The sequence below is a fragment of the Alteribacter keqinensis genome, assembly GCF_003710255.1.
Classification (GTDB): Bacteria; Bacillota; Bacilli; order Bacillales; family Salisediminibacteriaceae; genus Alteribacter; species Alteribacter keqinensis.
Genome location: NZ_RHIB01000001.1, coordinates 346,028 through 403,698 on the forward strand (window position 1 = coordinate 346,028; position 57,671 = coordinate 403,698).

Sequence of the window (57,671 nt, forward strand, 5' to 3'; positions counted from 1 at the left end):
AAGGAGAGGGATTACTTCCTGGAAGCTGTCTTTAATTTTCAGCTTTTTTTTGTTCTCAATATAATCGTACTTTGACCCTGACATGATTTCGTATGAGAGGTCAGGAAATAAACGGACGGGCAGGTAAGTATCTTCGAGGACAAAAGGGATGTTGTCTACCATACGCTGCCTTCTTACGTAAAATGTTTTTTCCCCATCGGACAAGTTTAGGATCTGGCGGATACTTTCTTCGGGTTCCAACAGCTGGAAGTCAACCACGTGATTGGAAATCGTTTTTCCGTAGGCTTCCATTTCCTCTGTAAAGCTGCGCAGGGAATAGATGTTATGTTCAATTTTTGCTTCCTTTACATATGTACCGCTGCCCTGGATTTTATAAAGCAGCCCTTCCTGAACGAGTAGCTGTATAGCCTGCCTGACTGTCACACGGCTGGCGTTAAATGATTCAGACAGTTTCGCTTCAGTAGGGATTGCTTCCCCTTGTTTCCATGCTTTTTTATGTATTTCTTCTTTCATTTGACTGGCGATATTTCTGTATAGCGGAGAAGAAGTTTTCATATATAATTCCCTCACATTCATCAATGGGTTGTTTTATTTGTATCACTCCTCTATAGCATACGCCAGATTTTTTTAATGAGCAAACAGATTTTTGTTGACGCTTACATTTGAATGTATTATATTTGTATTATAAATATATTAATACAAATAATATACAAATTATTCTTTTGGGAGGCGACATCATGAAAAAGCAAAATCTTGTAGTAGTAGGTGGAGGAAGTACATATACGCTGGGAATGGTTATGAGTCTTATTGAAGAAAAGGAAAATTTCCCTCTTAAATCCATTACTTTTTATGATACAAACGCTGAAAGGCAGGAAAAAATTGCAAAAGCAACAGAAGTCATTTTAAAAGAGAAATACCCTGAACTGGAATCATTCAACTATACGACAAACAGAAAGAAAGCTTTTTCTGATGTGGATTTTGCATTTGTTCAGATCCGTACAGGGGGACTGCAGATGCGTGAAAAAGATGAGCAGATTCCCCTCCGGCATGGTGCAGTTGGTCAGGAAACTTGCGGGCCGGGTGGCATGGCGTACGGTCTTCGTTCCATTAAAGATATGATCGAGGTTGTAAACGATGTAAGAGAGTACGCACCGGATGCATGGATTCTTAACTACACAAACCCTGCAGCAATTGTTGCAGAGGCTTTGAGAAGAGAATTTCCAAAAGATGATAAGATCTTAAACATTTGTGATATGCCGGCAGCGATTATGGTAAGCTACGCTAAAATTCTAGGAAAAGAGATCTGGGATTTGGTACCCGAATACTTCGGACTCAACCATTTTGGGTGGTTTACTGACATCTATGATAAAGAAGGAAACAAACTTACAGATGACATTAAAAATGCAATTAAAGATAATGGTTTCCTTCCGGAAGACTCTGAAATTATAAATGACCCTTCATGGATAAAGACATTCAAACAAGTAGAAACGATGCTAAATGATTTTCCTGACTACCTGCCAAATACTTATCTGCAATATTACCTTTACCCATCACAGATGGTGGAAAAAGAAGACGTGGAAAATACGAGGGCCCGCCAGGTCATTAATGGCCGTGAAAAGCGTGTTCATGATCAGTGTGAAACATTAATCCGTGACAACTCAACGGAGCATGCAGATCTTGAAGTGGACATTCATGGATGTTATATGATCCGCGTAGCGGCCTCCCTTGCCTACAACAACGGTGATACATTTATCGTAATTGTGGAAAATAACGGGATTATTTCCAACCTTCAGGACGATGCCATGGTCGAAGTTCCTGCATCACTAACTGCCCGGGGTCCAAAACCGTTTGCTGTCGGAAGTATTCCAACGTTCCAAAAAGGACTCATTGAAGGTCAGCTGGCATTCGAAAAGCTTGTAGTAGATGCCTGGTACGAAAAAGATTACAACAAGCTTCTCCAAGCTCTTACGTTGAATCGTACAGTAGTTGATGCTCCACGTGCGCGTGCGATCCTTGATGATCTGATTAAAGAAAATAAAGAATTCTGGCCGGAGCTGGCAAAAAAATAAAGATGGAAGCCGGGCTGGTAACTTTCCAGCCCCGTTTCGTTAATCACGATTAGTAAAACAGGGAGGGTAACATCATGAATTTTGCAAGCTTGCAGAAGTTTGGAAAGTCCTTAATGGTTCCCGTAGCCTTACTGCCGGCTGCAGGAATTTTACTTGGAATCGGAGCAGCGATGAACGGTCCTCTTGCTGATTATTTAACATTTTTGCAAGCGGATTCAATGCAGTCTGTAAGTAATGGAATGACGACAATTGGACTGAGTATCTTTCAAAATCTGCCGATTATATTTGCAGTGGGAGTGGCTATCGGTCTGACCGGGGGATCTGGTATAGCGGCGCTTGCAGCATTGCTCGGTTATATTATTATGAATACAACGATTTCACTGGCAATGAACATCACACCGCAAATGGCAGAAGAGAGCGGTGAATACGGGATGACTCTCGGCATTGCTTCCCTTGAGACAGGTGTGCTGGGTGGTATCATTGTCGGGTTACTGGCCGTATGGGTTTATAACCGCTTTAAACGTTTTCAGCCTCCTGAAGTGCTCGGTTTCTTTGCAGGTGACCGGTCTGTTGGGATTGTAATGGTGTTTATGTCCATTATTTTGGCGTTCCTGGTTATGCTTGTCTGGCCTCCGATTCAAACGGGGATTAATGCAGTGGCGAATATAATCGCAACAGATGCCACAAACCCTGCTTATATAGGACTTTACGGCTTCCTCGAGAGAGTCCTTATTCCAACAGGATTACATCACATTTGGTACGCACCTTTTTTGTGGACGCAGCTTGGGGGAACAGCTCAAGTTGCCGGACAGATGGTTTCTGGTGACCAGTATATTTTCCTTGCTCAAATTGCAGCAGGAGAAGAAGTAACGGCTGGACGCTTCATGGCTGGTAAGTACCCGATTGTTATGTTTGGCCTGCTTGGGGCAGCATATGCAATGTATCGTCAGGCGGATAAGAAAAACCGTCCGGTTGTAAAAGGTATGCTGATTGCAGCTGCAGGTACTGCTTTTCTTACAGGAATAACCGAACCGATCGAATTTACGTTTTTATTTGTAGCACCTCTGTTGTTTGTTATACATGCTGTCATAACCGGGTTCAGCTTTGCTGTTGCCTATATATTGAATGTTCAGCTTGGCTGGGCTGGAGGCTCGGGGTTAATCGATTATATTTTAGTTAACGCACTTCCTGGTACACCGAACTGGTGGATGAACCTTGTGATGGGGGCAGCTTTCTTTGTTCTTTACTATTTTATTTTCTCCTTTGCCATTAAAAAGTGGAATCTCGCAACACCGGGAAGGGCCGGTCAGGAAGCGAAGTTGTATACGAGGAAAGATTACAATGAAAAAAAAGAAGCAGGAAGTAAGCCTGCAGCAAAGAAAGACCAGTACCGTGAAACAGCTAAGGAAATTCTCACTGCTCTTGGAGGAAAAGAGAATCTCGAGCATGTGGATGCCTGTTTTACACGCTTACGGGTCACTGTAATCGATCCGGAGCAGATTGATGAGGCACAGCTTAAAGCATTGGGGGCTGCGGGTGTTATGAAATATAACAAAAACATACAGGCAGTCTTTGGTGGAAAATCAGACTTATATAAAAATGAAATCAATGACATCTTGGAAAGAAGCGCATAGATAAGCGGCCTTCATGATTACTAAGATTAAAGATAGCAGGGACCCATTTCCTCTGCTATCTTTTTTACTGCACTGGTATTAAAAGGGATGGTGTTCTATGCAAAAGGAATCTATCATGATAATACAATGAGAGGATTCACGTTGTGCGGATTTGAACGGAATATGTGAGACTCCCTGCGGAAGTGCGAGACAGACGAGACCCCGCAGGGACAAAGCCCTGAGGAGGCTCGGCGCGAGTCCGCGGAAAGGGAGCGTATTCCGTTTAACGAAGCTGAATATCAATTCTTTTTCCGGGTAACTAAACTAAAAAGCGGGAAGCACATAAGTGTGCTTCCCGGATATATTTACTGGTCAAACAACCCTTCGAATCGGCTGTCAATAACATTAATTTCAACTTCGTCAATCACTTCCTGCTGCAGTTGACCCATTCTCTGCATCATACGCTGGTTAAGGGTATTTCTGAGCTGATCTTCAACTTCTTCAAAGTCATCTTCAAATTCATTGCGATCGGTTACTTGAATAATATGAAAGCCAAAATCAGAGCTGACAGGCTCACTGATTTCGTCTGTATCCAGACTGAAAGCTGCTTCCTCGAAAGGAGGAGTCATTGTTCCACGGCGGAAGAAACCAAGGTTACCACCATCTTCACGGGAACCTGGATCCTCTGAATACGTCTTTGCAAGTTCTGCAAAGTCTTCATCATCCATAAGGCGATCGTAAAGCGCGTCAGCAGTTTCCTGGTCTTCTACAAGGATATGACGGGCTTTTACTTCCTCACCACGCTCATACTCATGGCGAAGTGCGTCCTCATCCGGTTCTCCTTCATCACCTGCAAGCTTTTGCAGGACAATGTGGTGCTGGACCCGTTCACGGAGTTCCTCTTCACCAGAAACACCTTGCATCTCCATTGCATTGTAGAATTCTTCGTCTGATTCGACGCCCATCAGTTCCTTAATGGAGTCAATCTCTTCATTTACTTCTTCATCTGTAACGCCTAATTCCTCGGCTTTGTTGTTCATAATTGTTGTGAGTACAATTTCCTGAAGAACCTGATCTCCATACATGTCTTTTAATTTATCTACGAGTTCCTGCTCAGTCACATTACCGGCACTTGTTTCAACCACGATTTGTTCATCGCTCTCCTTAGCTTCAACATTGGACTCATTGCCATTATGGCTGTTTTCTTCCCCGTCGCCTGCATCGTCATTAGTACATGCACCTAAAACAAGTACCATTGACGAGGCAAACAAAACCCACTTCTTCTTCAACCTCTCCATCTCCCCTGTGCTTATAAACCAAGCTGTTTTTATCACATATACTATAGCACAGCAGGGGGTAAATTGAAACGATTGTATAAGGAAGAAGGATTTAACAATCTTATTTTCGTTGTTTGAAATTGTAATCCCTAACATGTGATAAATTTTTTTTTGGAATTTTCCGAGTCCCGCTGCAGCGCCAGCGAGCTCGAGGTCAATTATCATCTGCTTCTTCCGTATATGAAGCAACTCGCCGTTTATCAGGAAGGTGAAGCTCGTAGCTGAAGCCTGCATAACGGCTTCAATCTGGTGGCCTCCCTCAAATGCTTGTGACTAAAGGATAAGGGCAATTAAGGCTTTCGTCATCATGGCGAGAAGCCAATTCTTCTTTTTCGCTCGTGACCAAGGCGCTTTCGCTTTTGTACTTGAGGGGGAAAATTATCAAAGAACTCGTGACAAACGTCCAAACAAACAAACCATTTTTAAATAGTATGTAATGAACGATGAAAAGGAGGGATACCATGTCACATTCTTACGATAATGGATTTGCATTGCTAGTCGTATTGTTTATTTTGCTGGTTATCATTGGGGCGGTCTGGGCTTACTAGTGCCATATTTTTAACATAGGCGAAAGGGGGTAACGCTTATGAGTCATAAAGGACATGGTCAGGGATTTGCGTTAATCGTCGTACTTTTCATCCTGCTCGTTATCGTCGGAGCATCCTGGTATTAAAAAGCACGTTATCTGAGTTTGATAAAAAAACTTGGCTTTTCGCCCATAGCGGCGAAAGGCTTAGTTGGCTTTTGCGGTTCGTTTCCCGCGAGCGCACGGGGTTCCGGGAGAATGGAGTGAAAACGGAGATGAATATAACCTGAACAACAAAAAAACTGACTCGCATGGCTGTGAACCGAAGGAGTCAGATTTTTCCGTTTTTTCAGTCGCAGTATTTACGTAAAGAAGATCCGAACAAAGGAAGAAGTAAGCAGAATCATAATCAGAACATTAATTGTCCGAAATACTTTCGGCTGCTTTTCTTCTGAAATTTCTTTTTGAATACATAATGTATTAGTCATCGAATTGATTGTGAATAAATATAGCGCTGCAAATAACACAAATGGAATAATCATCAAGTAACCCCCATAGCTTAGGTTCATTGTTTAACTTTATCAAAAGAAAGTCAAAAATCATAGTAAATCAATCACATTGTTCCCATTTTGAAGCCCGTTGCTTTAAAATAAACGGGGAAGGGCTTTTTTCCATTATAGATAAAAATACGTACATCCAGCTGCTTTATTACAAGAGAGGAGAATGATTCGTTGTGAAATGGAATCAGAACAAATGGAAAACAGCCTTTTTCTCTTTGCTTACTATTGTAACATTAATCACGGTTTTCATCATGTTTATGTTGTTACGACTGTTTGGGCCCATTGACGACCCTGAGTGGACTCAAGTGGAGAGAGGGGACTGGGAGTCGCAATATCCATCCTTTGTACTTGAGGCCGATAAAGGTAACCTGAACCGGCTGATTCAACAGGAATTGGATAAAGAAGACCCTGGCCGTGAATACGACATTTACCTGGAAGATGAGGTTCACTTCCGTGCCTCATTCAGTGTTTTCGGCAGCCAGGTCCCTGTTGAGATGAATTTAGCACCGGAAGTAACCGATGATGGAAACATCATACTCCAGGAGACGTCATTTCGAATCGGCTCTATATCACTTCCTTCTGCTCAGGTCTTCAGGATGATGGACTCTATGGCTGACCTTCCCGATTTTGTCTATATAAACCCTAATGAATCGATGATTTATATTCAGCTTCAGGAAGGGGTATCGGAGGATGTTCTTGTGGAAGTAGAGGAATTCAATCTTGAAGACGACAGGATCCGTTTTACGATCTTTTTAACCGGAGAAGGAGAACCGGAAGAGGGGATGGAATAATTAAGCTGTTTTCGCATAGATTGTTGCTATTTTCATTTCCTTCAGAGTACAGATAATGAGCCTGCGTGCCCTTATCTTTCCGTGGCGGTGCCGACAAGCCTGGAGAAATCACCATGCTTCTCCCTCTTCCGGGTACGCTTCGCAGCTATCTGCTTCGAAGCAACATCGAAGCTCATTCGAGATGTAAATGCTCGTCACTGCCACAGGAGTCTCAGGCACGTCGGCTTTATTACCTTTGTCAGTAAAAGCAACAACCTTTACGAAAACAGACGCCCATTCTAATTTATTTACACCATAGTGCATGAAAAAAGGAATGGTTTCTTTTTTGACTGAGTAATGTGCGAGTCCGCGGAAACGGAGTGTATACTGTTCAACCAAGCTGAATGTTAATGAATGGTTATTATATTCTTCCTAATTCTATTTTTAGAATAGGCTGATGAAAAGAGCGAATAATTAAGGCAAAGTCAAAGCCTCGTAACTCAGGTTACGAGGCTTTTTTGTCTGTCAGTGCAGGGTTCTCACAAAGGATGTGAAAGCCATCATTGTATTCTTCTACAAATGAATGACGCGGTGCTTTCCGGATGTGTTTGAAATACAGAAAGTCGTGCATACATATCCCGATATTAAACGCAGACATAAGTGCTGCGTAATGAAGCAGGTGCGGAAAAAGAATGGATACCATAATCGCACCGGCTGTAATAAAAACCGCCGGGGAGCAGATTGCTAAAATCGATACCCGCTTAGGCAGTGGCTGTTTAACAGCGAAGTATAAAAAAGGCCATTCGTTCATTCTGATTCCCATAATGGCTTTTTTCCCAAGCATCCAAACAGGAATGCAGTGAAGAACCATGTGAAGGGGAATCACGGCTCCCAGACAAAGAATAAGAACCGGGGCACCGTAGTCCACTAAAGGCACTTCAGTAATAAACGTTTTAAAAACAAGAAAATACAGCAGGAAATAAAAAAGCATCATCATACCTGATAAGATCCATAGTCTGAAACGGCCAATGTCCTGCGTGATCGATACTGTTTTCCAGCAATTCATCTGCTCACCTCCTCTTGATGTTACTCTAGTAATTTAAGCCCTGGAGCAAAGAAAATCAAGGGGTTTTTAAAAAAAATATCACTTGATTTTTGTAAAGCGCCGGTTACTTCTTAAAACAGTAAAAACCGCTCCTGTAAAAGGAGCGGTTCGGATATCCGGATAAGTATAATTAGTCGTTGGTTATGTGGATGTACTCTGATGTTTAACAGCAGCTTCACCGTTTTTTTCTACAGGAGCGAGTTTACCATCAACTTCAGTAAAGTCACTTTCGATTTTTGAAAGTGATTTCTCAAAGATCGCCATAAAATCGGGACCGTAAATATGCTTAACGATGCTTGTAATCTCAGAAAATTCCGGGAATTTTCCGTATAACTCTTTAATTGGCAGAGATCCGCTGTATACCCCGTAGCTTTCGGGATTGTAGTTTTCCAGTGTTTTGAGGAGAAGCTCTTCTCCATCATCTGTCAGGAAGACATACGTGTTTCTTTTGTCATTCTGGCGCTTTGAAAATGTAAGTAGTCCTCTTTCTTCCAACTTCTTGGAAAAGTTAAAGGCTGTAGATACATGCATCACACCGAATTTTGCAATGTCCGATATGGAGGCGCCTTCCAGTTGGTATGAAATTAACAGGATGTGGTGCTCATTAATATTCAATTCATAAGGTTTAATCCATGCCTGCCAGTCCTTTTCAATCGACTTCCAAAGTGCTTTGCTTAATTGAGCCACTTTATGACTGAACATGATGGACTGTTTAATGGATTGTGATACTTCAGTATCCATAATTCCCCTCCATCTTCAAGAAAATCCATAAGAAAATAGTTATTTTCTAAAAATTCATTATTTTTTTAGGAAAATGATATCTAAATCATAACATAGAGGAAAACTGTTTAACAATACCGTATCTGTATTTTCTGAAAATTATCACCGACGGACTGGGGCGGGGATAATAAAACAGCGTTTGTATGGCCTCAGGGACTGCTGTGGTGGACAGTATGGCAAATTTCTAACAAAAGACCCAACCGGATTGTACTGTACCATCCGGCTGGGTGTATTACCGTCATTTAAAAAAGGATGATTTTCAAACTTGATATATGATAAGGGAGTAAATACATTCCTATTATAATTTTATTTAACAGGAATGGTTTTGACGAAAGCTGATCATGAAGTCATGCAATGCGTTGGCGGATTGAAGTGTAACAGCGTTGTAAAGAGAAATTCTGCATCCGCCAATCGAACGGTGTCCTTTAAGCCCAATAAATCCTTCTTTTTGTGCGTGGGATAAAAACTCCTGCTCCAATTCAACAGATGGCAGCCTGAACGTGATATTCATTGTGGATCGGCTCAGTGTATCAGCGTGAGGCTGATAGAAATGATCCGATTCATCCATCATTTTGTATAGGGAACTTGCTTTTTGCGCGTTCGTTTCATAGATCTTTTCCACGCCTCCCTGCTTTTCGAGCCAGTCCATCATTAACCCCATAGTAAAAATGGAGAAGGTGGGGGGAGTATGATAAAGAGAGTCTTTTTTCTGATGGGTCGAGTATTGAAGAATTTTTGGAATACCGGTTTCGGCTTCCTCAAGCCAGGCTTTTTTGACGATAACAACGGTTACGCCTGAAGGACCTGCGTTTTTCTGTGCTCCCGCATACATGAGGTCAACTTTTGACCAGTTAACGGGCCGGCTGAATATATCGCTGGACGCATCAACGCATACAGGAAAATCATGGTGGTGCTCAGGTAGGCTGTACCACTGTGTGCCGTAGATGGTGTTGTTTGATGTAAGGTGAAGGTATGCGGTGTTGTCTTCAGGCTCCCACGTATGTATTTGGGGAATGGACCGGTACTGATTATCAGCGCTGCTCGCATAAACGTATGTATCTCCGCATCTGCTGGCTTCCTCCAATGCTTTCTCGGACCAGGCTCCTGTGAGAACATATCCTGCTTTTTTACCAGGTGTTAAAAAGTTCATAGGAAGCATGGCGAACTGAAGACTTGCACCACCCTGAAGGAATAAAATATCATAACTGTCCGGCACGGAGAGCAGTTTCTTTATCTTTTCTTTTGTTCCGAAATGAATATCCTCATATTCTTTGGACCGGTGGCTCATTTCCATGACAGCCAAATCAGGTGAGAAGCCTTCTTCCTTTGCTCTTCTTTTGACTTCTGCAGGCAGGGCAGCAGGCCCCGGGTTAAAATTATACATACTAACACTCTCCCTCGCTCATTGATCTCTCTCGATATGTGATTCTTCATAATTATGATAAATCCTTTAATCAACAGTCAGTTTCCATGTGGTTTTTTATGTTTCTTTTCATAAGCTTTTTACTCTTTTTCACGCACCATGGTGAAAAAATGAAGATAGGTATTCTGTGGCAGTACTGGCAAGCCTCCTCGGGCTTCGTCCTGCGGGGTTTTGTCCAGCCCCCACAACAACAGGAGTCTCGGGCACTTCGGCTTCATGATTTCTTTTGTAAAAGCAACTATATTTCCGGAAACAGAGTTCTCAAAACAGGGTTAATGTTGATGAAACTTGGGTAAAATCCGCTTTCCGCAGGGGGGCGTGTGTTCAATTTTTAGATAGAGGATTACAAAAAGGTCCCGTGCAATCACGCACAGAACCTTCTTTGACTATCAGGAAAGATCTACGCGCTGTTTCACTTTCCCTGCCATATCGGCAAGCTTCTCCTGGGAGTATTCACTTCCGTGTTCTTTCCACACAGCACCAAACCCGTCTCCTTTTCCGTAGCGGGGAATTAAGTGAAGGTGGTAATGGAAGACAGACTGTCCCGCCTGTTTTCCATTGTTATTAAGAATGTTCAGTCCGGCAGGCTCAAATTCCGCTTTAAGTGCATTAGCAATTTTAGGGACTGTTGCAAACAGGGTGCTTGACGTTTCTGCTTCCATTTCAAAAATGTTTTCTACATGATTTTTGGGAATGACAAGTGTGTGCCCTTTTGTAACCTGACTGATATCAAAAAAAGCAACTGCATTCTCATCCTCGTACACTTTTGCTGCAGGAATCTCTCCCCGGATAATCTTACAGAAGATACAATCGTCAACTGTGTGAGGCATATCTCTCATCCTTTCAAAGATAATGATCTGATCCGTTTCTGGGACTGATCTCAGGTGTGTATGTACAGATTGAGATTATTTTAACACAGAAAAGGGACAAACCAAAAAGGGCATGTCTAAGTGAGTGATCTGATTCATAGATTTGGAATTGGGGGGAGATTTGTGTGGGGAATATGACTTTATCGAAAACGAAACAGAAGCTGGCACTCTTTTTGCTCCTTTTTTTAATTTTTACAAGTATGCATATGCAGTTTCCGGTTTTAACCCCGTTCGCCGTCAGCCTGGGGGCTACGAGTTTCATGATCGGTCTTATGCTTGGTGCTACTTCTTTTGTTAATTTGGGAGGCAATCTGATTGCCGGTATTTTTATAGACAGAGCGGGACCAAGGAGGTTCATCATTATACCTTTACTGCTCCTGGCAGTATCTTTAGCTCTTCATTTTTTTGTGGCTGATGTAACGCATTTGTTTATTCTCCGGATGATAAACGGTTTTCTTCTCGCTTTTCTTACCCCTGCATGTATGACACTTTTATCGTCATTTGCTGACAATAGAAGAGAGCAGAGTAAAAACATGGCCGTCAACACGCTTATGGTGACTGTTGCCATGGCGGTTGCACCTTTCATAGGGGGAAAAATCGGTGAATGGTTCGGGGCATCGTGGACATTCGTGGCGATTTCATTTGTGATGATTGCGGCTTACTTCCTTGCTGGGAGGACAATACAGTCCAATCTGATTATCAGGTCGTATAGGAAGGAGCCCAGCTACCAGTCACTGATTCAATTAAGGCTGTTTCCGGTTTATATAACAGCCTTTGGCATCATGTATGCACAAGGAACACTTATGTTTGAGCTGCCTTTTTTGTCAGTGGAAACGGATTTTTCAAAAGGGGATGTAGGAATTCTTGTAAGTATGGTCGGGGCCGGGACCCTTATTTCTCTCGCTTTGTTTTTTATTCACTGGATTAGTCCCTATGTACGCATATTTCTTGGTCTGGCCATGATGTGCATAAGTTTCGGCTGGATTTTATTTTATACGAGTCACATCCCGGTTGCGGGGCCCCTCCTTCTGTTCGGTGCGGGTACAGGCATTGTCTTTCCGGCTATGATGACAATGTTAACCGAAAGGATCCCGGAAGAAGCAAGGGGGAGAGGGTTTGCATTACTTTCAGCTATTTTTTCCCTGGGTACAATTACAAGCCCTTTCGTTGCGGGAATGGTCAGGGATTTTATCTCTCCTTATTTTATTGCATGGATTGTGCTCATGATTGTAGTTATGGTTATGGGACTATTAGAACAGAATGGAGAAGAAGGGACTGCTCCTGCACCTGTGGCGGAATCTCTTTTCAGGTAAATGCTTTTCTCGAAGGTTCAGTTTCGATATAGTAAAGGATAGAACAGATCGAATAATTAAAGGAGACTGGTCATGGAAAAAGTGATGGAAGTTTCAGGGCTTACAGGGGGATATCAAAAAAGTAAGCCGGTTTTACATGATATAAATTTCAACATACGTCCCCATGAAATTGTGGGGCTTATCGGGTTGAACGGAGCAGGCAAGAGTACGACAATCAAACACATTCTGGGGTTGATGGAACCCCATAAAGGAGAAGTTCGGATTCAGGGTAAGACAATGGCAGAGAACATGGAAGAATACCGAAGCCGGATGGCATACATACCCGAGACTCCTCTTCTTTATGAAGAACTGACATTATGGGAGCATCTTGAGCTGACAGCCATGGCTTACGGGATTGAAGAGAAGGCGTTCAAGGAAAGAGCGGACAGGCTGTTAAAAGAATTCCGGATGGAGAAAATGATCCGCTGGTTCCCCAGTCATTTTTCCAAAGGAATGCGCCAAAAGGTCATGATCATGTGTGCTTTTCTGGTAAACCCGAAACTGTACGTAGCTGACGAACCGTTTGTAGGGCTTGATCCTTTAGGGATCAAATCCTTTTTGGACCATATGACGGACATGAAGGAGAAAGGGTGCGGCATTTTAATGAGCACTCATATTCTTGCTACTGCCGAAAAATACTGTGACCGCTTTATCTTGCTTCACGAGGGGCGGATCGTAGTGAAAGGGACGATGGAAGAGCTGAGAGAGCAGCTGAACCTTCCCGGAGCCGATCTTGATGATATCTATGTTGCTGTGACCGAGGAAGGCCGCCATGAATAATGTACAGGAGCTGTGGAGCAGCCGGCGTGCAGAATATTGGGGAATGGCAATAAAATACTTAAGGCTCATAGGTAACAGTGGATTTTTGTTTACGATTTACCTCCTGTTTATTTTCGGAAGCTATTATTACGGAGAATTCCTTATGTGGCTGCCTGAGGACTTTCCTGTTGTATGGGTATTTATTCTGTTATTCACATGGCTTGTAACGAGAGGACGGGTCCGAACATTTGTAAGAGATGCTGACCTTGTCTACCTGCCGCCGCTGGAAAGCAGAATGAAGCCTTATTTCAGGTCTTCCATTCTTTACAGCTGGATGATGGAAACCTTCTGGCTTGCTTTGCCTATGCTGATTCTTGCGCCTCTCTTCTTTCACCGGCTTTCAGATTCGGGGACCCTCCTGCTTACGCTTCTCCTTTTGCTGAGCGGACTCAAACTCTGGAACCTGGCCGCAGGATTTGAAGAACAAAGATTTCAGGAATCCGGAAAGGTGATCATTCATACACTGTTGCGGACGGTGATTAATTTCAGCGCTGTTGTGGCTTTATTTTCTTTCCAGCCTGTATGGATTGTGGCTGGACTTGCCGGAATCCTGATCGTCCTGTATGTTCTTTACTTTAATAAAGTGAATAAGACTCACGCTGTCAAATGGGACCGTCTTGCAGAAATTGAGGACCGGACTGTGATGACATTCTACAGAGTTGCAAACTCCTTTACAGATGTCCCGCAGCTTAAGAAGACGATTCGTCCCCGTGCTTATCTTAATGCTCTTTTTGGGGGTATTAAATATAATCAAAAGAATACGTATCTTTATATGTACAGCAGATCGTTTGTGCGCTCGAATGACTACTTCGGCATTTTTGTCAGGCTAACGCTCCTCGGCAGCCTGTTCCTGTCCATTGTGACACTGTCGTGGGGAATCTGGCTGATAGGCGTCCTATTTATTTATATGACGGGGATTCAGCTCAAAACCTTAAAAGCGCACTTTAAAACAAACCAGATGATCGATCTCTATCCTGCAGCCATTAAGAATAAGAGCCGGGCACATGTTACGCTGATGAATATTCTACTCGCTTTTCAGGTTATTGTATTCTTCGGTGTAACAATGGCTGCCCACGGCCCTAAAGAAGCGGTTCCTGTACTTATTGCAACGGGAGTACTGGCATTTCTGTATCCAAACGTTCTGTTGAAAAAGCAGCAGGATGCGGTGCAGTAGTGTTCGTTTAGTCAGTTAAGAGGATTGAATCTCTTGGAAAGGAGCCGGACCCCATATGTCCTACATTGATCAGGTTACCCGCGAGATGGACCGGTTTGAGAGAAAAATCTACCGCAAGCCTTCCATGCCGCAAGCGCTGGCCAGAAAATGGCAGGGGAAAGTGAATAATAAAATCCCGGAAAAAATTCACCAGACTGTTTCAGAGAGTATCAGACATATGATCCGGGCCACCCTGACTGGTTCTTCTTATCTTTCTGATCAGAAGCTCGTAACATCGGCCAGTTTGAAAGAGCGTGAGGCTATTCTTGAAGAACGGAAAACAATGTATAAAAGAACAGCTGCAGTTGAGGGAGCCGGAACAGGGGCAGGGGGGATTCTGCTTGGCTTAGCCGATTTTCCACTTTTGTTAAGTATTAAGATGAAATTTTTATTTGATGCAGCAAAAATTTACGGTTACGACGTAAACGACTATGGAGAACGGCTTTATCTGCTTCATGTTTTTTTGCTGGCGTTTTCAAAAGAGAAATCGCGAATACAATGCTATGAACGGCTTTTGAACTGGGAAGAAGAAGCGGAGAAACTCCAGGTGGGAGGGAAATCATATCAGGCTCTTGACTGGAAGACGTTTCAGCTTGAATACAGAGATTTTATTGACCTGCCAAAAACGCTTCAGCTCATCCCGGGATTCGGAGCCATTGCAGGTGCCTGGGCAAACTATCATTTTCTGGACCTGCTCGCTGATAACGCACAGCATGCATACAGGAAAAGATGGCTGTTAAATGGAAAGCTCCAATAAAGCATCAAAGGCAGCATCCAGAGGTGATACGTCACCTGAGGATACTGCCTTTTTAATTGGCTCTTTTATACCCTGAAGTTGATTTTTACTCCTTAATTAGTGTTCCCTTTCAAAAGAAGCGAGCTCCGTGGAAAGCGAAAGCATAATAGTAGTATCAAATCTATAGGTCAAATCAGAACGAGTACTGTTGAAAATGCAGAGGGGCTTATACATTCACGGCTTTTTTGTCAGCCCCTACATAATGAAAAGCAAGTGTAGCAAGTGACTTCGCTGCAATTACCATTGCCCTCTCATCGAAATCGAACTTAGGGTGGTGATGAGGGTACGGGTTTTCCGTATCAGGATGCTTGGCGCCGGTAAAGAAAAAAGCTCCCTTTGCGTGGTGAAGGTAGTAGCTGAAATCCTCGCCGCCCATTTGCGGTTTGGCATGCTCCACTTCAGTGACTCCATCAACAGATTGTAATACCTGTGCCGCCAGACGGGCCTCATCTTTATGATTAATCAGTGCAGGGTATCCTTTAGCATAGTGAAAAGAGATATCAGCACCGGTGCTCAGAGCAGTCCCTTCAGCAATTTTCTTTATTTCTTCCTGTATCTGCTCCTGGACGTTTGCATCAAAAGTACGGACAGTTCCGATAAGTTTCGCGGAATCTGCAATAACGTTGAATGCATTTTTAGCTTCAAAAGACCCGACACTCACGACAGCAGGATATAATGGATCAATCCGTCTGCTTACAATCTGCTGCAGGGATTGTACGAGCTGGGAACCAATGACAATAGAATCTTTCGTATCATGGGGCTGTGCGCCATGACCGCCTTTTCCTTGAATGGTAAGCTCGAACCGGTCAGCTGCTGCCATTAACGCCCCTTCGTTATACTGAATCTTTCCGATTTCTTCAGTGGCCCACAGGTGGGTTCCGAAAACAACATCAACACCTTCCATGCAGCCGTCTTCTATCATGGCAATGGCGCCGCCTGGAGCCTGCTCTTCAGCGTGCTGATGAATAAATTTGATCGTACCATGGAGTTCATTTTGTTGTGAGGACAGCACTTTAGCAAGTACGAGCAGGGTTGCCGTATGACCGTCATGACCACAGGCATGCATAACGCCAGGGACAGTTGACCGGTATTCCACATCTTTTGCATCTTCAATCGGGAGGGCATCAAAGTCAGCGCGAAGAGCGACAACAGGGCCGGGGTGAGCTCCTTTTAATGTTGCAACCACCCCGCGTCCGCCGACTTTTGTCTGTACTTCCAAACCGAGTTTTTCATGATAATTTGCAATGTAGTGCGGGGTTTTTACTTCCTCAAAGGAAAGCTCCGGGTATTTGTGTAAATGGCGGCGGATCTCCACCATTTCATCAAATTGGTTTTCAAGTGCCTGAAATATTTCTTTCATTGATTAAAAATCCCCTTTCTCAATTTAGAATGTTCAGAAAAAATAAGGTATGAAAACACCTCTGTCTTTTGGACAGAGGCAGTTTACTTAAATACCAAAAGGAATATAGTTTGCAAGGTACGCAGAAATGCGGTTGAACAGGCCTGTGAAGAGCATAATTCCGAGGATAATCATAACAACTCCGCTCGATTTTTGTATAACAGGCAAATAGCGGTTCACATTTCGCATTTTGTTTAATGACTTAGAGTATAACAGACCTGCCAGTAAAAATGGAATGCCTAATCCTATTGAATAAATAAGAAGCAGTGTCATTCCACCCCACATTGTGCTGCTTGAAGAAGCGAGGGCAAGGATAGATCCGAGCACAAGTCCGATACAAGGTGACCAGGCTGCTGCAAAAACAAGCCCGAAAGAAATGGATCTCAGAAAACTTGCGGCCTTCTTCGGCTGGTGAAACCGCTTTTCTTTCATAAGGAAAGAAAAGCTGAATACGCCTGTAAGCTGAAGACCGAAGAGGACAATTACGATGCCCCCCAGCTGTTCTAAAAGAGTCATATTCTGGATGAAGATCCGGCCCACGAATGTAGAAGAAGCACCGAGCACAAGGAAGATGGACGTAAACCCGATGATGAAACCAATACTTCTGGAGAGGATTAACTTCCGGTCTGCTGCAATTTCGTTATTATTTATATTCGCTCCGGTGAGCTGGGCGAGAAAAGCGGGAACGAGTGGAAATACACAAGGAGAAAGAAACGAAATAACTCCTGCAAAAAGCGCAATCCACATCGATAGAAAACTAACTTCATTTATAGTCATGCCAAACCTCCGTCAAGGTGAATTTCCTGTTTATCCTATCTCATTATATTCGTTTTACAATCATTAATAAACCTTGTCACAGGATTGTTGGAATTACCAAGGAATGTTTTGGTGCGTAACTGAGAGGGTAAACCGTGACTATGATTTAAGAAGAAAGGGTGAAGTGAGAATGAGTAAAATTGCCTGTGTACTTACAAGTATGTTTGAAGATTCCGAGTATACCTCACCGGTAGAGGAGTATGAAAAAGGCGGTCATGAGATCATTGTGATTGGTCCTGAAGCGGGGAAAAGCTTTGAAGGGAAGAATGGGGAAGTAAAGGTGTCTGCGGACATAGCCATTGAAGATGCAAACCCAAACGATTATGACGCTCTGTTTATACCAGGAGGTTTTTCCCCGGATATCTTAAGAGCTGATGATCGCTTTGTTACTTTTGCAAAGCATTTTGTTCTCAATGACAAACCGATTTTTGCTATATGTCACGGCCCGCAGCTTCTGATTACAGCCGATGTACTCAAAGGAAGAAAAGTAACCGGTTTTAAATCGATACAAGTGGATCTGAAGCTTGCAGGAGCCAATGTGTTTGATGAAGAAGTAGTCGTTTGCGGCAATCTGGTTACGAGCCGGACACCTGATGATCTCCCGGCATTCAACCGCGAGAGTGCTAAATTACTATAATGAAGTGAGAAGGCCGCCGGGGGAACCGGCGGTCTTTGTTTCAGATGGTAATCAGGAGCAGAGGTGTCGATTTTTGACGAATTCTTTATATACACTCTAAAGTTCTGCATAAACGGTTCAAAAGTCTGCATATCCCGCCTTAAACTCTGCATAAATCCTCCGAAACTCTGCATAAACTTCATATTACTTAAAAAAACCCCTACTACACTCCCTGAAATCCTCCTGATGAAACCTTTTAAGCCAAAACGCGTATATAATGGTGTAATAAACCGTGACAAACTACTTAATTCAGCTCTCATAACACATAAAAAAACAGTAAATACTATAAAACACCAAATCTCACATAAAGGGGGAGAGGCATTGAGAAGAAAACGGAGAATCAAAAAGACCATAACGCTTGCGGCGATGGGGCTCTGCATCATGATTGCACTGGGACTGACAATGTACTTATCCATACTTATATACGGATATTATGCCATCGATAATAAAAAGCTTGTTATGAATGAAGCAAGTGTACTCATAGATGAAAACGGCAATGAAATTACGAAACTGTTTGAAGAGAACAGGCAGCTTGTAACAAAAGAAGAAATTCCCGATCATGTAAAGGAAGCTTTTATAGCTGTGGAAGACCAGCGTTTTTACAGCCATCAGGGTATTGACTTCAGAGCAATCGGACGAGCTTTATACCGTGATATTGCAGCCGGAAGCAAAGTGGAAGGCGGAAGCACAATTACACAGCAGCTTGCCAAAAACACATTCCTTGATCATGAAAAGACATTTATGAGAAAAACGAAGGAAGTTCTCATTGCTGTCAACCTTGAGTCCCGCTATTCAAAGGAAGATATTCTGGAAATGTACTTGAACAGAATCTATTTCGGACATGGGGCCCATGGGATTCAGGCAGCAAGTGAGATGTATTTTAACAAGCATGTGAGTGAGCTTACCGTAGATGAGGGGGCGCTGCTGGCAGCACTTCCGAAAGGGCCGAATGCCTACTCACCAATTAACAATCCTGAAAGAAGCAAACAGCGAAGGGACCTTGTTCTCGCCTTAATGGAAAGACAAGGGTACTTAACGGCAAATGAAACGGTCCGCCTTCAAGGAAAAACCATTCCCGAGACAACACACACAATAACAAGGGATCCCGCCTACGCTTCCTATGTGGACCTTGTACTGGAAGAAGCACAGGAACGGTTCAGCCTCTCACAGGAGGAAGTATTAAGAGGAGGCTATACCATTGTCGTCCCGATGGATAAAGATATGCAGAAAGTGTCCTATGAACAATTCCGGGACGATCAGTTCTTTCCGGAAGGCGGGGCTGAACAGGAAGTCGAGGGAGCCTTTGTCCTTCTTGATAATGAATCAGGCGGCGTTATTGCTGCTCAGGGAGGTCGGGATTACACGAGCCAGGGGCTGAACCGGGTAAATTCAAAAAGACAGCCGGGTTCGACTTTTAAAATTCCAGGTGTCTATGCCCCTGCCCTTGAGACCGGGGAGTTTACACCGTACAGTCTTCTCGAAAATGAAGAAAATGTGGACTTTAGCGGGTATACGGTGCAAAACGCAGGAGGCAAGTATTCAGAAAACCTGAGTATGTATGACGCAATCAGACATTCAGCAAACGTACCAGCGGTATCTGTTCTTGACCAGATTGGCCTATCCGCTTCGAAGGCATATTTGGAAAGACAGCAGGTTGAACTGGATGATGATGGACTGGCTGTGGCGTTGGGGGGACTCCATCAGGGGGTAAGTACGATTGAACTGGCATCCCTATACGTTCCTTTCTCCAATGGGGGAACCTATTATGAACCATACTATATCGAAACCATTCTCGATCGTAACGATGAAGAAGTTACGGGATCGGACCTCTTTAGTGAAGAAGTGTTAACAGCACAAAACGCATGGCACCTTACCCGTATGCTGGAAGCAGTCGTAACTGAAGGGACGGCGACGGCAGGTGAATATGACGGAGCTCTTGCGGGGAAAACAGGGACAACTTCTTTTACAGGTGCAGAGGGGGCTGCGAGAGACTTGTGGTTCACAGCCTATACACCGGCGTTCACCGGTGCTCTGTGGATGGGGTATGACAATACGAATGAAAATCATTACCTTACCGACTCCAGTGCTGTGCCGGTTACCCTTTTTAAATCAGTGCTTTCAAAAGCAGCTCAGACAGGAATCATGGAAAACCATGCATTTGAACTGCCTGAAGGACTGGAAGACCTTGAAGAGCCGATTCGTTTTGTTGATATTCACGACCTTAATGCCGAAATAGCCGTGAGCTGGAGCGGTGCTCATGTTGAGCTCAACTGGACAAAAAGTGACGATGAGAGGCTGCACTACCGCATTTATGAAATCGAAGGGACCAGTATGAAAGAAGTAGGAACAGTCGTTGGGGAAAGCCGATTTACTGTAAAACGTGTGAATCCTTTCTCTACTAATGAGTATGTGGTCGTTCCATACAGTCCTCAGACACAGCTTGAAGGACCGCCTTCAAATCATACAGAAGTAAGCTGGAGTCTCTTTTCCAGGGACGCATCATAAATAGATTGATAGAATATCGAATGTATTTTTCAGAGGCCGGATCATAAGGTGGAACTTTTACCTTATGATCCGGCCTCTTTTTTCGTTGCGCTTAACTCATAAAAAAGGCGATTCTGTGAAAAATAAGGAAAAATCATCGTTAAATTGAAAGGAAAAAACAATGTGGCAGGAACTGATGGATCGTTTTTTAGGTTTTCTTCCGGCAAGAGGAGCTCTTATTTCAGCAGCTGTGTACGGTATTGTCTGTTACTCTTCGTTAAAAATCTCCGAAAAAATGACATCATCCTATTCTCTTCCTTGGCAGAAGGAAGAGAATCGTAAATTTCGGGAGAAGATGAAAAAGATGGAGGAGAAAAAATGAAAACACAATCATCCGATCATTACACGATGTCTCCTTTAGAATTATCTGTGACTCATGTTTCTTTTACCATCGGAGCAGGTATTCTGACTCTGCCTCGAGCACTGGTTTCAGTGTTGGAGAGCTCTTTCGGGTGGATATCCATACTGTTTTGCGGGTTATTGATGGCTTTGTTTGTGACGGGGATTGTCCTCCTTCACAAGCGCCTTGCAAAAGAATCTCTGTTTGACTATTTTGAGCGGTCCCGTCACTTGAAGTGGCTCGGAAAAGTATTCTCTCTGGCCTTTTTCGTCTATTTTCTTTCCTTTTTTTCTATTGAAGGGCGTATTCTTGCAAACGTTGTTCACATCTATCTTCTCAATCAGACGCCTTCAGAAGTCATCTTTCTCATGATGCTTCTTGCAACGACTTACGCCTGCAGTAAGGGAATTGAAGGAATTGTTCACATCAGCCTGATGTATTTTCCTTTTGTGATTCTGGTACTCGGTATTGTTGTATTCATGAACTTGGGAAACTTTGAAGTAAATGAGCTCAGGCCCTTCATAGGGAGTGAAGTTGTCCGAGCGTTTGATATCAGGCATTTATTTTACTTTTTTCTCGGGTTTGAAATCTTTTTCTTTCTCCTCAAGTATGTAAACCCCCTTGATGCCACCGGGAAAAAGCAAAAGAAGAATAAACCTCTTAAGATTTATTTGGCAGGAGTACTGGTGGTTGTACTTCTATATTCTGCAGTTTCCGTTTTCTCGTTTGGGGTTCTTACAGTCGAAGCTACAAAGATACTTCCGTTCCCAACCATTGAATTATCAAAAGAAGTGGAGGTCCTGGAGGGATTGATTGAGCGCCTTGAGCCCCTTGTGATTGTGATGTGGATCATGACTATTTTTAACACAATGGCCATCCTTCAGTTTATTGCTGCTGACCTTTTCCATTCACAATGGACGCCGAAAAGTAACGCCAACACCATTGCCTTTATTTTTGGGCTTTTGTCGTTCATACTCAGCTTTTCTCCTGACTCACTGATGCAGGTGCTGTCTGTTTCCAACTGGGTCGGGTACGGGGGGATTGGAATCATTACGCTGCTTTTGATTACAGGGTTTGCTGTGGTTAAAAAGAATAATCGAACCACTAAAGGCCCTCCATCTGAAACCACCCCCGGGAGTGAGATGAATGGGTAAAAAGCTGATCGTCATTAATGTGTTGCTCCTGTTGCTTTCAGGGTGCTGGGACAGAACGGAAATTGAAGAATTGGGCTTTGTTATATCCGCAGCTGTAAACAGTGTGGACGAGGAATCTGAGGAATTTGAGCGCGGTACAGATAAGCTTGCTACAACCTATCAAATTGCCATACCAGGGCGGATGGCTGGAGGTGCAGAAGAAACAGAAAGTAGTGAAAAGCCGTTTTTCACAATAAAAACAACGGAGAAGACAAACTTCAGCTCAAACAGAAATATTCCTTCACGCAGGAGCCGTCGGCTGACTTTTGAACATTTGAAGGTCCTTCTTCTGGATGATGATCTGGTTCAACAAGATATGCTGAAATATACGCTTGATTTTTATATACGAGATCACGCAATGCGAAGAAATACAGAGATTTTCGTAGTCGAAGGAGAGGCTGACGAAGTGCTGTATGATGACCGGCCCCCTGACCCTCTGACTGGACTTGCTCTTCAAAGAATAGTGGAAAATGATAGTAGCAACTTGTCCATGATCGAGAAATCAACCATTTCAGACATCACGAACAGCCTTCTGTCCAAAAGCAGTTTTGTGGTGCCCAGAATCATTGAAAGACAGGATACCTCCTATTGGATAAGGGGGGGAGCGATTTTCAATGGAGATGGTGAATATGGAGGGTGGCTTACGGATGAGATGGCCGTTGGCTATAACATACTAGTAGGGGATATGAAAAATGGAATTGTACAAACGTCTCTCGACAACCCAGAAGAAATGTTTGTATTTGAAACAGGGAGAATGAGGGCTTCAGTGGATGTGCAGGCAGGTAAAGAGAATACTCCCGTTGTATACAATGTGAGTCTTAAAGCTGAGGGAGCACTGGTAGAGAGCTGGATCGAAAGGGAAGATTCTGTAACTCAGGAAAGCTTCAGAGAGATGGAAGGAGCCATAGAAAAATACATGGTTTCACAAGCAGAAGCATTTATTGAAAAAGTACAGGGAGAACTATTTCTTGACTTCATAGGGTTCAGTGAAAAACTCAGGATTCAGGAGTTTGATCTGTGGCGGCAGTTGAAAGATGAGTGGGAAGGTCCTGAAGGGCATTTTAAGGATGTAGAAATTAATATCTCAGCAGATGCACGAATCCGCCACTTTATGACAAAAGAACGGGCTTTTTAAGAAAGGAGGTGCCTAATTGTTTAAGAAACTGTTTAAAAAGCTGAATGAAGATAATGTCAGAGCAAGCGATGAATATGATATCCAGATAACTGATAACCTTGACGAAACAAAAGAGACCCTCGATAAGATCATAGCAGAAAGCGATGATGTCGTAGTTAAGGAATTCAGGATTGCCAAAAAGCGCAGAGCGATAGTATACACGATTGACGGAATGACGAACATGTACGCACTTGAGCAAGGTGTAATCCGGCCTCTGATAAACTTCAATGAAGAACTTCCCAAAGAAAAGAACGACAAGAAGTTTATCGAGAAAATAATGCAGGATACCATTTTGTTTGCCGAGGCTGAAACCACAGAAAGCATTGACGAAGCAATTCTTGGATTTATGAGCGGTCAGTCACTCCTTGCAATCGACGGCGTTCGCACATTTTTCATTATCGATGCCCGCCAGTTTGAACAGAGGGGGCTTTCAGAACCTCAAAGTGAAATTCTTGTACGGGGGCCGAGAGAAGGATTTAATGAAGTTCTTCATACGAATGTCATGCTTGTAAGACGGCGTGTGAGGGATCCGAATTTCGTCTGTCAGTTTGGGCAGATCGGCCGACGGTCGAAACGTGATTTTGCCCTTATGTATATAAAAGGAATTGTTGACCCTAAACTTGTAGATGAAATGAGGTACCGACTTTCATGTATTGACACGGACGATACAGAGGAGTCAGGAAATATCGAACAGCTGGTCGAAGACAATGTACTTTCGCCCTTTCCGCAGGTTCTCAGAACAGAGCGGCCGGATAAAACAGTGAGTTCGCTCATGAACGGGGGCGTTGTCGTGTCTCTGGATGGGACACCGTTTGCCCTTCTTGCTCCGGTGACATTACAGTTCCTGTTTAAATCACCGGAAGATAATTATGACCGATGGCAGATTGGGACGCTTGTTCGCCTGCTCCGTTATGTCGCAGCGTTTATTGCGCTGTTTCTGCCAGCCATATACATCGCGATGGTTTCTTATCATCCGGGTATGATACCGACATTACTTGCTGTTTCCATAGCCGGAACCCGGGAGGGTGTTCCTTTTCCATCTTTTATTGAAGCCTTTGCCATGGAGTTTACCCTTGAACTTTTAAGGGAAGCGGGGATAAGATTGCCAAGGCCGATCGGTCAGACAATCGGGATCGTAGGCGGGCTTGTTATCGGTGATGCCGCCGTCAGGGCAGGGATCGTAAGCCCGATTATGATTATTGTTGTGGCACTTACAGCCATTTCATCTTTTTCACTCCCATCCTATAACGTCAGTATTACGTTTCGGATGCTTCGTTTTGCGTTAATGATTATAGCTGCAGGATTTGGGTTGTATGGTATTGTTATCGGTTTTATCTTTATTACTATTCACCTTTCAAGTTTGAAAAGTTTTGGGAACTACTATATGAGTCCGTTTGCTCCTATCCGGATCAGAGACTGGGCAGATTTATTTTACAAAAGCCCCCTTTCAGGCCAGAAGAAACGGCCGCAGGTACCAAATACGTATGACGATACAAAAAGTAACTGGACAAAGTAGGTTTTCTTTAGCGAATTTATGACAATTGAGCCCTTGAACTGTACTTTTTGTCAAACCATTAGTATATTTGTAACGACTGTAATTTTAAAATTGTGCTAAATAGACGAAAGAGTTTACATAAGAGAGGTGCTCCCTATGTTTAATGATCGGTTTTTAAAAGCTGCAAGAAAAGAAGAAGTGGACCACATACCAGTCTGGTATATGAGACAGGCAGGAAGGTCCCAGCCGGAATACCGCAAAATTAAAGAGAAGTATTCATTGGAAGAAATTACGAAACAGCCCGAACTCTGTGCCCGGGTCACGAAGCTCCCTGTGGACCAGTACGATAACGATGCTGCGATCCTCTATAAAGACATTATGACTCCTCTTCCTGCTCTCGGTGTGGATGTGGAAATTAAAAAAGGTATAGGCCCGGTAATTTACAATCCGATAGAATCAATGAAAGACGTTGAGCGTCTTGGTGAAATTAATGCGCCAGAGGATGTCCCATACGTTCTTGAGACCATTAAACTTCTCCGTGAACAGCTGAATGTTCCATTAATTGGTTTCAGTGGGGCTCCGTTTACACTGTCGAGCTATATGATTGAAGGCGGTCCGTCCAAAAACTATAATAAAACAAAAGCAATGATGTACAGCCAGCCGGAAGCATGGTTCAAACTTATGGACAAACTCGGTGATATGGTTATTGCCTATACGAAAGCACAGGTAGATGCCGGTGCACAGGCGATCCAGATCTTTGACTCCTGGGTAGGTGCGCTTAATATTAACGACTACCGCATGTTTGTTAAGCCGGTAATGGAACGGATCTTCACAGAGATTCAAAAAACAAATGTACCGGTTATTACATTTGGTGTCGGAGCCCGTCACCTGACGAAAGACTGGCATGATCTTCCCGTTGACGTAGTTGGCCTTGACTGGCGTTACCCGATTGCTGAAGCAAGAAAAGACGGTATTACAAAAACCGTTCAGGGTAACCTTGATCCATCGATCCTTCTTGCTCCATGGGATGTTATTGAAGAAAGAGCCCGTGAAGTACTGGATCAGGGTCTTGAGCAGCCAGGTTTTATCTTTAACCTTGGTCACGGTGTATTCCCGGAAATCAAGCCGGAAACATTAAAGCGCCTGACCCGCTTTGTCCATGAGTATTCAGCAGACAAACTATCCAAATCAAACTAATTGTTGGAGGCGTTGGCAATGAAAGAAAAATACGGTTTGCTCGTAATGGCTTACGGTACTCCTAGAAGTTTAGACGAAGTAGAGCCTTATTACACACATATCCGGCGTGGGAGAAAGCCTTCAGAAGAGGCTCTTAATGACCTTACAGAGCGCTATGAAGCTATCGGCGGAATTTCTCCACTCGCAAAAATTACGGATGAACAGACAGAAAAGCTCGAAGCAGAATTGAATAAACGTTTCAGTGACTGCGAGTTTAGAGCGTATCAGGGTCTGAAACATATCGATCCTTTTATTGAGGACGCAGTGCATCAGATGAAAGAAGACGGAATTAAAAAAGCGGTCAGTATTGTGCTGGCGCCTCATTATTCCACGTTTAGTGTAAAATCTTATAACGGCCGTGCAAAAGAAGAATCAGAGAAAATCGACGGCCCGGTGATCTCAAGCGTGGAAAGCTGGTATGATGAGCCTAAGTTTATCGATTACTGGGTTGATCAGGTGAAAAAAACAATGGACTCTATGGACGATGCTGAACGTGGAAAGAGTGTTGTCATCTTCTCGGCACACAGCCTGCCGGAAAAAATTCTTCAAAACGGTGATCCTTACCCGGATCAGCTTAAGGAAACCGCGAGATTGATTGCTGAGAAAGCAGGAATTAAGAATTATGAGATCGGATGGCAGAGTGAAGGGAATACTCCTGATCCTTGGATTGGACCTGACGTTCAGGATTTAACCCGTGACCTCTATGAAAAAGAAGGCTACGAAGCGTTTGTATACTGTCCTGTAGGATTTGTAGCCGACCACCTCGAGGTTCTGTATGATAACGATTTCGAATGTAAAGTCGTTACAGACGAACTGGGCGTGTCCTACTATCGTCCGGAAATGCCGAATGCTAAGCCGGAATTCATAGATTGCCTGGCTACAGTGATTGAAGAAAAATTAAAAGAGACAGACCGTTAAATTATTAGACCGCCCTGTTGAAAGTAAATGCGCAGGGCGGTTTTTGTATTGTGCGATGTAAAACCGAGATGTTGATTTTATTACGGCTCATTGTTCGTCGAATTAGGGGCGTTGTTGATCGAGTTTGCTCTTTTGTTCATCGACTTGCTTTTAAACGTCTTCTTAGCCGGGGAAGGAGAAGAGCCGTCCCAGGAGTCTCCTATCCCAACCCTTTCCGTCCAATATTCACAAGTACAATATCATCCGACGGCGGATTATGCAGCCCGGCCCGGACATCACGAAAATGTCGCTGCAGGGGGCTTGTTCTTGAGAGGCTTCTGGCACCGATGACACGCATAGCCAGGTCCACCACACGGTTTGCACTATTAGTGACTACATACTTTGTTGCGGCAAGTTCGGATGCTGACTCAGGCCGCTTTTCCGGTTTCTGTTCCCACTTATCCACTGTGCCATAGAGCACGTGGCGACATGTAAAAAGCTCCAGGTCGATCTCACCGATTTTCCGCTGGACTTCCGGTGTGTCTTTGATCGGCCCGGGCAGAGTGGAGGGGCTGAAGCTTTGTGCGAACGAAACTGCTTCATTTCGTGCGGCAGTGGCAATTCCCAAGTATACAGCGGGAACTTGCAAATACCAGCTTTCAGGTGAAGGTTTCCCAGAGTGTGTGAACAAGAGATCTTCCCCTTTAATATGGACGTGATCGAGGTAAAGGTCGTCACTTTTAGTTGCTCTCATGGAGATTGTGTCCCAAGTTTCCCTGACGCCTACGCCTGGAAGCCTGTGATCAACAAGAAACGTACCTTTCGTATCCGTCCCGCTGATTCGGGCTGTGACAAGAGAATAATCAAGTGCCACAGCCATAGAAGTGAACGATTTTGTTCCGTTGAGAACCCATCCACCGTCTTTTTTGACCGCACTTGTAGATGGCAACCCTCCTCTTGAAGGACTTCCCGTTATTGATTCAGTAGCGGCCTGATTCAATAATATCTGGTCATTTACGACTTTTCTGCATAACTGTTCGAAAGCCCTTCCCCGCCAGTTCTGTTTTTCCCCGGCTTCCAAAATTACACCGAGGTGCCACCCGAGGGACAAGGCAGTAGCGCCGTCCCCGGTCGCGATCAGCTCCTGGAACTCAAGGAACTGCCTGAGAGTTAAGCCCTCACCACCGTATTGCTTAGGTACGGTAAGAGCTAAAAAGCCGGCTTGCTTTAAGTCGTTGAAGTTTTCCTTTGGGAACAGGTTGTTCTCATCGTAGTAAGCAGCCCGGTCGCTGAATGTTTTGGATAGTTCTTCTGCTTTTCGTAAAATAGGAATCGTATCTGCAATTGCCATCGGGGTGTCCTCCTTCATTTTTATCCATAGTTGAAATAACCTCAAATAAGCCATTCGATAATAAAAGCTCATCTGGTTAACGTTTGCCTGAGCGAGGTGGCCCAAAGTCCATCCTCACAGCATCAATCTTCCATCCAGTCCGGGCGGTTGAACCCTTCAAAGTCTTCTTCGATGACTTTTTTAAAGGCGTCTGATTGAACGGCAGTTTTTATGTCTTCTACAAACTGTTCGTCAAGGTCTTCAGTCCGTACCACAATCTGGTTCTGAATTTCCGGCGGCATATTATCTACAACCAGGGCATCGTTCAGATCCATTCCTCCAGCAAGGGCGAAGTTTCCGTTTACTGCCGCAAGATCAAGAGAATCGAGGGACCTTGGCAGGTTCGCGGCTTCAATTTCTTTAAACTGCAGGTTCAAAGGGTTGCTGGTTACATCTGCCGGTGAGGCACGTATCGGGTCTGCGTCTTCACTGATTTCGATCAGGCCGGCATCGCGAAGAACTGTCAGTCCCCTGGACAGATTTGTCGGATCATTGGCCAAGCCAATCGTACTTCCTTCTTCAATCTCCCCGAGTGAATCGTATTGTTCAGAGTAAATGCCGATAGGGGCTGTCGGAACAGGAATGACAAGAGACAAGTCCATGTTACGGGTTTCGGTAAAAGCCGATAGATAAACTTCATGCTGATAGAGATTGGCGTCGAGAGACCCGTCGTCCAAGGACAAGTTTGGTTGGACGTAGTCACTGAATTCGACAATGCGCACATCGTATCCCATCTCCTCCAACGTGGGTTGAACGGCCCATTCAAGCATCTCTGTATAAGGAACGGTTCCCCCTAATACGAGTTCTTTTCTTTCTTTACCTGCGCTTTCATCTTCGCCGCACCCGGCCAGCAGTGCTGCCCCTGCCAGGAATGTGGCTAAAATACCTGCGTGTTTTCTTATCATCGGACCGTCTCTCCTTTCAATTTAAGATCTTTTTTCGTGACTTTATAAGCATAGCCAGGATGATCTTCGGGCAGGTCGGCATCGGTGTGTTCAAAAATCTTTTCTCTCAGAGTGCCTTTTTTATATTCTGTTTTATAAAGCCCTCTTGCTTGGAGTTCAGGAACAACGAGGTCAACAAACGCTTGAAGATCACCAGGTGAAACAAGGTGGTTCAGGTTAAAGCCGTCCACTCCTGAAGCTTCGAACTGTTTTTGAATTCCATCGGCTACTTCTTTTGGGTTCCCGACAATGCAGGTCTCCCGGTCAATGTGTTCAAACCTGCTTAGAACCTCGCGGATGGTCGGTTTCTTATCCCGATTACGGTCCACGGTTGCTTGTTTGTAGTGAGCGTGTTCCGTTTTTTTGAAATCAAAGGGAAGATCCTGATCCAGAGATTCGTAGAAAGCCAGGTCATGCCCGCTCGCTCCTGAGAACTGGGCTTTCGCAGAATCGACACTCCACAACTGATCGTACTCAGCGAATTTTTGTTCAGCTTCCTCTGTGGTAGGGGCAACTACGACATTTAAAAAGGAGAAGAACTTCAGGTGATCAGGATTCCGTCCAATCCGGCGGGCCTGCTCCCGAATATCGTCAATGTATTCCCTGATTTTTTCCGGTGTCGGTCCTCCTACAAAAATACATTCGGCGTGTTTAGCGGCAAATGCCCGGCCTTTATCCGACGTGCCCGCCTGGTAAAGAACCGGCGTCCGCTGAGGGGAAGGAGCACTTAAATGGGGACCGGCAACATTGAAAAACGTTCCCTGGTGATTAATTTGATGAACTTTTTCTGGATCCACAAGTGTCTTGTTATCCGAGTCTTCAACAACCGCATTGTCCTCCCAGCTTCCTTCCCAGAGCTTATAGGACGCTTCCAAAAACTCGTCAGCAATCGTGTAGCGTTTGTCGTGGCGGACCATGTCGCTCAGGCCGAAGTTCCTTGCTGCATTGGGCAGGTAAGAGGTGACCACGTTCCAGGCAATGCGTCCGTCGGTCAAATGGTCAAGGCTTGAGAATTTCCTGGCGTTAGTAAAGGGCTGTTCATAAGTTGTGCTCACGGTGATGGCAAAAGATAAATGCTCGGTCACACTTGCCATAAACGGAACCACGTAGGATGCATCTATTGCCGGAACTTGAAGGCCGTCCCGGATGGAGGGGGAACCGCTTTGTCGGTAAGTATCATATACGCCCAATACTTCAGCGAAGAATACAGCGTCAAATTTTCCTTTCTCAAGAAGCCTGGCTAGTTCCGCCCAGTAAGCAGGATCCGTGTATTCCCGGTGCCTTCTGCTTTCTTTGTGTTTCCAAAGTCCGTGAGAATTGTGCATCGCACTCGTCATGTCAAATGCATTTAAAATGATTTGTCTGGTCATTGTTAAAAACTCCTTTTATAATTTGAATTAATTATTCTCATATGTATACTTGGTTTAATTTCAAAAAGATGACATCGCTTATCTCCTTTCATACGAGTAAAATAAAAAACCCTCTTCCAAATAAGAAGAGGGTTGTGTAAGTACGGGAATGCGCCCGACTGTTCAACTCTTCCTATCTTCCGGAGCATTCTCCGATGGATTTAACACCTTTCAATTCCATTGAGGATTGAGGTTGTTGAAGTTTCACAGGGCCATATCCCTCCACTTCTCTTGATAAAAAGAAACGATATTCAGTTGGAAGATGCTGCTAACGTGATATTAGATAACAGTTTATCTGAGATAGTCAGACTATTCAATGATTATTTCGGACCATATTGTGAGTAGTGATTTCCTGGTGTAAATACCGGAGAATGAGCGAGAGCGAATATACAGTTCAAAAAAAATACCGTACGCTACACGCGTACGGCTCCTTACAGGGAGAGGAAATATGAGAAAGTGGGGGAGTTATGGTAGTTATATACCCGGCTTAAACAAGTCTAAACCTTTTTTTGAAAAAAATTAGTTATTTTTCTTGAAGTGTATGTTTCCTGCGAGTGCATAAAGGACAATCCAGGATGCGAAATGAGAGCTGAAATCTGTTGCGTCCTGCTGAGGATAAACCTCAACAAAGTCCATGCCGCCAACACCACGTTTGCATACTTCGTAAATGATTGTCAGGAGTTCATAGGATGTGAGCCCGTTGCCATCTGCCGGCCCGCCCGGATTAAAGGCGTGGTCGAGGACATCACTGCAGATGCTCAAATAAACAACATCGGTTTCTTTTGCAGCAATGTCATACACTTCGTTTGCGAATTTCCGCAGGTCTTCTGCCTCACGGACATCATTTACAGTGAGAGTGGTGGCTCCGACTTCTTTTGCAAGCCTCCCGTTTTCTGCTTTGTTTCTCGGCCCGTGTATACCGAGGTGTACAAGGCTTTCGTTACGGACGCCTTCCGTTTCATATAACCTGTAAAAAGGTGACCCGCGTCCGTAGGGGTCGCCCACAGAATGTTCGTTGTTGTCATAATGGGCATCAAGGTGTATGATGCCGACCTTCTTGCCGGCTGACTCGGTAAGCGCTTCAATAATCGGATAGGTAATGCCGTGGTCACCGCCGAGTGCAATAGGAAAAGCACCTGTACTCCAGATTTTTTTGGCAAACTCTTTGATTTTATTTTTCGTATCCTCCGGCTCGGCAGGTGTTACTGCAACATCTCCCATGTCACCGAGTGTCACATGTTCAAACACATCAATGTGATCGAGTTCCGGGAGGTATCCGCTGTACCTGCCGGAGGAGAGCCTCATTACTTTGGGGCCGAGTTCACACCCCGTATAATCGCCCCAGGTGACAGCTCCTTCCCAGGGAACACCATAAACGATGGCGTCAACGTCTTTAACAGATTCAGGAGATTTTACGAGGTTTTTTGCACCTAAAAAGCAGGGTGTATTACCGTAGATCATTTTTTCAGACATAGTTCAGAGCCTCCTTGGAAATTAAGGTTACTTATTAAATATAGCCGTTCCGTCTAAGGGAAAAACCATCATTTTATTATTTTTACGTTTCTGCAACAATGGAGTAACTAAGAGTAACACTCCTATTATGATTTGGTTTCAAGTTGAACATGCATAGATCCTTACCTGACAACAGGTGTCAAAATATGTCGAAATGACAGAAGTGACCGCGGAATATGGGGAAGAGGGATTTGATTTGTCGGTAAATTCAGTGGGACAAGTAAAGTAATATCCCTTATACTTAGTAAAGGTAAAAAAAATAAGGGGAATAGTCATGGACACAAAATGCACAAAAACAAAAACAGTTGTCTTGTTGCTGGCTGAAGAGAAGAGAAGTATTTTAAAGTCTGTGTTAGTAAAACTACCTTATTACCGGCATGCTCAGGACGAACGGGTAAAGGAAAAATTATCAGAACTTTTTGACACTATGATGGAGTTTTTAGATGGAATCTCAGACGATAATCTCACTGCCTGCGGGCGGGATGTAGCAAAATTCCGTGAAGACAAAGGTGTAAACTTTGAAGAGTTTCTTAATTCATTCGATGAGACCAGGTTTGTTGTTGCGGAATATATAGAAGCACTGCCCATTGAAAAAAGTGAAAAGAATGAAGCGCTGCTGCGGCTCAACGAATTCTTCCTGTTAATTCAAAAACAGACGTGCCTCCATTCGGCTCACCTGAGTAATATTCAATTAAAAAAGAAAGAAGAACTCCTGCATTCTCTAGAAGAAGACAGGATGGAGATACTCGGAAGAATTTCCACCAGTTTTGCCCACGAATTCCGTAATCCATTGACGTCTATTAAAGGATTCGTGCAGCTTCTGGAGAGAAGAATGCCTGAAGACTTGCATGAAAAAGCATACATTGACTATATCAATCACGAAATTGAAGGACTTGAGGAGAATGTAAATCAATTTCTCATGCTGTCCAATACAAAAAATCACCAGGATGAACTGTCAGAAACAATCTGGTTTCATCACCTGTTATTATCAGTAACTGAAGCTTTCAGACCAGTTTGTTCTGAAAACGATATCAGACTGACACTTGAAATATCCGATACGTTAATTACAAAGGGATCGGAAGAACAACTGAGGCTCGCTGTAATGAAAATCATTCATAATGCAGTGGATGCCCTCATGTATGTCAATCATGAACGGACAATCTTTATCAGAGGGCAATTGGAGGATAATCTCAATAAAATCTACATCGAGAACAACGGTCCGAAAATACCCGACTACCTTTTGGAAACGATCTTTGATCCTTTCGTAAGCACGAAAGAATTAGGAAAGGGTCTGGGGCTGAGTGTGTGTAAGCAGATAATTGAAAAGCATGGCGGGACACTTCAATGTGTATCCGGCAAAGAAAAAACCACTTTTGAAATCTGTCTTCCCTACGGCTGAGAATCTGGAAAAAGCGTGTTTTTTAAAAAATGATATGCTATGATAAAATGTAGTCTTGCTAGAAAAGAATATATAACAGATTGATCACGCTTCAGTAGGAGTGTTGTTTTTGTGAATAGAGATTGGGACCCGGTCGACCTTTTAAGGCATTACAGGCACGACTGGCTGAATCATTTGCAACTGATAAAAGGAAACCTTGCTCTTGGGAAAACAGAGCGTGTAGAAGTGTTACTTGATGAAATTATTCAGCAGGCTAAAAATGAAAGCAAGTTATCTAATATTAATGGAGGCCTTCTCGCAGAGCGACTGCTCACGTTTAATTGGGAGGCTCACAATTTCCGTCTGAGTTTTGAAGTGATAACGGATTCTTGTCATCTTGATACTAAGGAAATGGAAATCCTTCATGTTACAGAACGTCTTTTAGAGTGGTTTGACCACCATTGCTATGCTGGTGCGGACAACCACCTTATTTTTGTCATAAATGAGGCAGAGGGAGTTCCTGTAATTGAGTTTGATTTTCAGGGTAAACTGATTACTGAATCAGTTTCGATCAGTGACCTGGAGCAGGCAGTCGGTCCCGGGGAACAAGTGGAGATAGAAGAGGTGGCAATGGGACAGGAAGAATGTTTCATCAGACTCCATTTTATTATTGAAGAGCGGCTTTGAACAATTAGAGGTGAAGCAGAATGTTTGTAGATAAGGTTAATATTTATGTAAAAGCAGGAGACGGCGGGAATGGGATCGTGGCTTACCGTCGTGAGAAGTATATTCCGGATGGCGGCCCTGCAGGTGGTGATGGAGGCCGCGGTGCAGATGTGGTCTTTGTCGTAGACGAGGGTCTTCGTACGCTGATGGATTTTAGATATCAAAGGCATTTTAAAGCAGAACGAGGAGAAAATGGCCGTCCGAAAAACCAGCACGGTAAAGGCGGAAAAGAAATGGTTGTCCGTGTTCCTCCTGGAACAACTGTAGTAGATCAGGATACAGGAAAAGTTATTGCTGATTTGACAGAGGAAGGACAAAAGCATGTGGTCGTCAAAGGCGGACGGGGCGGAAGAGGGAACTCCCGTTTTGCCACACCTGCAAACCCGGCCCCTGAGCATGCTGAAAACGGACAGCCTGGGGAAGAGCGTAACCTGACCCTTGAGTTGAAAGTGCTGGCAGATGCAGGGTTAGTCGGATTTCCAAGTGTCGGGAAGAGTACGCTGTTAAGTGTGGTTTCGGCTGCTAAACCGAAAATTGCAGATTACCATTTCACAACACTTGCACCGAACCTAGGTGTAGTTGAAACAGAAGATTCACGCGGGTTTGTTATGGCCGACCTTCCTGGTTTGATTGAAGGTGCCCACTCAGGCGTGGGACTGGGTCATCAATTTCTTCGTCATATTGAGCGGACAAGGGTAATCGTTCATGTCATTGATATGTCAGGACTTGAAGGAAGGGATCCTTATGAGGATTACCTGACCATTAATGAAGAGCTTAAGCAGTATAAAATGAGGCTCACAGAGCGCCCGCAGATTATTGTGGCAAACAAAATGGATATTCCTGAAGCAGAGGAGCACCTGGAAGCGTTTCGTGAAAAAGTAGAAGAAGGCGTTCAAATCTTCCCGATTTCAGCAGTAACGAAGAAGGGGCTTAGAGATCTTCTGCATGCAATCGCTGATAAAATTGAGACAACCGATGAGTTCCCTCTTTATGATGAGGAGGAAAAAGAACAGCGCGTTCTTTATAAGTTCGAGAAGAAAGAAGCACCGTTTACGATCAGTCGTGATGACGATGGTGCCTTCATCATAGAAGGGGCAGACATTGAAATGGCCTTTAAGATGACGGACTTTAACCGTGACGATTCCGTTCGCCGATTCGCACGTAAAATGCGTCACATGGGAATTGATGATGCATTGAGGGAGAAAGGTGCTGAAAACGGAGATACAGTACGTATTCTTCGCTATGAGTTTGAATTTGTTGAATAACGTTTTATACAAAAGGGCTGCAGACTGCAGGCCCTTTTCTTTATCCAAAGAGATGTGTTGGGACGAAAGAGGAAAGTTCGGGGGTCTGTCCCCGCACAATTGAGGGTGTTCTCTTGACAGAGGATGTTTCTAGATCGAGGAGGTGATGGCGGGGCCGGAGTATAGTATATTCTCTTTCTCTTTATATCGTCCAAGAGTCTTCATAACCCGTGGAAAGTTCCCCGTAAACCCGTCCCAACTCTTAAAAAATTTACTTAAACTCTCCATAACGTCCCCTCAAACCATCCGACCTGCTGGGAAACGGGAAATTGTACTTCACTGGTAGGGAGGGAAGCACATTAACAAAGTATCCAACCAGCAATTCTTGAAAAACTGGTACATCCAAATTCATTTTTACTCTTTCTTTTTCAGGACAAAGGCCATTATAATAAAGAATATTACATCAGAGAGCATGAAGGTGGTGATCTTGGTGAAACGAAAAACAGATCATTTTTATTTAGTAAGGGAAGATATGCTTTCAGAAGCGATGCTGAAGACGGTCGAGGCAAAAAAACTTCTGGAGAGCGGTAAAGTAGAAAATGTGAGTGAAGCGGCAGAGCTCCTTGACATGAGCAGAAGTGCTTATTACAAATATAAAGATGGTATTTTTCCATTTCATGCGATGGTAAAAGAAAAGATCGTCACCCTTTCCATCCATCTTGAGGACCAGTCCGGTGCCCTCTCAAAGCTTCTGGCCATTATTGCAGAAGAAGGTGGGAACGTTTTGACGATTAACCAGACCATACCTCTTCAGGGACGCGCTAACCTTACCCTGTCAATTGAAACAGCTGCCATGACCTCCAATATCAACAGACTGGTATACAGAATTGAAACACTTGAGTATATAGAAAGAGTCGAGGTTATCGGCTCAGGAACTTAAGTATCAGATTACAGAAGGTGGCATCAGACAATGAACGTTGGATTTTTAGGACCTGCCGGGTCTTTTTCTCATGTGGCAAGCCAGACACTCTTTCCGGATGCCTTGCATAAACCGTACTCCACCATTCCCGACAGCATTGATGCTGCAAAAGAAGGTCAAATAAATATTGCTGTGGTCCCTCTTGAAAACACCATTGAGGGATCCGTTAATATAACACTTGATTATATCCTGCATTATCAAAAGCTCGAAATAATAAAAGAATTAACAATACCGATTGATCAGCATCTTATGGTGCACCCTGACTGGAGTTCTTCATGGCAAGACAAGATTACAACCGTTTTTTCACACCCACATGCGGTGGCGCAGTGTCATTTATTTATCCGTAAAAACCTGCCTGATGCAAAAGTGGAGCACATCGATTCAACAGCTGCTGCGGCAAAGTACGTAAGTGAACACCCGGATGAACCTGTTGCAGCAATTGCCAACAAAGGGGCAGCAGGCATTTACCGGTTGGATGTAGTACAGAATCGAATTAATGATTACCAAAACAACCATACCCGTTTTGTAGCATTGTCAGAAAAAACAATCACAACGAAGCGCACTATCGGAAGGACTTGTTCGCAAACAGGTATTAAGACGACCCTCGTCATTACGCTTCCGGAAGACCATTCAGGAGCCCTTCATCAGGTGTTGTCGGCATTTTCCTGGCGGCGGCTTAATCTGACAAAAATTGAATCCCGTCCAATGAAAACGGGGCTCGGAAATTATTTCTTTATTATTGATGTGGAAAAAGAACTGGACGACATCCTTCTTCCGGGTGCGATTAAGGAAATCGAAGCCCTTGGATGCGGAGTATCAGTTCTTGGGAGCTACCCTTGTTATCTGCAAAAAACATAAGGGTTGAAGCATAAAGCGTAAGCTGTCCTGTTAGGTTATTAAAGGACAGCTTCTTTTTTATTTGATTTCAACGCTGTTTTCACCAAGGATAAAGAAGCTATTACACCCGAAGGCTCCTGCGGGAGGGGACGGCAAGGTAAGATAAGATAAGATAAGATAAGACCCCGCAACTAGGAGAAGGGCACTGAAAAAGTCTTCGCTGAAAATAACGTCGCCACTTTAGTGCTGTGTTAAAAATCATTGTATTTTATAAAAGTGATGATTGGAGCGAATGCGCGCAAATCAATATCTCACTTTAACAAAGCTGTTTTAATAATGGCCTTGTTCAGTGTCGTTTAGGAGCTTGAGTAGGCTTACCCGCATCCTGTAAAAAGCGAAGGATAGGTCTGCGGACTCGTGTTTATAAGAAAAGGAAAATAGGAGCATTATACGAAAACAACGAACTCCAATACTATTCACTGGTTATACATCCCGTATTTTTATCATAAAATTGTGAAGAAAAGGACTGTACGGTTGTTAAGGTGATGATGTGACCATTCGCCCATCCTTGCATAGGATGTAATGAATACGTATGGGAGGGATCACAGAAAGTGAAAATACACATTGTTCAAAAAGGTGATACACTCTGGAAGCTTTCGCAAAAATACGGTGTTAACTTCGAGGAGTTGAAAGCCGCAAATAGTCACCTGTCAAATCCGGATCTCATCATGCCTGGAATGAAGATAAAAGTTCCTTCAGGTGGAGTCCAGGCTAAAGTTGCTGGTGCTGCAAAAGAAGCGCCGATAGCAGGAGCAGCAAAGGAGGCGCCTGTCGCAGCAAAGGAAGCACCTGTAGCTCCTAAGGAGGCTCCTAAAGAAGCACCTAAAGAAGCACCAGTTGCCCCGCAAAAGAAAGCACCTTCAATTAAGGAAGAAAAAGAAGCGCCGGTAGCAAAGGCTGCACCTCCTCAACAACCGGCTTATAAATTGCAACAGAAGATGAATTTCAATTTTTACAAGCAGAAGCAGGAACCTAAAAAGGAATATCCGAAGGCAGCGGCACCACCGAAAATGCCTAAGCCTAAAGAACAGCCGAAAAAAGCAGCTCCAGCTGCAAAAGAAGAGCCTAAAAAAGCAGCTCAAAAGCAAGCGCCCAAACAGCAGCCAAAAATGCAGCCGAAACAACAGCCAAAGCAGCAGCCTAAAACAGCCCCTCAACAGGTGAAAGGGCAGCAGGCTCCTAAACAGGCACAGCCAAATCAGATGATGCCTCAGCAGGTAATGGGTATGCAGGCACAGCCAAATCAGATGATGCCTCAGCAGGTGATGGGTATGCAGGCACAGCCAAATCAGATGATGCCTCAGCAGGTGATGGGTATGCAGGCACAGTCGAATCAGATGATGCCACAACAGGTGATGGGTATGCAGGCACAGTCGAATCAGATGATGCCTCAGCAGGTGATGGGTATGCAGGCACAGCCCAATATGATGATGCCACAGGTGATGGGCCAGCAAATGATGCCGCATCATCACTGTTACCCATATCCGATCAGTCCTGTTATGCCAGGGTGTGCATGTCAGGGGGGCTATGGTATGATGCCACAGGTAATGGGTATGCAGGCACAGCCAAATCAGATGATGCCACAGGTAATGGGGCAGCAAATGATGCCGAATATGATGATGGATGAGAACATGATGATGAATCACGATGACCTCTTGAATGATGATGATTTTGAAACAGATGATATGGATACAGCAGGTCTTTACCAGCCTGGTGACATGGCTCATATGTATGGAGACTTAACTGAACAGCAGTTTCAGCCCCAACAGATGCAGCAATTTATGCAAAATCCGAATTGGTATGGTGCCAATGGCTACGGTATGATGAACCGATACCACATGGGCCAGCAACCTTATTATCAGGGCTGGAATCAAAAGAGTCAGGAAGATGAAAATCAATAAGATGTGAAGAAAGGTACTCATAGGCGGATGCTCTATGGGTGCCTTTTTATTCTTGTTGTTCTTCGAATCACCTCCTGAAATCCCTTATAATTCCAGGCCTTTGTCCTTTGTAAGACAGGAGCTGTTTCCTTTAACTAACAGAATCATTTTTCCTCCAGAGCCACATCCTAAGTGGTGAAAGGAGGGTTAAAAATATGAAGAAATGGTTTATGAGCTTAACCGCAGCTGTCATGCTGGTTGCAGGTTTAACAGGCTGTGGCGGTAATGGTGATATGAATGACGAGGGTGAGCAGGAAGGCTTCTTCACCAGAGGTTACAATAACCGGACAACTGGTCAGGATGCTGGAGGCTACCTTAACCGCCGTCAAGGTATGACTGGCACATACTACGGTCAGAACTATGGTTATAATAACTATGGGATGAACCGTGGCCGTGAAACGGAGCGTTATGGAACAAGAGCTTCCAACTACGGTAATCCAATGACTGGTTACAAAACCCGCGCCAGAGGTGTGGACCGTAACACAAACCTTGGATTAAACCGTAACCGAAATACCGGCTTTGGTATGCGCGGTAATACAGTGCGTGGCGCTGGAAGAGGTATCGTTGGTAACAACAGACCTGGCATGGTCGATAACAACGGGATCCTTAACCGATTCCAGGCAACGGGCAACCGATTCGGCGGTTATGACAATCACCAGCGTTATTCCACAAAAGGACAAGCTTCTCAAGGTAACCGCTACTCAGGCTACTATGACGGTGAAGAAGGTCATAAAGCACGTCGCATTGCCAACCGTGTAGAAGACATGGACAATGTTGAAGACTGCCGCGTTATTGTAAATGGCAATGATGTTGTCGTTGGTCTGGACGTACGTGGTGAAAGCCAGAGAACAGAACAAAAAGTCCGCAGGCTTGTTTCTAAAATGGACGACGATATGGACGTCTACGTTGTAACAGAGCAGGAGCAGATGGACCGGGTTCGTTCGATGGATGACCGTCTCAGAGCGGGAGAACCATTTGAAGAAGTCGGCGCTACATTTAATGATATGGTTCAAGATCTTGGAAGAGCCATTCAACGACCGTTCGAACGTTCACGATAATATGGATTGAGGCAGGTTGCTCAGGCGATCTGCCTCTTTATTTGCCAGACGCCCTCTCTTCTGAAAATTTATTCTATAATTGATTTTAGTTTAAGATGGGGAAAAGATGGCCGGACATTCCACTTAAGCACAGAAAAGGAAGGCAGGATGTGAAAAAGGGGAAGGTATTCACAAAAATATCGAGAGAGATCTTTACAACATTTCGAAAAGGCGGTGATGATCCATCAGTTAATGCATCGCTTAAAGCAGCGATAGCGAAAGCAAAAGCGGCTAATATGCCGAATGATAACGTTGAGCGAACGATAAAAAAGCGACTGGTAACCTTGATGGTGTCATTTATGAAGATATTACATACGAGGGATACGCTCGACACGGGGTGGCTGTCTATATTGAAGGGCTCATAGACAACAAAAACCCTACAGCAGCAGAAGTTCGTCTTGCCTTTAACAAAAATGGGGGAAGCCTGGTGAGAGTGGGTGTGTGACTTTTATGTTTGAGAGAAAAGGTTTCTTCGTCATCGAAACAAGAGGGGAGGAAAAGGGTGAGCAGATAACCCTTAATGCGATTGAAGCTGGTGCAGAATATGTGGTTGAGCACCCCGGTTTTGTAGAAGTACTGACTGAACCGGAGGCCTATCATGACGTGATGGAACCATTAATGAATAAGGATATCACTCCCCTGAATCTGAAATTGCAATGGTGCCTAATGTGAAAACTTTCCTTACTGAAGAAGAAGCAGAAGAGGTCCTGAGCCTTGTTGAGGCCCTTGAGGTCAATGACGATGTGCAAAGTGTGTATCATAATCTTGAAATTCTATAAAAGTACGGATAAACATTCTCATCCTGGGAAACACTAAGTGTAGCTACGGGATGGGACTTTTTTTGTCTCTGAACCGGGTGTTTGTAAGGAGGCGGATTGCCATGCTTGCTGTTACAGTAGGTCCGGTAAAATTACATAAAAAGAAAGCAATACTGTTTCTTTTACCTTTATTATGTCTTGTTTTGTTTATTTCCCAGCCTGAGAGTGTCGCTGAAGAAAATGACGATACAGGGGCATATCAAGTAACAGGCCCGTTAACGATGGAAGTTGTATTGCAAAGGGAATACCTCGATGGCGAAATAAGTGAAGAAACGGTTGAAGAAGTCATCTGGTCCATGGAAGATTTCTGGTCTTTCTATAGTGACTGGCAGCTTGTTGGTCAATCGGCAGAACAGGTTGTTTTTAAACAGGAAGTGAATGATATCTCTCCTTTGCTTAAACTGAATGGCTACTTCGGACTTTCAGAAGGAGGGACCCTCAGTATTTTCAACGGCAGGCCTGAGGATAATGAGGTCATTCAGTCATTTTTTCAAATCCATACAGACCGATTAAAAAGTCAGGCTCAAAGTGAACTTCAAAAAGGGATCCCTGTGTCTACCAAGGATCAGTATCTGGATGTGATCCAGATGTATGAAAAATACGCAAAAACAGACCTGTAAACTAACGGCCATCTCTGAAGTGAAAGCGGAGGTGGTCTTTTTTGATCTTCTGAAATAATCCAAAAGAAAAAGAGCTCGGGAATAGTAAAGCGACTGTTATTAGTAAAAACCAATTTCAAAACACTTTTACTGCTTTCCTCTCGTTTTTTATCCCTCCCTCTTTGCGCCTGTTTATGCTAATATAGAAATATATGTTCGCATGAGGAGAGATTTCGTGATTGAATTTGTTACGGGAAGATTAAGTTATATTGATACAGAATATATGGTCCTTGATGTTAATGGCATCGGATACCTTGTTTATTGTCCAAACCCGTTCAGCTTTCAAAAACATGAAGGCAGCACGGTTACTGTGTATACATACCAGCATGTTCGTGAAGATGCATTAAAATTATTCGGATTTCATAACCGCGAAGAGAGAAGACTTTTCGAAAAACTTCTGCAGGTATCGGGAATCGGCCCGAAAGGTGCTTTGGCAATCCTTGCTGCCGGAGCGCCGGAACGTGTTGTTTCAGCAATTGAAGAGGAAGACGAAAAGTTTCTTGTGAAGTTCCCTGGTGTAGGAAAAAAGACAGCCCGTCAGATTATACTGGATCTTAAAGGGAAACTCCCGGAATGGATGCCATCCCTTCTGGATCATGACGGCCATCCTGTTAATGAAGCAGGGCATAAACGAATAGCCGGAAACAAAGAGCTTGATGAAGCCGTGGAAGCACTGAAAGCTCTGGGATATGTTGATAAAGAAATTAACCGGGCAATGCCAGTCCTTAAAGATAAAGACCTGACAACCGACGCATATATAAAAGAGGCATTAAAATTAATGCTGAAAGTTTAGGCTTATGTTCATATGGGATCGGAGGATATCGAAATGGAAGAACGGATTGTGAGCGGAGAGACCCAGAGAGAGGAAGAGTGGGCAGAGCTGTCCCTCAGACCTCAGCGACTCTCCCAGTATATCGGTCAGCAGACGGTTAAAGAAAATTTAAAAGTATTCATTGAAGCGGCAAAAATGCGCGAGGAGTCACTCGACCATGTCCTTCTTTACGGACCGCCCGGACTTGGCAAGACAACCCTGGCAACGATCATTTCAAATGAAATGGGCGTTAATTTAAGAACGACTGCGGGTCCTGCCATTGAGCGACCCGGAGATCTGGCTGCCATCCTCACAGCCCTCGAGCCCGGCGATGTGCTGTTTATCGATGAGATTCACAGGTTAAACCGAGCTGTGGAGGAGGTACTCTACCCTGCAATGGAGGACTTCTGTCTTGATATTGTTATCGGTAAAGGCCCCTCAGCACGGTCTGTCCGGCTTGATCTGCCTCCTTTCACCCTGGTTGGGGCAACGACACGGGCGGGGATGCTGTCAGCTCCACTGAGAGACCGGTTTGGTGTGGTATCCAGGCTTGAATATTACACACATGAGGAACTGTCCGAAATTGTAACGAGGACAGCTGATGTAATGGAGGTTGAGATAGATGTCAATGCCAGTGCTGAAATTGCGAGACGTTCAAGGGGAACGCCGCGAATTGCCAACAGGCTTCTCAGGCGCGTACGGGACTTTGCCCAGGTGAGAGCAGACGGAAGTGTTAATGATGCAATCACAAATCAGGCGCTTGAGCTTTTGCAGGTGGATAAAGAAGGACTCGATCACATTGATCATAAACTTCTCAGAGGTATGATTGAGAAATTCAGAGGCGGTCCGGTCGGGCTCGATACGATTGCGGCCACCATTGGCGAAGAATCTCACACCATAGAAGATGTTTATGAACCTTATTTGTTACAAATTGGCTTTTTACAGAGGACTCCCCGGGGAAGAATGGTAACACACAGAGTTTACGATCATTTTAACCTGGAGGTGCCAAAGCTTTGATAAGTATACCTAAGCTGCTCATCACTCTTGGAGCAGTCCTGATTATAGCAGGCCTTATCTGGCAGGTGGGAGGACGGTTTGTTAATTTAGGAAAGTTGCCGGGAGACATCCTGTTTACCCGGGGAAATACAACCGTTTATTTTCCAATCGTTACATCTATTGTAATAAGTATTGTACTTTCTTTGATTTTCTATTTTATCGGCCGTATGAGGTAAGTTACCGGACCCGGATTTCCGGGTTCGCTTTATTTGTGTACAGAAAAGTCTCCCTCATCATGGAAAATTGATACAGGGTTGTGGTCCTGAAAAAGAAAGTGGCGGTTGAGGCTTGTTTTTACTATACTAAGTAGGCATATATTTTTTGTAGGAAAGAAGAGGTAGTTTTATGGACGTTTCACAGTTTGATTTTAACCTTCCGGACCGTTTGATCGCGCAAACGCCGTTAAGAGACCGGACACAATCCCGTCTCCTTGTAATGAACAGAAAAATTGGTGAGATTGAGCACCGGACTTTTACTGATATGCTGAGTTACCTGCAGGAAGGAGATGCCCTGGTCATTAATAATACCCGTGTTATTCCGGCAAGGCTTCTGGGAATGAAGGAAGAAACAGGGGCAAAAATCGAAGTGTTATTGTTAACCGATAAAGGTGAGCACACGTGGGAAGCTCTTGTAAAGCCTGCGAAAAGACTCAAGGTGGGCACGAAGGTGAACTTTGGTGATGGTAAGCTGACTGGCACATGTGTGAAAGAACTGCCGGAGGGACGCAGAGAAATTCAGTTTTCTTTTGATGGTATCTTCCACGAAATTCTGGACGAGCTTGGTCAGATGCCGCTCCCGCCTTATATTCAGACTCAGCTTGATGAAAAAGATAGATATCAGACTGTTTATGCCAAACACCGTGGATCGGCAGCAGCACCTACTGCCGGGCTTCACTTTACAGAGGAATTGCTCGCTGAAGCGGTGAATAAAGGTATAACAATCGTCAACATCACCCTTCACGTGGGCCTTGGCACCTTCAGACCGGTTTCAGTGGACGATGTGAAGTCTCATAAAATGCATGCGGAATTTTACCAGATGGATGAAGAAGCTGCCCGTAAGTTGAATGACGTAAGGCAGCAAGGAGGCCGTATCATCGCGGTAGGAACTACGTCAGCAAGGACCCTCGAGACCATTACCCGTGACCATGGGGGAGAGTTTGTTGCTTCTTCAGGATGGACGGATATCTTTATTTACCCTGGTTTTTCGTTTAAGGCACTCGATGGTCTTCTAACCAATTTTCACCTGCCAAAATCCACACTCGTCATGCTCGTAAGTGCTTTTGCAGGCCGTGAGAACGTATTGAAGGCATACAACGAAGCGGTTGAAAAAGACTACCGGTTTTTCAGTTTCGGCGACGCCATGCTGTTGATTTAAGGATTAATTTAAGGAAGTGAATGAAATGCCACCAATCACATATGAACATATAAAAACTTGTAAACAGTCCGGGGCCAGACTTGGCATCGTCCATACCCCGCACGGTTCTTTTGAGACCCCGGTCTTCATGCCGGTCGGGACTCTTGCCACTGTAAAAACGATGAGCCCTGATGAGTTAAAGGAGCTTGGTGCGGAAATTATTCTGAGTAACACTTATCACCTCTGGCTCCGTCCGGGACATGAGATTGTCAAAGAAGCAGGAGGGCTTCATAAGTTCATGAACTGGGATAAGCCGATTTTGACGGATTCGGGCGGATTTCAAGTGTTCAGTCTGAGTGATATGCGAAAGATTACGGAAGAAGGGGTCGAGTTCCGGAACCACCTGAGCGGGGAGAAGATGTTCCTTTCCCCTGAAGGGGCGATGGAGATTCAGAATGCCCTTGGCCCTGATATCATGATGGCTTTTGATGAGTGTCCTCCCTATCCTGCAGAACATGATTATATGAAGGCTTCTGTAGAGAGAACGACCCGCTGGGCAGAGCGGTGTCTCAAAGCCCACAAGCGCCCCGGCGAGCAAGGGCTTTTTGGTATTGTTCAAGGAGGAGAATACGAAGATTTACGCAGACAAAGTGCAGAGGATCTTGTGTCTCTTGATTTTCCCGGCTACGCTATCGGAGGGTTAAGTGTCGGAGAACCGAAAGACGTTATGAACCGGGCCCTTGAGTTCACAACACCTCTACTGCCTGAAAACAAACCTCGTTACCTTATGGGAGTAGGATCTCCTGACTCCTTAATTGACGGAGCTGTTCGCGGAGTGGATATGTTTGACTGTGTGCTGCCTACCCGTATAGCAAGAAACGGAACGCTTATGACCAGTGAAGGACGTCTTGTTGTAAGAAATGCAAAGTATGCACGCGATTTCCGACCTCTCGATGAAAGGTGTGAATGCCATGTATGTAAAAATTATTCCAGAGCCTATATTCGTCACCTTATTAAGGCGAATGAAACATTTGGATTCAGACTGACAAGCTATCACAACCTGTTTTTCCTGGTAAATCTCATGGAAAGAGTCAGAGAGGCAATCCGGGAGGACCGGCTGCTTGATTTCAGAGAAGAGTTCTTTGAGGCATATGGTTTTAACAAAAAAGATGCGAAGAATTTTTAACTTACAGGGAGAGTTTCCCCGTTAAATGGTTAAAAACATGTTTATATTCAAACATTTTCGTATGTTTTACATGTTTTCATTGATTTTCACGTATAAAATTGTCTACAATAGTACGGGAGAGTCAACAATCAGTAACAGAGGAAGATCTCTTATGAATGATCATATATACTGATCGGGATTGATTTGAAAGGGGTGAAACTTATGGATATGTTAGGTGCAATTGTACCATTACTACTTATGTTCGCGATCTTTTATTTTCTTTTGATCCGTCCGCAGCAAAAACGCCAGAAGAAGATTCAGCAGATGCATTCTTCTCTTGAAAAAGGTGATAAAATTATCACAATCGGCGGCTTGCACGGAACGATTGATGCTCTTGATGACGAACGCATCATCGTCGTTGTTGATAATGGAAGTAAACTTACGTTCGACCGCCAGGCCGTTCGTGACGTAACAAACAAAGACTAATTAAAAAACCAGCTCCTTTTGGGGCTGGTTTTTTCGTTGCGAATTTTCATCGTCTATTCCCTAAAATTCCCTCCTATCAGATTGACCCCGAGAATCCCTCCCAACACACTGGCACCGGTGTAACCGGCGTGCATAAGGGACTGCTGCAAATCAAAGAGCTGGTTGTATCCCAGGAACTGAACGAGAAAAATGACGAGGGTGTACAGGACAGCTGTAGCACCTCCAACTAGCCAGCCTTTTCGTTTTGCTTTCCCGCCGGCAATAAAACCGCCAATGAACACAGCAAGAAAGGAGAACAACACGAGAAACCAGGCTACTGAACTTTCTTCCATTGAACTGAAGCGTAAAAATAGCGAAACGATAAAGCTCGCTGCGAGTACAAGGGTTAAAATGGCCAGGATACCGTACAGGGCACTTGAGAATATTTGTCTTTGTTCCATAAACTCATACCTCCTCTTATAGTTGCGTTTAGTAAATTCTATTCAACTTGTACAAATTTAGACGAGCAATTTACGTGAGTAAACATGATTGTCCATGCAGGTTCATAGAATGAACTGAAAAGAGGGAGGGGCTGTCTGAATGGATCTCATTCTCACGTTTGTTATCTTTGTGATCAGCTACGTGTTTATTATCAGTGAGAAATATAACAGAGCACTCGTAGCCTGTCTTGGGGGCGTGGCTATGCTGTTTGCCGGTGTGCTCGATTTAAATACTGCGTTTATGGAACATATTGACTGGCATACGATTGTTCTTTTACTGTCAATGATGATACTTGTATCGATTACAAGTCAGAGTGGTTTTTTTGAGTACGTGGCGATATCTCTGGCTAGGATTGTGAAAGGCCGTCCTTTACCATTGTTAATAATGGTCTCTACGTTAACCGCGGTTGGTTCTGCATTCTTAAATAACGTTACAACAGTTCTGCTCGTTGTCCCCATCGTTTTCACACTTACTAAATTACTTAAAATATCTGCAATTCCATACTTACTGGCTACGATTTTAGCTTCAAATATTGGAGGTACTGCAACGCTCATTGGTGATCCTCCAAACCTGATGATTGGTCAGGCTGTTGAACACTTAACGTTTAATGCTTTTCTTATTCACCTCGGACCGGTCGTTTTGTTTATTTTTATCGTGATCATGTGCTGGGTAACTTTTCTTTACCGCGGGCAGCTTCATGTGTCATTGGAAGAACGAAAAGCCCTCATGGCTCTCAGACCGGCCGATTTTTTACGGCATAGAAGGCTTCTTGTGAAATCCGTATTTGTTTTGTCTGTAACAACACTTGGTTTTTTACTGCAGCCCCTAATGTCTGTGGAATTAACCAGTGTAGCCATGGCGGGAGCTCTTCTGCTGATGTTTTTGACACATGATGAGCAGCAGACAGAAGAGGTGTTTCAGTCCATTGAATGGGTAACGCTGTTTTTCTTTGTCGGGTTATTCATGCTTGTGGGCGGACTGAAAGAGGTGGGGATCATTGACCAGATTGCAAGTTCAATTATTCATTATACAGACGGGGACCTTCCAAAAACGGCTATGCTTATTTTGTGGGTATCAGGTTTATTGTCCGGGTTCGTAGATAATATCCCGTTCGTTGCGGCCATGATCCCTGTTATTCTTGAATTTCAGGAATATGGTATGACCAACCTTGATCCTCTTTGGTGGGCGCTGGCACTTGGGGCATGTCTTGGGGGGAACGGCACGCTGATCGGTGCTAGTTCAAACGTAATTGTCGCGGGAATGGCGGTCAGGGCGAAGCAGCCGTTCACCTACATTGATTTTCTGAAAATAGGTGCACCTGCTGCAATTGTGTCCTTTGTGATTTCGAGTATCTATATTTACTTCAGGTATCTTATTTATCTGTAGAAATTATCAGAAGAAGGTGTCTTAAAACGATAAAGTAAATTGGCAATGGCTGCTCACGATGCTCGTACGGCTGTAAAAAAACTACTCCTGCAGGCTTTTAAAAGAGCGAAGCAGTTTGATTCATTGCTTCGAGGTTGATCCAAAGGTAAAAAACGACCTTAGGTCAACCTATTCGTTTTGTTCTTCCAACTATTACAATGTACACAATCGTGAGCTTCGGTGAAACTAAGGCTGAATGAAGTTCGTTTAGCGAGGAGCGGGAGTTGTGGATATTGGAACGATTGCAGCCAGGACGATCGTCATTTATTTTGTCATCCTTCTCGTTTTACGAATGATGGGAAAACGTGAGATCGGCCAGCTTTCAATAGTTGATTTTGTCGTATCGATCATGATTGCGGAATTAGCCGTTGTATCCATCGAAAACACAACGGTACCTATGGTGGAGCAGGTGCTTCCCATGGTTGTTCTGCTGGTCATTCAAGTAAGTTTGGCCTATATATCACTGAAAAGTGAGCGGTTGCGTAAATTGATTGACGGTAAGCCCTCTTTGCTCATTAGCCGGGGGGAAATTGATGAAAAAGAGATGAAAAAACAACGGTACAATTTCGATGATCTTTTAACTCAGCTGAGGCAGAACGATGTCCAATCACCTGCTGATGTGGAATTCGCCATTTTGGAACCATCAGGGGACCTGTCCATAATAAAAAAGAAGGAAAATGAAGAGAAAAAAGAGGTGCAACTGCCCCTTCCTCTGATTCTGGACGGAAAGGTGCAGCAGGCCCATCTTGAAAAAATGGGGAAGACGCCCCTTTGGCTGAGACAGGAACTGAGAAAGCTCGGTTACAGGGACGTGAAGAAAATATCCTATTGTATTATGACCGACAATCAAACGTTTTATATTGACGAAAAAAACTTCTAAGATGCCTGTTTAAGGTTGTTGGTCCTTAAACAGGCATCTTGTTGTGTGTTGGGAAATGGCAGGGCTTATCTGGTTTGAAAATAGCAACAATTTATACGAAAAGATCTGTTAAACTCAGGTGTAGATTTACACTCACCGCACGCCCTCTTCGCAGGGGCGCCGGTGAGTCTCCAGGAGCTTTAAGACTGCTTCTTTCTGTACCAGAAACACTGTGCAGATATGTGCGTCGAAGCAACTCGCAGCTTATTCGTGGTGTAACCCCTCATCGCTCCCTCAGGAGTGTCGTACATTCGCTGCAATCAATTTTATTAATAAACCAACAATATTCTTTAACACCGCCATAAGTAAAGAGCCTGATTTTAAAACTTCCAGGATGAATGTTGGGAATTCAAGACCGCTTCTCATAAACCGCAAACGTCCCTGATAACATTTGAGCACTAGAAGAACCGTCCAATTACCGGAAGGCGTCTTGCTTCTTCTTTTTTGATTAACTTAAACAAGAAGAGCAGCACTGTGTAGGTGATCGTTGTAAGCCCGATCTGACCCAGAGTCTGCCACAAAAGACTGCTTTCTATTGTGACATACTTAAGTGAAGCATATGCAACGGCTCCTGACATGATAATGATCAGCAGTACTTTACCGAACTCCCGCAAATTTACCGTGAAGCTGATTGTCTTTGCCAGAGTGGCAAAATGAAGCAGAGTAACGAGTATAAAGCCTGTAACAATCGCAAGGGCTGCTCCCATGATACCGAGCTCAGGTCTTGAGGCCAGAACAAAAATCGCAACTATTTTCACTACAGCACCAACGAGGCTGTTAAACATAGCAGCTTTAGCTAAATTGAGGGCCTGCAGAGCTGCCTGAAGAGGGCCCTGAAAGTATAAAAAGATACTGAAAGGGGCCATGATTACGACATATGCTGCTACTTCAGGGGCGTTGTACATAAGTGTCATCACCGGTTCTGCGAACATATATAAGATTACGGCAGCACCGCCACCCGATACAAGTGCCAGGCGCAAGGCCTGGCCGAGCCGGTGGTGAATAATGCCGTATTGCTTCTGGGACGCAGCTTCGCTTATTGCTGGTACGAGAGAAACACTTAACGAATAGGTAATAAATGTCGGGAGAAGCAGAAGCGGAATAACAAACCCAGCCAGTTCGCCGTACTGAGCAGTTGCAACGGCAGTCGCAACACCGGCAATCGCAAGGCTCTGGGCTACTACGATTGGCTCGAAAAACAGACTCACAGAGCCGATTAGGCGGCTGCCCGTTGTAGGTAAAGCAATCGCCATAAGATTGTTGAAAGTTGTTTTGGAGCCTTTGACATAGTCAAAAAACTGCTTACGGACTTTGAATTTCTTTCTTCTTTTAAACTGGTAAATCATATACAGAAGAGAGACAAGTTCTCCGATTACGACTGAAATCATGGCACCTGCTGCAGCGTATTCAATTCCATAAGGTAAAAGAGCCGTAGTAAATGTAGCTACAAGGGTAATGCGGACAACCTGTTCAATGACCTGTGAGTAGGCTGTCGGCTTCATATTCTGAAGCCCTTGGAAATACCCGCGAAGAACTGAAGACAGTGCCACGATCGGCACAATTGGTGAAATGGCAACAAGAGGATAAAATGCCCGTGAATCCGTGAGCAGCGTCTCAGAAATAAGAGGAGCACCTACAATCATGGCTGTCGTAAAAATCACGCTCAGCACAGCTGTTACCGCAATGGAGACAACGAGAATCCGTTTGATTCTCGTCCTGTCCCCATTGGCATCTGCTTCGGCTACGAGCTTTGAAATCGCAACGGGAAGCCCTAGCTGGGTGAGTGTTATGATGAGCAGGAGGGTAGGTACCGCCATCATGTAAAGACCGACGCCTTCTGCCCCCATGATCCGTGCTACAACAATCTTATTTACAAATCCCAGTATTCGTGTAATCAACCCTGCCATGATGAGGATGAATGCCCCTTTTAGAAACGACTGTTTAGTCATGAAAAGCCCCTGCCTTTTTGTTTGGTTAACCACTGAGGTATAATTCTGCGATCCCGAAGTCTCTGATCCTGAGAGAAGTGGTTATGGTAAAAGCCATCACGTGTTGTAAGCCTTCAGATTGTTGGAAAAATTCACGTGAGGATGTAGATTTTTTCCTTAAAGATGTATATGCTGAATAGGGGGCCAGGCATGACAACTTGTCTGCATCGTCAAAGGTATTAAGAGTACATATATAAGCTATTGAAAAAGATCGGTGTAGTCAGTAAATTAATAAAATACACCGTTTAATTTAAAGGAGCGACAGTCATTGAAAGAGAGATTGACAGATTTTTTTGTAGAGAACTTTTCATTTTTAACCCCGGAGCTTCTTGTTGTGCTCGTTTCGGCAATGCCGATTCTTGAACTGAGAGGCGGTATTCCTTTAGCTGCATTGGGCTTCGGAATGCCATGGTACGAAGCATTTATGTATGCCATTATAGGAAATTTATTACCAATTCTTCCGATTCTGATTTTGTTCCGCCCCATCAGTCAGTTCCTTATGCGTGTACCGGTTTACAAACGTTTTTACGACTGGCTTTATAAACGGACAATGAAGAAAAGCGACAAGGTTGAAAAGTATGGAGCCGTGGGACTCATATTGTTTACTGCTGTACCTCTTCCAACCACAGGGGCTTATTCTGCCTGTTTAGCAGCGATTCTGTTCTTTATCCCTACGCGTCTGGCGTTTATTGCTATTGGTTCGGGAGTTCTTATTGCCGCAGTAGGAGTAACAGCTTTTACATACGGTTTATTCGGTTAACATACGGAGAGGAGAGGAGAACATGAGTAAAAATTTCGATGAATGGAAAGATGAACTGATGCCTGCCCTTGAAAGTAAAGCCGAAGAATGGCAGTTTCTCGGTTATGAAAAAGTGACAGTGGAAGATGTTTGGCAGTGTGTCACGGTAAAATGGCAGAAGGACATTAAAAGAGGAGATCTGGAGGAACCTTTTCGTGTACACAGACTTATCGGTGATGTGTTCAGCCTTAAATCTTCGGAGTATATGAATTTTCTCACCATCGAAGCGTATAAGGCGCCAAACTACTTCGAAAAGGAAGCTGAAGGAGCTTTCAGTCTCGATGATTTCAACGTGGAAGACTTCTCAAAAAAGTAAGATGAGATTGACATTGAATTTTTAAAATCGCTATAATGAAAATATTGGATTTTCAACAGGACCATACCAACCGTTGAACGAACGGGAAGTGCCGGTCTCGTTCAGTCAGCTTCTGAGCTTAAGGAGGACAAGCAGGCATGAAAAAGAAAAGGGGCGTCAAGAAGTGGCGGATTGCACTGTTTTTTGCAATTGTTGCAGCATTGGCGGGGTTGATTGCTGCAAACGTCATGGATCACGCAGATGATATTAAACTGGGCCTTGACCTGCAAGGCGGATTTGAAGTGCTTTATGAAGTCACACCGATCAGTGACAATCAGGAAATAGACAGGGAACTTTTGACCGATACGGTGAGTGCGATTAATGCCCGTATCGACGTGCTTGGGGTATCCGAGCCGAATGTGAGTATTGAAGGAGACGACCGGATCCGGGTGCAGCTTGCCGGTGTAACAGACCAACAGGCAGCGAGGGAACTTCTATCTACAGAAGCAAGACTGTCCTTTCGTGATGTTAACGATAATCTGATGCTCGATGGATCGGATCTCGTGGAAGGTGGAGCCCGGCAGAGCTTCCATCAGGACACAAACCGACCGATTGTTACAGTTACAATTCAGGATGCCAACCTGTTTGGGGATGTAACGAGAGAAATCATGGAAATGAGGCCTGATAACCAAATGGCGATCTGGCTGGACTATGATGAGGAAGATTCCTTTGATGAAGAGATCATGAAGGAAGACTCGAAAATTATCTCGGCACCCAATGTTGATGAAGTACTCAGAACAACAGATATTATGATTACAGGAGACTTCACTATTGAAGAAGCGCAAAACCTCGCAGGGATTTTAAACGCGGGAGCGCTTCCTGTAGAGCTTGAAGAAATTTATTCAAACTCTGTAGGTGCCTCACTGGGTGAACGGGCGATGGATTTAGCCATCACTGCAGGCTTCATCGGAATAGCACTGATTTTTGCCTACATGCTTCTTTACTATCGCTTTATGGGAATCATCGCGGTGATTACGTTGACCGTATACATTTACTTTGTATTAGTCGTGTTCAACTGGATGAATGCGGTACTTACACTTCCTGGTATTGCAGCCTTGATTCTAGGTGTAGGTATGGCTGTTGATGCAAATATCATTACCTATGAACGGATTAAAGACGAACTGCGCTCCGGGAAGTCGACGATGAGTGCGTTTAAAGCAGGAAGCCGCAGATCATTATCGACGATACTCGATGCGAACATTACAACCATTCTTGCAGCCGGGGTTCTGTTTTATTTCGGTACAAGTGCCGTTCAAGGTTTCGCAGTTATGCTTATAACAAGTATCCTGGTAAGTTTTATTACTGCCGTTTACGGATCAAGACTCCTGCTCGGTTTATGGGTGAACAGCCGTATTCTTAATAAGAAGCCAAAGCTGTTCGGTGTAAAGGAGAGTGAAATCAGTGAACTTTGAACATGAAGCGACAAAGCTGGATTTTGTTAAACACCGCAAGAAGTTCTTCCTCTTTTCAGCGGCATTGCTTACTGTCGGGATCATTCTCCTGTCAACAATCGGACTGAATCTAGGCATTGACTTCAGCAGTGGGACAACGATGGACGTCCTGGCTGAAGATACGGTAACTGAAGAAGAGATTGCAGAAGAATTTGCATCAGTCGGACTTACTCCGGATGACATCATTTTAGCCGGAGATAACAACGATGTAGGACGTGCAAGTTTTATCGGGGTTCTCAGCCAGTCTGAAGTCCTCGAAGCACAGCGTCACTTCGAAGATGTTTACGGTAACACACCGACGGTGAGCAGCGTCACACCGATCGTTGGTGAGGAGCTTGCGCGAAATGCCCTTATCAGTGTGCTGATTGCTACTGTCGGGATTATCATTTATGTATCGATCCGGTTTGAATTCTGGTATGGAATTGCAGCGATCATTGCCCTTTTCCACGATGCACTGTTTATATTAACCTTCTTCAGTATCATTCAAATGGAAGTGAACATTCCATTCATTGCCGCAGTTCTCACGATAATCGGTTATTCGATTAACGATACGATCGTTACCTTTGACCGGATTCGTGAGAACATGAAGCTGGAGAAAAAGGTAAGAGGCTTTGAAGATCTTGCACGTATTGTGAACAAAAGTCTTGTTCAGACACTGGCAAGATCCATCAACACTGTCCTGACTGTTGTGTTCGCTGCAGGTGCCCTTCTCATCTTCGGTGGAGAAGGTATCCGCACGTTCTCACTGGCTCTTGTGGTCGGCCTCATAGCAGGAACATATTCTTCCTTGTTTATCGCTGCCCAGTTATGGCTCACTTTTAAGACACGCCAGCTTAAAAGAGCCCGCTTTAAATCAAAGCAGCTTCAGGAAAGTGAAAGTGAAGCTTAAACAAATAAAGGCACTCTGCTTATTTTGAGCAGAGTGCTTTTGTGTAACCGGAGCAGGAGGTACTCTGTTTCTTTTGAGCTTTTTAAAGCGGAAATCAACACCAGAGTTTAACAGAGACGTTCATGAGCATGATATTCTCACCATGGCGTATGAAAACTGGCTTGAAATATGTTCAGGCGGAGTTATCTGTATCTTTTGTTATCACAGTGCACCGTGCGGAGTTGATGCGGCACTCGTCTGGAAGTATCAGACATACGAGACTCTAGAGGGGCAAAGCGAGGGCCCTGAAAAAGTCAAAGTCTGATAATAACGTCACCACTGCTCTGATTGCAGCAAAAATGGGCTTTGGTTTTATGATGTACCAAAGGTCATTTAAAAAGATTGATTGGAGCGAACCCTGACTGTCTTTTCAGAGACTTCGGCAAAGTCCTGAGGAGGATCGCCGGTATCTCCACGGAAAGCGAAGGACATTACGGCTGCGTCTATTACGATTTTTAATAATCGGCCCGCTTTCAAAATCCCTTCGCATGAGAACCGGGATGGAAGTAAACGATAAAAACACGAAAGTCCGATAATTTTTCTTGTCATATTCATGTAGAATATAAGGATACATATAAGGAGGAGAGACCGCCATGAGCACTTCAGCTACAGATCAGGACATACGGTATAAAAAAGTAAGAACCGGAGCCTGGGTCGGCATTATCGGTAATATTATTCTTGCTGCAGTAAAAGCCATCGTTGGTATCATGGCAAACAGCCGTGCACTGGTTGCTGACGCCGTTCATTCAGCGTCAGACGTGGTAGGGTCAGTGGCGGTTCTGGTTGGTGTCAGGGCAGCTAAGATGCCGCCGGATGAAGACCATCCCTACGGTCACGGAAAAGCAGAGACAATTACAGCGATCATTGTGGCTGTTCTACTCTTCGTTGTAGGTCTGGAAATTGCGATAAATGCAGTAAAGGCACTATTTGAACCTATCTTTATACCTGGAACAGCAGCAATTTATGCGATTGTGTTTTCGATCATTACAAAAGAGTTAATGTTTCGATATAAGATTCATCTGGGTAAAAAATACAAGAGTGATGCATTAATTACAGACGCCTGGCATCACCGTTCCGATGTGTTTTCATCAGTGGCAGCCCTTCTGGGGATTGGTGCATCGATAATCGGCGGTAATATGGGAATAGACTGGCTTGTTTATGCGGATCCTGTTGCAGGTTTCTTCGTAGCCATCCTTATTGTAAAAATGGCCTGGAAACTTGGAAGTGAAGCCATCCATAATGCACTTGATCACGTTCTTCATGAAGAAGACACTATGGAAATGTACGAAGAAGCCAGTAAGGTAACGGGAGTTATGGAAGTAAATGAACTGTTTGCAAGAGAGCATGGGCATTATGTGATTGTTGATATAAAAATCGCAGTGGATCCGTATATTACTGTTGAAGAAGGTCATGCAATCGGGAAAAGGGTTAAAGAACAACTCATGACTGATGAGTATGTCCAGGATGTACGTGTGCATATTAATCCATATTCCAAAGACAGTAAATAAAAGGAGCTGATGGATTGTGAAAGGGCAATGGGGATTGATTATCGGCATTATTGTTGTACTGGTTATTTCCATTTTTGCGGTCATCAATGTAGATCCCGTGGAAGTGAATTATCTGTTCGGGCAAAACGAGTGGCCCCTTGTACTGGTCATTATCGGTTCTGTTCTTATGGGCGGCCTGATTGTGGGAAGTGTAGGTATTTATAAAATTTACCGCCTTCAGCAGCGTGTAAGAAAACTCGAGGCTGAAAATGAGAGATTGAAACCGGATTCGAGTGAACGCTCCCGTGTAAAGGAGCGTCAGAAAGCGAAAAAAGAAGAAGGTGTGTCCGATTCAGGGCAAACATGATTTGAGCGTTGTCACCCCTGTTTCCCTCTTGTATAATGAGTGGGTCAGGGGTGTTTTTATGCTGAAATCAAAAGCCAGATGGAACATTGAAACAACAGAAGAACCTCTTGTTGAACGACTGGCAGAAGAGTTGAACCTTTCAACTCTTGCTGCGAGATTACTCGTTCAGCGGGGATGGAATAATACAGAAAAAGCACGACAATTTTTAACGATGGACGAAACGGTTCTGAATGATCCGTTTCTATTTAAAGGAATGGACAAGGCTGTTGACCGGATTAAACAGGCGGTTGAAAATAAAGAACGAATTCTCGTTTTTGGAGATTATGATGCGGATGGTGTTACGAGTACTTCCGTTATGTTTCAGACACTCGGGAGCCTTGGCGCAGACGTGGGATACTATGTCCCTAACAGGTTTACTGAAGGCTACGGGCCAAATGAAGGTGCTTTCAGAAAAGCAAAGGAATCCGGTGTCAGCCTGATCGTAACGGTGGATACTGGAATATCTGCTGTCCACGAAGCATCAGTAGCCAAAGAACTGGGAATGGATTTAATAATTACCGACCACCATGAACCGCCTCCGGAACTTCCGGACGCATTTGCCATCAT

Annotated in this window: 57 protein-coding genes, 1 pseudogene and 1 riboswitch (2 of these 59 running past the window's edge); of the genes and pseudogenes, 43 read left to right on the forward strand and 15 right to left on the reverse strand. The window is 44.1% G+C overall.

Features of this window, described 5'->3' with window-relative positions:
- Positions 1-555, reverse strand: partial view of a GntR family transcriptional regulator gene (locus EBO34_RS01670; RefSeq protein WP_122898442.1) — the 5' portion only. It extends 165 nt beyond the left edge of the window; only the first 555 of its 720 coding nucleotides appear in the window; the start codon lies at positions 553-555; its stop codon lies beyond the left edge, outside the window.
- Positions 556-737: 182 nt separating this feature from the next.
- Between EBO34_RS01670 and EBO34_RS01675 the strand changes: the two genes are divergently transcribed.
- Positions 738-2,069 carry a 6-phospho-alpha-glucosidase gene (locus tag EBO34_RS01675; RefSeq protein ID WP_122896227.1) on the forward strand — a complete coding sequence of 444 codons (1,332 nt, stop codon included), beginning with the start codon at positions 738-740 and terminating at the stop codon, positions 2,067-2,069.
- A 74-nt stretch (positions 2,070-2,143) separates the two neighbouring features.
- Entirely contained in the window at positions 2,144-3,703 is a 1,560-nt protein-coding gene (locus tag EBO34_RS01680) for a PTS transporter subunit EIIC (RefSeq protein WP_122896228.1), read from the forward strand.
- Positions 3,704-4,047: 344 nt separating this feature from the next.
- Here EBO34_RS01680 and EBO34_RS01685 read toward each other — a convergent pair whose 3' ends face one another.
- A complete protein-coding gene (locus tag EBO34_RS01685; RefSeq protein WP_183163667.1) occupies positions 4,048-4,971 on the reverse strand; it encodes a peptidylprolyl isomerase in 924 nt (307 codons plus the stop codon).
- Between the two features lie 509 nt (positions 4,972-5,480).
- Between EBO34_RS01685 and EBO34_RS01690 the strand changes: the two genes are divergently transcribed.
- A complete protein-coding gene (locus tag EBO34_RS01690) occupies positions 5,481-5,567 on the forward strand; it encodes a YjcZ family sporulation protein (RefSeq protein ID WP_122896230.1) in 87 nt (28 codons plus the stop codon).
- Between the two features lie 38 nt (positions 5,568-5,605).
- Positions 5,606-5,692 (forward strand): YjcZ family sporulation protein, encoded by an 87-nt coding sequence (locus EBO34_RS01695; protein WP_122896231.1) that lies wholly within the window; start codon positions 5,606-5,608, stop codon positions 5,690-5,692.
- Between the two features lie 215 nt (positions 5,693-5,907).
- On the opposite strand, the gene EBO34_RS01700 is transcribed toward EBO34_RS01695, so the two are convergent.
- Complete coding sequence (locus tag EBO34_RS01700) at positions 5,908-6,087, reverse strand: hypothetical protein (RefSeq protein ID WP_122896232.1); 180 nt, start codon at positions 6,085-6,087, stop codon at positions 5,908-5,910.
- A 191-nt stretch (positions 6,088-6,278) separates the two neighbouring features.
- Here EBO34_RS01700 and EBO34_RS01705 point away from each other — a divergent pair, with 191 nt between their 5' ends.
- The gene (locus EBO34_RS01705; protein ID WP_122896233.1) at positions 6,279-6,896 is read left to right on the forward strand and encodes a YpmS family protein; all 618 of its coding nucleotides are present in this window, start codon (positions 6,279-6,281) and stop codon (positions 6,894-6,896) included.
- Between the two features lie 484 nt (positions 6,897-7,380).
- Here EBO34_RS01705 and EBO34_RS01715 read toward each other — a convergent pair whose 3' ends face one another.
- The 4 genes from EBO34_RS01715 to EBO34_RS01735 all read right to left on the reverse strand — a co-directional run bounded on the left by EBO34_RS01715 (position 7,381) and on the right by EBO34_RS01735 (position 11,013).
- Positions 7,381-7,941 (reverse strand): DUF3267 domain-containing protein, encoded by a 561-nt coding sequence (locus tag EBO34_RS01715; RefSeq protein WP_122896235.1) that lies wholly within the window; start codon positions 7,939-7,941, stop codon positions 7,381-7,383.
- Positions 7,942-8,121: 180 nt separating this feature from the next.
- Positions 8,122-8,721 carry an HTH-type transcriptional regulator Hpr gene (locus EBO34_RS01720; protein ID WP_122896236.1) on the reverse strand — a complete coding sequence of 200 codons (600 nt, stop codon included), beginning with the start codon at positions 8,719-8,721 and terminating at the stop codon, positions 8,122-8,124.
- Positions 8,722-9,070: 349 nt separating this feature from the next.
- Positions 9,071-10,144 carry a 3-phosphoserine/phosphohydroxythreonine transaminase gene (gene serC / locus EBO34_RS01725; protein WP_122896237.1) on the reverse strand — a complete coding sequence of 358 codons (1,074 nt, stop codon included), beginning with the start codon at positions 10,142-10,144 and terminating at the stop codon, positions 9,071-9,073.
- A gap of 428 nt (positions 10,145-10,572) precedes the next feature.
- Complete coding sequence (locus EBO34_RS01735; protein ID WP_122896239.1) at positions 10,573-11,013, reverse strand: HIT family protein; 441 nt, start codon at positions 11,011-11,013, stop codon at positions 10,573-10,575.
- Positions 11,014-11,186: 173 nt separating this feature from the next.
- Between EBO34_RS01735 and EBO34_RS01740 the strand changes: the two genes are divergently transcribed.
- From EBO34_RS01740 to EBO34_RS01755, 4 genes are all read left to right on the forward strand, one after another.
- Positions 11,187-12,365, forward strand: coding sequence for an MFS transporter (locus tag EBO34_RS01740; RefSeq protein WP_249414049.1), 1,179 nt, complete (start codon positions 11,187-11,189; stop codon positions 12,363-12,365).
- A 72-nt stretch (positions 12,366-12,437) separates the two neighbouring features.
- Positions 12,438-13,184, forward strand: coding sequence for an ABC transporter ATP-binding protein (locus EBO34_RS01745; RefSeq protein WP_122896241.1), 747 nt, complete (start codon positions 12,438-12,440; stop codon positions 13,182-13,184).
- Positions 13,177-14,397 carry an ABC transporter permease gene (locus tag EBO34_RS01750; RefSeq protein WP_122896242.1) on the forward strand — a complete coding sequence of 407 codons (1,221 nt, stop codon included), beginning with the start codon at positions 13,177-13,179 and terminating at the stop codon, positions 14,395-14,397. Before EBO34_RS01745 ends, EBO34_RS01750 begins: the two co-directional genes overlap by 8 nt.
- 55 nt (positions 14,398-14,452) lie before the next feature.
- The gene (locus EBO34_RS01755; protein ID WP_122896243.1) at positions 14,453-15,193 is read left to right on the forward strand and encodes an EcsC family protein; all 741 of its coding nucleotides are present in this window, start codon (positions 14,453-14,455) and stop codon (positions 15,191-15,193) included.
- 205 nt (positions 15,194-15,398) lie between these two features.
- Here EBO34_RS01755 and EBO34_RS01760 read toward each other — a convergent pair whose 3' ends face one another.
- Positions 15,399-16,592 (reverse strand): M20 metallopeptidase family protein, encoded by a 1,194-nt coding sequence (locus EBO34_RS01760; protein ID WP_122896244.1) that lies wholly within the window; start codon positions 16,590-16,592, stop codon positions 15,399-15,401.
- Positions 16,593-16,679: 87 nt separating this feature from the next.
- Positions 16,680-17,408, reverse strand: coding sequence for a cytochrome c biogenesis CcdA family protein (locus tag EBO34_RS01765; protein ID WP_122896245.1), 729 nt, complete (start codon positions 17,406-17,408; stop codon positions 16,680-16,682).
- A 169-nt stretch (positions 17,409-17,577) separates the two neighbouring features.
- On the opposite strand from EBO34_RS01765, the gene EBO34_RS01770 reads away from it, so the two are divergent.
- The 8 genes from EBO34_RS01770 (at position 17,578) to hemH (ending at position 27,023) form a co-directional block, all read left to right on the forward strand.
- Positions 17,578-18,084: a type 1 glutamine amidotransferase domain-containing protein gene (locus tag EBO34_RS01770; RefSeq protein ID WP_122896246.1), complete on the forward strand. Its 507-nt coding sequence runs from the start codon at positions 17,578-17,580 to the stop codon at positions 18,082-18,084.
- Between the two features lie 360 nt (positions 18,085-18,444).
- Entirely contained in the window at positions 18,445-20,628 is a 2,184-nt protein-coding gene (locus EBO34_RS01775) for a transglycosylase domain-containing protein (RefSeq protein ID WP_249413970.1), read from the forward strand.
- Between the two features lie 175 nt (positions 20,629-20,803).
- Positions 20,804-20,989, forward strand: a complete 186-nt coding sequence (locus tag EBO34_RS01780) for a hypothetical protein (RefSeq protein WP_142996762.1) — start codon at positions 20,804-20,806, stop codon at positions 20,987-20,989.
- Entirely contained in the window at positions 20,986-22,161 is a 1,176-nt protein-coding gene (locus EBO34_RS01785) for a GerAB/ArcD/ProY family transporter (RefSeq protein ID WP_122896248.1), read from the forward strand. Before EBO34_RS01780 ends, EBO34_RS01785 begins: the two co-directional genes overlap by 4 nt.
- Positions 22,154-23,335: a Ger(x)C family spore germination protein gene (locus EBO34_RS01790; RefSeq protein WP_122896249.1), complete on the forward strand. Its 1,182-nt coding sequence runs from the start codon at positions 22,154-22,156 to the stop codon at positions 23,333-23,335. Before EBO34_RS01785 ends, EBO34_RS01790 begins: the two co-directional genes overlap by 8 nt.
- 16 nt (positions 23,336-23,351) lie before the next feature.
- Positions 23,352-24,890, forward strand: a complete 1,539-nt coding sequence (locus tag EBO34_RS01795; RefSeq protein WP_122896250.1) for a spore germination protein — start codon at positions 23,352-23,354, stop codon at positions 24,888-24,890.
- Positions 24,891-25,025: 135 nt separating this feature from the next.
- Positions 25,026-26,066 (forward strand): uroporphyrinogen decarboxylase, encoded by a 1,041-nt coding sequence (hemE, locus tag EBO34_RS01800; RefSeq protein ID WP_183163668.1) that lies wholly within the window; start codon positions 25,026-25,028, stop codon positions 26,064-26,066.
- An 18-nt stretch (positions 26,067-26,084) separates the two neighbouring features.
- A complete protein-coding gene (gene hemH / locus EBO34_RS01805; protein ID WP_122896252.1) occupies positions 26,085-27,023 on the forward strand; it encodes a ferrochelatase in 939 nt (312 codons plus the stop codon).
- A gap of 199 nt (positions 27,024-27,222) precedes the next feature.
- Here the strand turns inward: hemH and EBO34_RS01810 are convergent, their stop codons facing one another.
- The 4 genes from EBO34_RS01810 to EBO34_RS01825 form a co-directional block, all read right to left on the reverse strand.
- Entirely contained in the window at positions 27,223-28,353 is a 1,131-nt protein-coding gene (locus EBO34_RS01810; protein ID WP_205167559.1) for an acyl-CoA dehydrogenase family protein, read from the reverse strand.
- 122 nt (positions 28,354-28,475) lie between these two features.
- Entirely contained in the window at positions 28,476-29,297 is an 822-nt protein-coding gene (locus EBO34_RS01815) for a MetQ/NlpA family ABC transporter substrate-binding protein (protein WP_122896253.1), read from the reverse strand.
- Positions 29,294-30,706 carry an LLM class flavin-dependent oxidoreductase gene (locus EBO34_RS01820; RefSeq protein WP_122896254.1) on the reverse strand — a complete coding sequence of 471 codons (1,413 nt, stop codon included), beginning with the start codon at positions 30,704-30,706 and terminating at the stop codon, positions 29,294-29,296. The genes EBO34_RS01815 and EBO34_RS01820 overlap by 4 nt, the downstream gene beginning before the upstream one ends.
- A gap of 169 nt (positions 30,707-30,875) precedes the next feature.
- Positions 30,876-30,986, reverse strand: a riboswitch (SAM riboswitch).
- Between the two features lie 278 nt (positions 30,987-31,264).
- Positions 31,265-32,218, reverse strand: a complete 954-nt coding sequence (locus EBO34_RS01825; RefSeq protein WP_122896255.1) for an agmatinase family protein — start codon at positions 32,216-32,218, stop codon at positions 31,265-31,267.
- Positions 32,219-32,531: 313 nt separating this feature from the next.
- Here EBO34_RS01825 and EBO34_RS01830 point away from each other — a divergent pair, with 313 nt between their 5' ends.
- The 16 genes and pseudogenes from EBO34_RS01830 (at position 32,532) to yajC (ending at position 46,866) form a co-directional block, all read left to right on the forward strand.
- Positions 32,532-33,656 carry a sensor histidine kinase gene (locus tag EBO34_RS01830; protein WP_122896256.1) on the forward strand — a complete coding sequence of 375 codons (1,125 nt, stop codon included), beginning with the start codon at positions 32,532-32,534 and terminating at the stop codon, positions 33,654-33,656.
- Between the two features lie 111 nt (positions 33,657-33,767).
- On the forward strand, positions 33,768-34,322 hold the full coding sequence (locus EBO34_RS01835) for a Spo0B C-terminal domain-containing protein (protein ID WP_122896257.1): 555 nt from the start codon (positions 33,768-33,770) through the stop codon (positions 34,320-34,322).
- Positions 34,323-34,342: 20 nt separating this feature from the next.
- A complete protein-coding gene (obgE, locus tag EBO34_RS01840; RefSeq protein WP_122896258.1) occupies positions 34,343-35,626 on the forward strand; it encodes a GTPase ObgE in 1,284 nt (427 codons plus the stop codon).
- A gap of 451 nt (positions 35,627-36,077) precedes the next feature.
- Positions 36,078-36,545: an ACT domain-containing protein gene (locus EBO34_RS01845; RefSeq protein WP_419466053.1), complete on the forward strand. Its 468-nt coding sequence runs from the start codon at positions 36,078-36,080 to the stop codon at positions 36,543-36,545.
- 30 nt (positions 36,546-36,575) lie between these two features.
- A complete protein-coding gene (pheA, locus tag EBO34_RS01850) occupies positions 36,576-37,442 on the forward strand; it encodes a prephenate dehydratase (protein WP_122896259.1) in 867 nt (288 codons plus the stop codon).
- 590 nt (positions 37,443-38,032) lie between these two features.
- Positions 38,033-39,382, forward strand: coding sequence for a SafA/ExsA family spore coat assembly protein (gene safA / locus EBO34_RS01855; RefSeq protein ID WP_183163669.1), 1,350 nt, complete (start codon positions 38,033-38,035; stop codon positions 39,380-39,382).
- A 194-nt stretch (positions 39,383-39,576) separates the two neighbouring features.
- Positions 39,577-40,479: a YhcN/YlaJ family sporulation lipoprotein gene (locus tag EBO34_RS01860; RefSeq protein ID WP_122896261.1), complete on the forward strand. Its 903-nt coding sequence runs from the start codon at positions 39,577-39,579 to the stop codon at positions 40,477-40,479.
- 95 nt (positions 40,480-40,574) lie between these two features.
- Entirely contained in the window at positions 40,575-40,883 is a 309-nt protein-coding gene (locus EBO34_RS20880; protein ID WP_346725789.1) for a transcriptional regulator family protein, read from the forward strand.
- Positions 40,856-41,297 (forward strand): annotated as a pseudogene (locus EBO34_RS21135) (YebC/PmpR family DNA-binding transcriptional regulator). The gene EBO34_RS20880 and the pseudogene EBO34_RS21135 overlap by 28 nt, the downstream one beginning before the upstream one ends.
- A 101-nt stretch (positions 41,298-41,398) precedes the next feature.
- Positions 41,399-41,956 (forward strand): intercompartmental signaling factor BofC, encoded by a 558-nt coding sequence (locus EBO34_RS01870; RefSeq protein ID WP_122896262.1) that lies wholly within the window; start codon positions 41,399-41,401, stop codon positions 41,954-41,956.
- 214 nt (positions 41,957-42,170) lie between these two features.
- Positions 42,171-42,788 carry a Holliday junction branch migration protein RuvA gene (ruvA, locus tag EBO34_RS01875; RefSeq protein ID WP_122896263.1) on the forward strand — a complete coding sequence of 206 codons (618 nt, stop codon included), beginning with the start codon at positions 42,171-42,173 and terminating at the stop codon, positions 42,786-42,788.
- Positions 42,789-42,821: 33 nt separating this feature from the next.
- A complete protein-coding gene (gene ruvB / locus EBO34_RS01880; RefSeq protein WP_122896264.1) occupies positions 42,822-43,823 on the forward strand; it encodes a Holliday junction branch migration DNA helicase RuvB in 1,002 nt (333 codons plus the stop codon).
- Positions 43,820-44,038, forward strand: coding sequence for a DUF2905 domain-containing protein (locus tag EBO34_RS01885; protein WP_122896265.1), 219 nt, complete (start codon positions 43,820-43,822; stop codon positions 44,036-44,038). Before ruvB ends, EBO34_RS01885 begins: the two co-directional genes overlap by 4 nt.
- A gap of 169 nt (positions 44,039-44,207) precedes the next feature.
- The gene (gene queA / locus EBO34_RS01890) at positions 44,208-45,236 is read left to right on the forward strand and encodes a tRNA preQ1(34) S-adenosylmethionine ribosyltransferase-isomerase QueA (RefSeq protein ID WP_122896266.1); all 1,029 of its coding nucleotides are present in this window, start codon (positions 44,208-44,210) and stop codon (positions 45,234-45,236) included.
- Between the two features lie 25 nt (positions 45,237-45,261).
- Positions 45,262-46,401 carry a tRNA guanosine(34) transglycosylase Tgt gene (gene tgt, locus EBO34_RS01895; protein WP_122896267.1) on the forward strand — a complete coding sequence of 380 codons (1,140 nt, stop codon included), beginning with the start codon at positions 45,262-45,264 and terminating at the stop codon, positions 46,399-46,401.
- A 201-nt stretch (positions 46,402-46,602) separates the two neighbouring features.
- The gene (yajC, locus tag EBO34_RS01900; protein ID WP_122896268.1) at positions 46,603-46,866 is read left to right on the forward strand and encodes a preprotein translocase subunit YajC; all 264 of its coding nucleotides are present in this window, start codon (positions 46,603-46,605) and stop codon (positions 46,864-46,866) included.
- A gap of 53 nt (positions 46,867-46,919) precedes the next feature.
- On the opposite strand, the gene EBO34_RS01905 is transcribed toward yajC, so the two are convergent.
- A complete protein-coding gene (locus EBO34_RS01905; protein WP_122896269.1) occupies positions 46,920-47,306 on the reverse strand; it encodes a TIGR04086 family membrane protein in 387 nt (128 codons plus the stop codon).
- A 139-nt stretch (positions 47,307-47,445) separates the two neighbouring features.
- On the opposite strand from EBO34_RS01905, the gene EBO34_RS01910 reads away from it, so the two are divergent.
- Together EBO34_RS01910 and EBO34_RS01915 are read left to right on the forward strand one after the other, a co-directional pair.
- The gene (locus EBO34_RS01910; protein ID WP_122896270.1) at positions 47,446-48,732 is read left to right on the forward strand and encodes an ArsB/NhaD family transporter; all 1,287 of its coding nucleotides are present in this window, start codon (positions 47,446-47,448) and stop codon (positions 48,730-48,732) included.
- 265 nt (positions 48,733-48,997) lie between these two features.
- Positions 48,998-49,651 carry a YetF domain-containing protein gene (locus EBO34_RS01915; protein ID WP_249413973.1) on the forward strand — a complete coding sequence of 218 codons (654 nt, stop codon included), beginning with the start codon at positions 48,998-49,000 and terminating at the stop codon, positions 49,649-49,651.
- A 437-nt stretch (positions 49,652-50,088) separates the two neighbouring features.
- Here the strand turns inward: EBO34_RS01915 and spoVB are convergent, their stop codons facing one another.
- A complete protein-coding gene (gene spoVB / locus EBO34_RS01920) occupies positions 50,089-51,639 on the reverse strand; it encodes a stage V sporulation protein B (RefSeq protein ID WP_122896271.1) in 1,551 nt (516 codons plus the stop codon).
- 307 nt (positions 51,640-51,946) lie between these two features.
- Here spoVB and EBO34_RS01925 point away from each other — a divergent pair, with 307 nt between their 5' ends.
- The 8 genes from EBO34_RS01925 to recJ form a co-directional block, all read left to right on the forward strand.
- A complete protein-coding gene (locus EBO34_RS01925; protein ID WP_236785176.1) occupies positions 51,947-52,438 on the forward strand; it encodes a COG2426 family protein in 492 nt (163 codons plus the stop codon).
- A gap of 22 nt (positions 52,439-52,460) precedes the next feature.
- Positions 52,461-52,793, forward strand: coding sequence for a post-transcriptional regulator (locus EBO34_RS01930; RefSeq protein ID WP_122896272.1), 333 nt, complete (start codon positions 52,461-52,463; stop codon positions 52,791-52,793).
- A gap of 137 nt (positions 52,794-52,930) precedes the next feature.
- Positions 52,931-54,244: a protein translocase subunit SecD gene (secD, locus tag EBO34_RS20525; protein ID WP_183163670.1), complete on the forward strand. Its 1,314-nt coding sequence runs from the start codon at positions 52,931-52,933 to the stop codon at positions 54,242-54,244.
- The gene (gene secF, locus EBO34_RS20530; RefSeq protein ID WP_183163671.1) at positions 54,234-55,172 is read left to right on the forward strand and encodes a protein translocase subunit SecF; all 939 of its coding nucleotides are present in this window, start codon (positions 54,234-54,236) and stop codon (positions 55,170-55,172) included. Before secD ends, secF begins: the two co-directional genes overlap by 11 nt.
- A gap of 73 nt (positions 55,173-55,245) precedes the next feature.
- Positions 55,246-55,476, forward strand: coding sequence for a hypothetical protein (locus EBO34_RS01940; RefSeq protein ID WP_122896273.1), 231 nt, complete (start codon positions 55,246-55,248; stop codon positions 55,474-55,476).
- Between the two features lie 328 nt (positions 55,477-55,804).
- Positions 55,805-56,719 carry a cation diffusion facilitator family transporter gene (locus EBO34_RS01945; protein WP_122896274.1) on the forward strand — a complete coding sequence of 305 codons (915 nt, stop codon included), beginning with the start codon at positions 55,805-55,807 and terminating at the stop codon, positions 56,717-56,719.
- A gap of 16 nt (positions 56,720-56,735) precedes the next feature.
- Positions 56,736-57,065: a LapA family protein gene (locus tag EBO34_RS01950; RefSeq protein ID WP_122896275.1), complete on the forward strand. Its 330-nt coding sequence runs from the start codon at positions 56,736-56,738 to the stop codon at positions 57,063-57,065.
- 58 nt (positions 57,066-57,123) lie between these two features.
- A protein-coding gene (gene recJ, locus EBO34_RS01955) for a single-stranded-DNA-specific exonuclease RecJ (protein WP_122896276.1) crosses the window boundary here: on the forward strand, positions 57,124-57,671 show its 5' portion. 1,798 nt of this gene lie beyond the right edge of the window; only the first 548 of its 2,346 coding nucleotides appear in the window; the start codon lies at positions 57,124-57,126; the stop codon falls past the right edge of the window.

What these genes read in the sequence shown, in the direction of transcription:
- EBO34_RS01675 (WP_122896227.1), top strand. Translation starts at nt 738, where the DNA reads ATGAAAAAGCAAAATCTTGTAGTAGTAGGTGGAGGAAGTACATATACG.
- EBO34_RS01680 (WP_122896228.1), top strand. Translation starts at nt 2,144, where the DNA reads ATGAATTTTGCAAGCTTGCAGAAGTTTGGAAAGTCCTTAATGGTTCCC.
- EBO34_RS01690 (WP_122896230.1), top strand. Translation starts at nt 5,481, where the DNA reads ATGTCACATTCTTACGATAATGGATTTGCATTGCTAGTCGTATTGTTT.
- EBO34_RS01695 (WP_122896231.1), top strand. Translation starts at nt 5,606, where the DNA reads ATGAGTCATAAAGGACATGGTCAGGGATTTGCGTTAATCGTCGTACTT.
- EBO34_RS01700 (WP_122896232.1), bottom strand. Translation starts at nt 6,087, where the DNA reads ATGATTATTCCATTTGTGTTATTTGCAGCGCTATATTTATTCACAATC.
- EBO34_RS01715 (WP_122896235.1), bottom strand. Translation starts at nt 7,941, where the DNA reads ATGAATTGCTGGAAAACAGTATCGATCACGCAGGACATTGGCCGTTTC.
- EBO34_RS01720 (WP_122896236.1), bottom strand. Translation starts at nt 8,721, where the DNA reads ATGGATACTGAAGTATCACAATCCATTAAACAGTCCATCATGTTCAGT.
- serC (WP_122896237.1), bottom strand. Translation starts at nt 10,144, where the DNA reads ATGTATAATTTTAACCCGGGGCCTGCTGCCCTGCCTGCAGAAGTCAAA.
- EBO34_RS01735 (WP_122896239.1), bottom strand. Translation starts at nt 11,013, where the DNA reads ATGCCTCACACAGTTGACGATTGTATCTTCTGTAAGATTATCCGGGGA.
- EBO34_RS01740 (WP_249414049.1), top strand. Translation starts at nt 11,187, where the DNA reads ATGACTTTATCGAAAACGAAACAGAAGCTGGCACTCTTTTTGCTCCTT.
- EBO34_RS01745 (WP_122896241.1), top strand. Translation starts at nt 12,438, where the DNA reads ATGGAAAAAGTGATGGAAGTTTCAGGGCTTACAGGGGGATATCAAAAA.
- EBO34_RS01750 (WP_122896242.1), top strand. Translation starts at nt 13,177, where the DNA reads ATGAATAATGTACAGGAGCTGTGGAGCAGCCGGCGTGCAGAATATTGG.
- EBO34_RS01755 (WP_122896243.1), top strand. Translation starts at nt 14,453, where the DNA reads ATGTCCTACATTGATCAGGTTACCCGCGAGATGGACCGGTTTGAGAGA.
- EBO34_RS01760 (WP_122896244.1), bottom strand. Translation starts at nt 16,592, where the DNA reads ATGAAAGAAATATTTCAGGCACTTGAAAACCAATTTGATGAAATGGTG.
- EBO34_RS01765 (WP_122896245.1), bottom strand. Translation starts at nt 17,408, where the DNA reads ATGACTATAAATGAAGTTAGTTTTCTATCGATGTGGATTGCGCTTTTT.
- EBO34_RS01770 (WP_122896246.1), top strand. Translation starts at nt 17,578, where the DNA reads ATGAGTAAAATTGCCTGTGTACTTACAAGTATGTTTGAAGATTCCGAG.
- EBO34_RS01780 (WP_142996762.1), top strand. Translation starts at nt 20,804, where the DNA reads ATGGATCGTTTTTTAGGTTTTCTTCCGGCAAGAGGAGCTCTTATTTCA.
- EBO34_RS01785 (WP_122896248.1), top strand. Translation starts at nt 20,986, where the DNA reads ATGAAAACACAATCATCCGATCATTACACGATGTCTCCTTTAGAATTA.
- EBO34_RS01790 (WP_122896249.1), top strand. Translation starts at nt 22,154, where the DNA reads ATGGGTAAAAAGCTGATCGTCATTAATGTGTTGCTCCTGTTGCTTTCA.
- hemE (WP_183163668.1), top strand. Translation starts at nt 25,026, where the DNA reads ATGTTTAATGATCGGTTTTTAAAAGCTGCAAGAAAAGAAGAAGTGGAC.
- hemH (WP_122896252.1), top strand. Translation starts at nt 26,085, where the DNA reads ATGAAAGAAAAATACGGTTTGCTCGTAATGGCTTACGGTACTCCTAGA.
- EBO34_RS01810 (WP_205167559.1), bottom strand. Translation starts at nt 28,353, where the DNA reads ATGGCAATTGCAGATACGATTCCTATTTTACGAAAAGCAGAAGAACTA.
- EBO34_RS01815 (WP_122896253.1), bottom strand. Translation starts at nt 29,297, where the DNA reads ATGATAAGAAAACACGCAGGTATTTTAGCCACATTCCTGGCAGGGGCA.
- EBO34_RS01820 (WP_122896254.1), bottom strand. Translation starts at nt 30,706, where the DNA reads ATGACCAGACAAATCATTTTAAATGCATTTGACATGACGAGTGCGATG.
- EBO34_RS01825 (WP_122896255.1), bottom strand. Translation starts at nt 32,218, where the DNA reads ATGTCTGAAAAAATGATCTACGGTAATACACCCTGCTTTTTAGGTGCA.
- EBO34_RS01830 (WP_122896256.1), top strand. Translation starts at nt 32,532, where the DNA reads ATGGACACAAAATGCACAAAAACAAAAACAGTTGTCTTGTTGCTGGCT.
- obgE (WP_122896258.1), top strand. Translation starts at nt 34,343, where the DNA reads ATGTTTGTAGATAAGGTTAATATTTATGTAAAAGCAGGAGACGGCGGG.
- EBO34_RS01845 (WP_419466053.1), top strand. Translation starts at nt 36,078, where the DNA reads ATGAAGGTGGTGATCTTGGTGAAACGAAAAACAGATCATTTTTATTTA.
- pheA (WP_122896259.1), top strand. Translation starts at nt 36,576, where the DNA reads ATGAACGTTGGATTTTTAGGACCTGCCGGGTCTTTTTCTCATGTGGCA.
- EBO34_RS01860 (WP_122896261.1), top strand. Translation starts at nt 39,577, where the DNA reads ATGAAGAAATGGTTTATGAGCTTAACCGCAGCTGTCATGCTGGTTGCA.
- EBO34_RS20880 (WP_346725789.1), top strand. Translation starts at nt 40,575, where the DNA reads ATGGGGAAAAGATGGCCGGACATTCCACTTAAGCACAGAAAAGGAAGG.
- EBO34_RS01870 (WP_122896262.1), top strand. Translation starts at nt 41,399, where the DNA reads ATGCTTGCTGTTACAGTAGGTCCGGTAAAATTACATAAAAAGAAAGCA.
- ruvB (WP_122896264.1), top strand. Translation starts at nt 42,822, where the DNA reads ATGGAAGAACGGATTGTGAGCGGAGAGACCCAGAGAGAGGAAGAGTGG.
- queA (WP_122896266.1), top strand. Translation starts at nt 44,208, where the DNA reads ATGGACGTTTCACAGTTTGATTTTAACCTTCCGGACCGTTTGATCGCG.
- tgt (WP_122896267.1), top strand. Translation starts at nt 45,262, where the DNA reads ATGCCACCAATCACATATGAACATATAAAAACTTGTAAACAGTCCGGG.
- yajC (WP_122896268.1), top strand. Translation starts at nt 46,603, where the DNA reads ATGGATATGTTAGGTGCAATTGTACCATTACTACTTATGTTCGCGATC.
- EBO34_RS01905 (WP_122896269.1), bottom strand. Translation starts at nt 47,306, where the DNA reads ATGGAACAAAGACAAATATTCTCAAGTGCCCTGTACGGTATCCTGGCC.
- EBO34_RS01910 (WP_122896270.1), top strand. Translation starts at nt 47,446, where the DNA reads ATGGATCTCATTCTCACGTTTGTTATCTTTGTGATCAGCTACGTGTTT.
- spoVB (WP_122896271.1), bottom strand. Translation starts at nt 51,639, where the DNA reads ATGACTAAACAGTCGTTTCTAAAAGGGGCATTCATCCTCATCATGGCA.
- EBO34_RS01930 (WP_122896272.1), top strand. Translation starts at nt 52,461, where the DNA reads ATGAGTAAAAATTTCGATGAATGGAAAGATGAACTGATGCCTGCCCTT.
- secD (WP_183163670.1), top strand. Translation starts at nt 52,931, where the DNA reads ATGAAAAAGAAAAGGGGCGTCAAGAAGTGGCGGATTGCACTGTTTTTT.
- EBO34_RS01945 (WP_122896274.1), top strand. Translation starts at nt 55,805, where the DNA reads ATGAGCACTTCAGCTACAGATCAGGACATACGGTATAAAAAAGTAAGA.